Genomic DNA, 50,601 nt, shown 5'->3' with positions numbered 1-50,601 from the left:
AGGACTCGAAGTCCGGTCGACGAGAGTGCTCACTCACCAGCGGCTACCAGGCACCGAGTCTGCCAGCGAGGCCGACCCGGTAGGTCCCATTAGTCGTCGGTGATGGTCAGGCCCGCCTCGGCGGCCGCGGCGTAGGCGTCGTCGATGTGCACCACGCGGCGTCCGGCGCGGGCGAGCAGGCTGGTGGCGGCGGCTGCCCGGTAGCCGGAGCCGCAGTGCGTCCACACCGTGCCGGCCGGGACGTCGGCCAGGCGGTGCGGCAGGTCGGGCAGCGGGATGTGGGTGGCGCCCGCGACGTGGCCGGCCCGCCATTCGTTGGTCATGCGCACGTCCAGCACGACGTCCGGGGCGGGCAGGTGCGCGGGCGCGCGCCCGGCGCGGACGGCGGCCAGGTCGGCGAACGTGGCCACCGCCAGCTCGCCCAGCCGGTCGTCGTCGCCGCCGGCCCATCCGCCGGGGTCGCCGGTCGCGGCGGCGGCCGGGCGGTCGACGCCGATGCGGGCCAGTTCGCGCTGGGCGGCGGCGACCTGCCCGGCGTCCTCGCCCAGCAGGGTGATCGGCGCGCCCCAGGGAGCCATCCAGGCGAGCCAGGTGGACATGGGGCCGTCGAGGCCGAAGCTGAGGGTGCCGGTCAGGTGGCGGCTGGCGAACGCCTTGCGGGAGCGTAGGTCCACCACCCATTCCCCGGCCGCGATCCGCTTCCTGAGCTCCTCGGGGTCGGCGGTCCTTACGGGGGTGAGGTCGATCGGGCCGCCGCCCGCGGAGTTGCGCGGGCCCATGTGGGCGTAGTAGGCGGGGTAGGCGTCGAGACCGGCGAGGGTCTGGGCGACGAAGTCGTCGGCCTCCAGGCGCAGCGCCGGGTTGGCCTGCCGCTCGCGGCCGATCGTGGAGGCCGGGGCGTCGGCCTGCGTCGCCGAGCAGAAGCTGCCGAAGCCGTGGGTGGGCCACACGTGGGCGCCGTCGGGCAGCAGGTCGGCCAGGCGGTGCGCCGAGGTGTGCTGGCGGTGGGCCAGGTCGTGGGCGTGCTCGGCGCCGAGCAGGTCGGTGCGGCCGGTGGTGCCGAAGAGCAGGGAGCCGCCGGTGAAGACGCCCTCGGGGCCGTCCGGGCCGGTCAGGATGTACGACAGGTGGTGGAAGGTGTGGCCGGGCGTGGCCACCGCCTGGACGCTCATGGCGTCGGACAGCGTGACCTCGTCGCCGTCGGAGATCGGCCGGCGGTCGAACCGCACGCTCTCGTCGGCGGCGACCAGGTAGGCGGCGCCGGTCACCCGGGCCAGGGCCAGGCCGCCCGAGACGTAGTCGTTGTGCAGGTGGGTCTCGGCCACGTGGGTGATGCGCACGCCGAGCCGTCCGGCCAGGGCGAGGATCCGGTCGATGTCCCGCTGCGGGTCGACGACCAGGGCGACCTGCCCGTCGTGGGCGAGGTAGCTGCGGTCGCCCAGGGAAGAGGTCTCCACCACCTCGATGTGGATCGTGCTCATCTTCTTCGCCGCCTTCGTGTCGTTCGCGGTCGGTTTCCGGTCGGGGACGGTCCTACCCACTGATACCCAGGGGGGTATAGGGGAGGCAAAAAGACGGGCATACTCCGGCGTACGTGTTCAGTCGTCGCCTTCGGATGCCCGTGGGGAGTTCAGGACAGGGCCAGGAACAACTTCTCCAGCCGCTCCGGCGTGATGGGGGGCTCCTCGCCGCGCTCGCGCGCCGCCTGGCACTGTTGCAGGCCGGTGGAGATGATTTTGAAGCCGGCCCGGTCCAGGGCCTTGGACACCGCCGCGAGCTGGGTCAGCACCCGCTCGCAGTCGTCGCCGTTCTCGATCATGGCGATCACCCCGCCGAGCTGGCCGTGGGCCCGCTTGAGCCGGGTGAGCGCCTCGGCCAGGACGGCCGCGTTCATGTCCATTCGCTCCACCTCCATCGCCAATATACCCCCCGAGGTATTGTGCCGCGCACGTCGCGCGCGTCCGGCCGCGATGGAGGCGGAGGCGGTCACGGGTTGGGGGTGAGCCCTTCGGCGATCTTCTTCAGCTCGGCGGACACGGCTGCGGCGTCGCGGAACTCCTTGGCGTACACCGGGCTGAACATGATCTCGGCCCACTGCCGGTCGCCCATGCGGAGGAAGAGGGTGGGGGTGCCCTTCATGCCGTCCTCACCGACGTTCTGGACGACCAGGTAGCCGCCGCGGTCGCCGACGGTCACCTCCTCGCCGTCCTCCTCGTCGCGGTAGGCCGCGATCCGGTCGCCGACCTCCTGGACGGCCCCTTCCTCGTACATGTAGATCTGCACCCGGTAGGAGCCCGGGCCGTCGCCCTCGTAGATGTAGGCGGTGGTGTACTTGTCGCCGAAGTCCAGCGACCAGCCTGACCACTTGAGCCGCTCGGGCAGGTATCCCACCTGGACGTGCCCGAACTTCTTCCCGTCGCCCAGGTCGCCGAGGCTCGGCGGTTCCGACGGCTGGGGCGGGGTGTCGTCGATGGCGGGCGGCTCCGGCGTCACGGAGATCGTGACCTGGCCGCCCGTCGCGGTCGTCGTGCTCGCGCCCAGGTACGCCACGGGCGCGGCCACGACCGCCACGGACGCCGACAACGCCGCGATCCGCCCCCTCACCCGCCTGCGCCGGGACCCGCGCACCACCCGTTCCACCAGGTCGGGCGCGGCGTGCAGCCGGGCGGTCTCCTCCGTCATGAGCCGGAGGAGCTCCTCCTCAAGCGTGGGCATTCCTGATCACTCCTTCCACTGTCTCCCGTCCGAGGGCCGAACGGAGTTTGGCCGTCGCCTTCGACGCCTGGCTCTTGACCGTGCCGACCGAGCAACCGAGCACTTCGGCGGTCTGCGCCTCGCTGAGGTCCTCCCAGTACCGCAGGACGATCACCGCCCGCTGCCGGGGCGGCAGGGCGCGCAGCGCGTCCATGAGCACCTGGCGCAGGTCGGTGTCCGTCGCCCGGTCCGGTGTGTCCGGCGGGCTGTGCATCGGGATGATCCTGAGGATCGCCCGGCGGCGGGCCCGGCTGATGGCGGCGTTGACGATGGCGCGGCGCACGTACGGCTCGGGGCTGTCATGGCGGACCCGGTCCCAGTTCCGGTAGGTGCGCTCCAGCGCGGTCTGCAGCAGGTCCTCGGCCTCCGCCTCGTCGCCGCAGGCGAGGTAGGCGACCCGTAGCAGGCTCGTGGCGCGTGCGGCCACGAATGCGCCGAAGTCGTGTTCCGTGGCGCTCACGGCTGTCTGTCCGATTTCACGCTTCCTTATACGCCTGGGCGTCGGCGGCGGTTGCCCGCGGCCGCGAGCGAAGATGGCGGGCAACCCTTCGGGGGGCTCAGGCGTATGGAGGGTCATGACTTCGTATTCATGGACCGCGGCGGCGACCTTCCGCCGCCTGATCGCCATGGGCGCCGGGCTGGCGGTGGGCGCCGCCCTGGGCACACCGGCGCCCGCCGCGGCGGCCCCGCCGGAGGGCGCCTACTGGCACGTCAAGGAGCTGCTCAGCATGCGGCAGCAGGAGCGGTTCGGCACCAGGGCGCACCCGTACTCGCTGGTCAAGAGGCAGATCACGGAACGGTGGACCACCCCCGACGGCAGGGCCTGGTACGCCTACCGCGAACTCGGGACGACGCCGCCGACCCCGGCCGACAAGAAGGCCTGGCAGCGTGACGGCTCACCCGCCAAGTGGAGCGAGTCGGTCGACGGGAAGACCGTGCGGCTGTCCGCCGAGCCGACCAAGGGCCACCTGGGGACGGTGCGGGAGCGCGTGCAGTTCGAGCTGGCCGGGCAGTTGCTGACCTACGACGAGGTCCAGCGCCTGCCCGCCGACCCCGCCCTGCTCAAGGACTGGCTCACCAGGGCCGGCCGGGTCAGCCGCATCCCCGAGAGCGCCCTGCCCGGCTGGGTGGCCGGGACGCTGCCTCAGCTCCTGCACGTCCTGCCCGCGCCGAAGGAGGTCCGCAACGCCGCCTACCAGGCGATGCTCACCATGCCGGGCGTGCGCGCGGACGGCAACGCCAAGGACGAGCTGGGCAGGCCGGGCGCCGTCGTCGTGATCGACACGGTGAACGGGACGGGCGAGACGGCCATGCGGACGAGTGTCCGGCTGATCGTCGACACCGGCAGGATGGTGCTGCTGTCACAGGAGTACACCGGCGGTCGTGGCGGGAAGGGGCCCGGGAAGTCGTCCGTCACGACCCTGGCCGAGGTCGGCTGGACCGACGCCCGGCCCGCCGTACCGGCCCTGCCCTGACGGTCCGGCCCCTGCCCTGAGGGGCCGGCCTCGCGGCTGACGGCACGGCGGGGGCGGTCGTCAGTCGCGGAGGACCTCCACCCAGTAGCGGCCCTCGCCGTCGCGGTGGGCGCCGTGGATGTCGGTGGCCAGGTCGGGGAAGGCCCGGTCGAAGTCCTCCAGGGCGCGCAGGTAGCTCATCAGCGGGCCGTCGGCCGCGCCGGTCGCCTCGCCGGGCATCAGCATGGGGATCCCGGGCGGGGTGACCACCACGGTCGCCGCCACCACCCGCCCGGCCAGCCGGGCCAGCGGGACCCGCTCGGTACGGGAGCGGATCATGGCCTGGTAGACGTCGGCGGGCGTCGCAACGGGCTCGGGCAGCGCGGTGAAGACCTGGTCGAGCAGCGCGCCCACGGCCGAGTCGCGCAGCTCGGCGTGCACCTCGGCGCAGAACGCCCGCAACGACGCCCCGGACGGCCCGAACCCGGGCAGCACGTCCGCCAGCGCCCTGTCGTCGTCGTAGGCGTTCTTGAAGTCGGTGAGCGCGTCGATCAGCGTGCCCCACTTGCCCTTGGTGATGCCCATCGAGAACAGCACCAGCAGCGTGTGGTCGCCGGTCTTCTCCACCACGATGCCGCGCCGCTGCAGGTAGGCGGCCACGACCTTGGCCGGGATGCCCCACTCCAGCGTGCCCCCGGCCGCGTCCGCGCCGGGGCAGGTGATCGTCACCTTGACGGGGTCGAGCAGGGCGTAGTCGTCGCGCATGCCGTCGAAGCCGTGCCAGGCGGCGCCGGGCTCCAGCACCCAGCAGCGCGGCTCCGAGCACAGCAGCGCCGGGTCGGCGTCGGCGAAGGGCACGGCCCGGCCGGTGTGCGGGTCGAGCACCGAGGGCGGCTGCCAGAGGCCGAAGAACCAGCCGGGCCGGCGGCCGTCCTCGCGGATGCGGGCGGCCAGCCGGGTCATCGCCTGCCGGAACCGGACCGCCTCGACGATCGCCTCGCCGGTCAGGAACGAGCCCGAGGGGCCGTCCATCATCGCCGCGGCCACGTCGAGGGAGGCGATCATCGGGTACAGCGGCGAGGTCGAGGCGTGCATCAGGTACGTCTCGTTGAACGCGTCGTAGTCGACCGGCGCCCGCGGCGAGGGCCGGACGTGCAACATCGCCGCCTGCGACAACGCGGCCAGCAGCTTGTGCGTGGACTGCGTGGCGAACACGGTGGGCCGCTCCGGGCCGGGCAGCGTGCGCTCGTCGACCGACATGGCGTACCGGCGGGAGTAGAGCGGGTTGAACCGGCCGTAGGCGAACCACGCCTCGTCGAAGTGCAGCCGCGGCACGGAGGCACCCAGCAGCTCGGCGACCCGGACCGCGTCGTAGCAGACGCCGTCGTAGGTGGAGTTGGTGACGACCGCGTACGCCGGGTCGCCCGCCGCGAGCGGATGGGCGGCCACCCGCGCCCGGACGGCGGACGCCTCCAGCGCGGCGGCCGGGATCGGCCCGGCCAGGCCCAGCCCGTTGCGCTCGGGAACCATGTAGACCGGCCGGGCGCCGCTGATCGCCAGCGCGTGCTGGATCGACTTGTGGCAGTTGCGGTCGACCAGGACGGTGTCGCCGCGGGCGATCGCGTGGTGCCCGACGATGCGGTTGGCGGTGGAGTTGCCGTTGACCACGAAGAACGTGCGCTCGGCGCCGAAGACGCGGGCCGCGTTGTGCTCGGCCTCGCCGATCGGGCCGGTGTGGTCGAGCGGTGAGCCCAGCTCCCCGACGGAGATCGACAGGTCGGTGCGCAGCAGCCGCTCGCCGTAGAAGTCGAAGAACGCCCGGCCCACGGGCGACTTCAGGAACGCCACGCCGCCCGCGTGCGCCGGGGTGTGCCAGGAGTAGGGGTGGTGGTCCTCCAGGTGCAGCAGCGCGCGGAAGAACGGCGGGAGGATCTGGTCGGCGTACTGGTCGGCGGCGTGCGCGATGCGCCCGGCGATGAACTGCGGGGTGTCCTCCAGCGGGAAGACGTAGCCCTGGATGACCTCGTACACCCACAGCGGGAGCTCCTGGTCCTGGGTGATCAGGAAGACCGGCAGGCCGCGGAAGCGCTTGGCCACGGCGGCCAGCAGGTCTTCGGCGCCGGGCGCGTCCCAGGCGGCCAGGATCGCCGTGAGCGAGGCGTCGGACCCGACCACCGCCAGGGCGTCGGCCGTGCGGCGGGTCCAGCGCACCTGCAGGCCGAGCTCGCCCATCTCGGCGCACACCCGGCGGATCTGCTCGGCGAGCGCCGAGTCGGCGTCGGGGTGTTCGGTGACGGCGGCCAGAACCGTTCGCTCCATACGGCACTCCGTGGTCGATCAGGGACGGGAACTCCCTGATCGTAACTCCAAGGAATGGCAAAGACACGGTAGGTGACGAAAGCCTGCCGGATGCTCAGTCGGACAGGTCGCCGCCGGGCCGAGCGGTCGCGCCCGGGCCGGGTAGCAGGTCGACGTCGTCGGCGTGCATCGGGGCGCCGCAGTGGGCGCAGCGCAGCTCCACGGCGCCGATCTCGCCGCAGGCGTGGTGGCGGTAGAGCACGGGCGGCCCGGCCTCGCCCGCGAGCCACCTGTCACCCCATCCGGCCATGACCATGAGCAGGTCGACGAGCTCGGCGCCCTTGGCCGTCAGGTGGTATTCGTGGCGCGGCCGCCGGTCGTAGGGGCGGCGTTCGAGGACGCCGTGGTCGATGAGGTGGGTGAGGCGTTCGGTCAGCACCTTGCGGGAGATGCCGAGATCGGCCTGGAGCTGGTCGAACCGCCGCACCCCGGCCCAGACGTCCCGCAGGATCAGCGGCGACCACGGCTCGCCGATCACGTCGAGGGTACGGGCGATGGAGCAGGCCATCTCCGCGAAGTTCGTGCGTTGCATGGCCCCACCCTATCCCTCGGGGTTCCCTGAAGGAACTCACAGTGCTACGGTTACGGAGTCTCCTCAAGGAACTTCAGATCCGCCGGAACCCGGAGGGAACCATGAAACTCGACCCTGACGTGCGCGGCGTGCTCGACGGCACCCCGATCGCCCACCTCGCCACCGTGCTGCCCGACGGCGCTCCCCATTCCGTCCCGGTCTGGATCGGCACGCACGGCGACCATGTCGCCATCCTCACCGGCCCGCGCTCCCGCAAGGCGCTCAACCTGCGGCGCGACCCGCGGGTCGCGCTCTCCCTGACGCCGCCCGGCGACCCGTTCCGGCCGGTGCTCGTCCGGGGCAGCGTCGTGGAGTGGGTCGAGGGCGAGGCGGGCTGGGAGATCGTCGACCGGATCGCCGCCAAGTACATCGGTGGTCCCTACTCGCGCGCGGAGGAACGGGTCGTCGTGCTCATCGAGCCCGACCGGCAGAGCGTGGGGTGACCCCCGCCGCCGGGTGCGGGGTCTCCCGGCGGCGCCGGTGGTAGCTGACGGCGGCGGTGGCCAGCGCGGCGCCCCACACCGGCCAGAAGCACTCCGGCAGCCAGGCTCCCCACTCCTCCAGGGCGAACCGGCCGGCCACGGTCCAGCGGATGTAGGTGAGCCCGGCCACCGTGATGATGATCGAGACGAACCCGGCCGGGACGACCGCCAGCAGCGGCGGCACCCGCCGGCCGCGCAGCCCCGGGATCCAGCGCGGGAACACCTCGCCCCACCGCTGGACCAGCCCGAGGGTCAGCACGCCGCCCAGCGCCCCGAACGTCGCCAGGTACGCCCCCGCCAGCCACAGCCCGTCCTCGCCCTCGGCCAGGAACTGCGCGCTCACGCCGAGCGGGATGCCCAGCGCCCACGCCCACCGGGTGGCGCAGTAGACCAGCGGCACCGCGACCGCCACGTACACCGCGATCCGCCCGCGCGCCGGGGTGAACCAGTTCCCGCGCCCGCGCCCGTGGTCCCGCGCGGCGGCGGCCAGCAGCAGGCCGCCCAGCACGCACACGAGCTGGTTCAGCACCGGCCACGGCCAGGCGTCGGCGAACGTCGCGCCGCCCAGCCCCCAGCCGAAGAGGGGCGCGGCCAGGAGCAGCGGCGTGTAGGCGACGCCCATCATCAGCCGCGAGTCGGGCACCACCAGCACCAGCAGCGCGGCGATCGGCCAGGCCAGAAGGACCGGCACCCGCCCCCATGCCCCCTTCGGCGGGCGCTCACCACCCCGGGGGAGCGGCCCGGGTTCGTGGGCCGGGCGGGGGCCGTCGCGGCGGGTCAGGGCCAGTGCTGTGGCGGCCACCAGGGCCGCGAACGCCGCGATCCACCAGCCGAACGGCGGCGCCGTGCCGGCCAGGATCGACAGCGCGCCGTCGGGGTCGGGATCGTCGGCCCCCCACGGATAACCGGGCGCCCCGAGCGCCCACGCCGCGCCGAGCAGGCCGTAGGCGACCGCCCACAGTGCCGCCGCGTACCCGTACCGGCCGGAAGTGAAGATCGTCATGCCGACGAGCCTTCCAGCGCGGGCGCACGGCGGGCAGATGCCGTTCGGCACCTCCTGCCGGTCGCGGCAGTGCCGTTCGGCACGTGGGGGCGCGCCGGCGCGTGCGCCTATCGTGTCCCGGGTGAACGTGCTGTGGATGGTCGCCGCCTCGCTGCCGGCGGCGGTCGCCGTCGCCGTGGCGGCGACCGGGTTGTTCCTGTCCGGGAGCAGGGCCAGGTGGCTTCCCCGGATGACCCTGCCGGCCGCGGGCGGGTCCCTGGCGGTCACGGCCCTGTGGCTGGCCGCCGGGGGGCCGTCCACGCCGGGCGTCGGCGCGCTGGGCATGGCCGAGAGCGCGGGGCTGACGGTCGCGGCCGGCCTGGTCGTCCGGTACGCGCCGGTCCGCCGGGCCGTGCCCGCCGCGCTGCTCGCGGGGCTCGCCGCGGCCACCTGGTTGCCGCGCGTCTTCACGCCCGCCTCGCCGCTGGAGGCGCTGGGGGCGTGCGCGTTCTGGGGGGCGGGCGTGCTGGCGGGCGCCGCCGTGGGCGCCTACCTGCGCCTGCTCGACGTACGGCAGCGGCGGGCGGTGGCCGACACCAGCACCGTCCTGCGGCTGCGGCTGGCCGGCGACCTGCACGACTTCCTCGCCCACGACATCAGCGAGATGGTCGCGCACGCCCAGGCGGGCACCGTCGCGGGCGATCCGCTGCGGGCGCTGGAACGCATCGAGGCGGCCGGTCAGCGGGCCCTGTCCACGCTCGACCGCACGCTCGACATGCTCCACCACGACCGGCCCCTCGGCCCGTCCGGCGACCTGGACGGCATCGCCGAGGCCGCCGCGCGCTTCTCCGCCGCCGGACCGGCGCACGTCGGCGTGCGGATCGACCGCGCGGCGGCGGTCCCGGCGGAGACGGCGGCGCTGGCCTACCGGATCGTGATCGAAGGGCTGACCAACATCCGGCGGCACGCGCCGCGGGCCGGCCGCGTCGAGCTGTCCGTCACGACGCCGGGCGACGTCCTGGAGATCACGCTGACCAACGACGGGACGGCCGGCGCGGCGGGCCGCCGCCGCGGCGGCTCGGGCCTGCCCGGCCTGGCCGCGCTCGTCGCGGAACAAGGGGGCGAGCTGGTCGCGGGGGCCGTGCCGGACGGGTGGTCGCTGGCGGCGCGGCTGCCGCTGCGACAATCTCCCGGGTGAGCATCCGCATCCTCGTCGCCGACGACCAGGAGGGCATCCGCGACGCCTTCCGCCTGATCCTCGACGCCCAGCCCGACCTGACCGTGGTGGCCGAGGCGGCCGACGGCCGCACCGCGATCGACACCGCCCTCGCCGTCCGGCCGGACGTGGTGCTCGCCGACATCCGCATGCCCGGCGCCGACGGCATCGAGGTGACCCGCGCCCTGTCCGGCACCGGCATCCACGTGGTGGTCGTCACCACGTTCGGGCTGGAGGAGTACGTCCGGGCGGCGCTCAGGCACGGCGCGGCCGGGTTCGTGCTGAAACGCTCGGGCCCCGCGCTGCTCGTCGAGGCCGTCCGGGCGGCCGTGCGCGGCGACATGCTCATCAGCCCCCAGCTCACCGTCCGGCTGCTGCGGGGGAGCGGCCCGGAACGGGAGGTCTCGGACGTGGTGCTGACGGAGCGGGAGGACGAGATCGTGGCCCTGGTGGCTCAGGGATGGACCAACGCGGAGATCGCCGCCGAGCTCTTCCTGTCCCCGGGGACGGTGAAGAACCATGTCGCCGCGGTCCAGCGCAAGATCGGCGCGAGGAACCGCGTGATGATCGCGGGATGGGCGTGGGCGACCGGCAGGGCCCAGCCGTGACGGGGTGTGCCCGTCCGTGCCGTGCCGCCGGTCAGGGGAGGTGGCGGGCCAGGTAGAGGGCCGTCTCGACGTTCAGGGCGACCTGCTCGCCGAGCGTGTCGAGGAGCGTGCCGAACAGGTTCTCGCGCACGTCGTCGGCCAGGATGCGGTAGGACGACTGGGTGGACAGCAGGGCGACGTAGTCGGCGGTCGAGACCGTGCGTCCCGACCGGTAGAGCCGGGTGCCGAGGTCGCCGAACTCGGGCGGCAGCCCCATCTCCCCGGCCCACTCACGTGCCCCGGCCGCCTCGCCGATGGGCCTGCCGATCGGGCCGGTGTTGGGCCTGATGTGCGGGGCGAACCGCTCGTGCGCGGCCAGCAGCCTCGCGGTGACCCCCTCGTCGGCGGGCCAGTCGACGTTCCAGAACAGCGCGAGCCCGCCGCCCGGGGCCAGCGCCGCGGCGGCCCGCTGCCAGCGCACCTCCTTGTCGACCCAGTGCCACGCCTGGGCGCAGTACAGCAGGCCGAACGCCCGCTCCGGGACGTACTCCTCGAACGTGGAGACGGTGACCGTCACGTTCGGCCGGTCGGCGGTCCGCCGGGCCAGCACGGCGGCCATGGCCGGATCGGGCTCGGTGGCCACGACGTCGATGCCGCTCGCCGCGAACAGCTCCGTCGCCTTCCCCGTGCCCGCGCCCACCTCCAGCGCGGGCCCGCCGGCGTAGGCCAGCACGTCCGCGGCCAGCTCCGCCGGGTAGCCGGGCCGGACCCTGTCGTACTCGTCAGCGACTTCGCCGAAGACCCTTCCTTGAATGCGTTGTGTTGTCATGTGCCCGATCCTGATTCATGATCGTCCCGGGGCGCAACCCCGCCGGCGCACATTGAGTACGCGCTACTCAGGCCGTACGGGCCCCGCGGTCGCACGCTTGGTCGCATGAAGACACACATCCTTCGCCCGGCGGCCGTCGTCGCCCCGCTGCTCGTCCTCGGGCTCACCACCGCCCCGGCGCCCGCGTCGGCCTCGGCGTCGTCCGTCTGGGCCGCGTCCAACGTCCAGCTCGTCAACCGGCAGACCGGCAAGTGCCTGACCATCGCCGGAGGCGTCAGCACGGAGAACAACGTGCACGCCGTCCAGTACGACTGCGACAGCCACCCCTCCCGCCGCTGGGACGTCTGGGGCTACTCCAGCGCGGCCCTGCAGGTCAGGAACCGCCAGACCGGCAAGTGCCTGACCATCGCCGGAGGCGTCAGCACCGAGAACAACGTCGTCGCCCTCCAGTACACCTGCGACACCCACCCCTCGCGCTACTGGGCGCTCGGCAACCGCGTCGGCCAGTACGTCGAGTTCCGCAACGTGCAGACCGCCAAGTGCCTGACCATCGCCGGCGGGGTGAGCACCGCCAACAACCTGGAGGCCGTCCAGTACACCTGTGACGGGCACCCGTCCCGGTTCTGGGAGATCCGCGACTACTACGGGAGCTGACCAGGGCGCCGTCCCCGGTGGCGCCGGGGACGGCGAGATCCGGCGCCCGGCACCGGGCCGCTCACCGGGAGCGGGGCCTGAGCAGGGTGTCGAAGAGGGTGTCCAGCAGGTCGCGGGGGATGCCCGACCCGGTCAGGGCGCAGTAGACGACCGGGCCCAGCAGGGCGTCGAGGGCCGGCCCGGGGGCGAGGGCGGGGGAGACCTCGCCGGCCGCGGTCGCGCGGGCGAGCAGGTCGCGTTCGCGCGCGCGACGGGGGCCGAGGTAGCGCTCGTGGAAGCTGGCGGCCGTGGCGGGATGGTGCTGGGCCTCGGCGATGAGGGTGAGCAGGACCTTGCCGGCCGGATCGCCGGTGACGAACCGCGCGAAGTCGTGCAGGTAGCCGCGGATGTTCTCCGCCGTGGGCCGCTCGACGGGGACGGGCAGCCGCTTGCCGCTGTCCTCGATGAGCGTGTCGAGCAGGATCTCGACCTTCGACGGCCACCAGCGGTAGATCGTCTGCTTGGCGACGCCCGCGCGGCGCGCGATGGCCTCCATCGTCAGGGCGGCGAAGCCGTGCTCGACGAGCAGGTCGTCGGCGGCGTGCAGCACGGCCAGGCGCGCGGCCTCGTCACGCCGGTTGCCGGAGCGCGCACGGCGCTGCTCGGGGTTCACGGCTGGCATGCGGGACACGATACCGGCCCCGGACGCCGTGCTACTGTCTAGACGCAACGTCGCGTCTAGACAGATGGAGTGGCCATGTCCCTCACGGCCGACCGGCAGGCCCTCGTCATCGGCGCATGACCGACCCCGGGCAGCTGGCCGCCCTGCGCGAGCGCCTGACCGGCCGCCGGTTCGGCCTGCTGTTCGTCAACGCGGCGATCGACCGCGGCGACCTGCCGATCGGCGAGGTCCCGACCCGCATGTTCACCGAAGTGATGATCACCAACGCGCTGAGCCCGATGCGCGTCCTGGAGTCGCTGCGCGGGCTCGTGGTGCCCGGCGGGACGGTCGCGGTCATGTCGTCCGAGCAGGGCAGCGTCTCGCGCAACGACGAGCCCGGCTACGAGCTCTACAAGGCCGGCAAGGCCGCGCTCAACCAGCTCATGCGCAGCTACGCCACCCGCCACGGGGACGACGGCCACACCAAGCTGCTCCTCGACCCGGGCCACAACCGCACCCGGCTGGGCGGGCCCGGCGCGCCGCTCGTGCCGGAGGAGAGCGTCCCGGCCGTGGTGGACGTCCTGGAGGCGCAGGCGGGCGTGCCCGGCCTGCGGTTCCTGGGCCGCCACGGGGAGACCGTCCCCTGGTAGCCGCCGGTCAGCCGGTGGGCGCGCCCAGCAGGGGCAGCCACACCTCGTCCACGATCTCGGCGATCGACTCCTCCGGCACCCGGCTCATCGTGACGAGCATGTCGTGCCGGAGCAGGTCGAGCGGCAGGTTCACCACCCTGGACGAACGCGGCACGTCGGGCAGCTCGCCGCGCCCGACCGCGCGGCCCACGATCGTCTCGAACGCGGTCGCCTGGCCGGGCGGCAGCAGGGTGTCGCGCAGCTCGGTGAGGCTGGTGCCGGTCTCCCGGAAGTAGTCGGCGAGCTGCACGCTCATCAGCGTCAGCATGCCCGCGCGGTCGTCGCCGGCGTTGCGCAGGAACCCGACGGCGTCGTCGCGCAGGCTGCCGGTGTCGGGCACGTCGATCAGCCGCCAGAACTTGGCGAGGGTGGCCAGCAGCAGGTCGTCGCGCCGGGGCCAGCGCCGGTAGAGCACCGGGCGGCTGGTGCCGGCGCGGGCGGCGACGGCCTCGAAGGTGAAGCCGTGGTAGCCGTGCTCGACCAGCACGTGCCAGGCGGCGTCGAGGATGGCGTCCTCCAGCGCGGGGCCGCGACGGCGGGACGCGCCGCCGGGGGCACGGTGCTTGAGATTCACTTGCGTATCTTATCGCGGCGCCCTACGGTGACCGGAATTAGATACAGCCATGTACCCAAAGGACCGTCCATGATGTTCGACGTCATCGTCGTCGGCGCCGGGCCCGCCGGCCTCTTCCTCGCCTGCGAGCTGCGCCTCGCCGGCGTCCGGCCGCTGGTGCTGGAACGACGTCCGGAGCCCGACCTGTCGGACAAGGCCCACGGCCTGGCCGGGCAGGTCGTCCGGCTCCTTGACCACCGCGGCCTGTTCGAACGCTGCGGCGGCCGGGGCGTCCCGGCGCCCGCGCCGGGCCACTTCTTCGGCGGGCTGCCGCTGCCGCTGCACACGCTCGGCGCGGCGAACCCGATGTACCTCCTGCCCTGCGACCAGCGCGACCTCGAACGGGTGCTCGCCGCGCGCGCGGCCGAACTCGGCGCGGAGGTGCGGCGCGGCCAGGAGGTGATCTCCTTCGGCCAGGACGACGACCGGGTCGAGGTCGTGACCCGCGGCCCCGGCGGCGCCGAGACCACCCTGACCGCCCGCTACCTGGTCGGCTGCGACGGCGGCCACAGCACGGTCAGGAAGGCGGCGGGCATCGGCTTCCCCGGCGTCAGCGACGACCACGTCGTGGACCGCTCGGCCCTCATCGGCCCGAGCGAGCACTTCCGGATCCTGCCCGGCGGGCGCGTCCTGATCGAGGGGCTCGGCGAGATCCCCGCCCACTTCCACCGCACCGATCGCGGCGTCTTCACGCTTCTGGCCCACGACCCGCGGCGGCCGCTGATCAACACGGCCGAGTGGGAGGACCACCCGGCGGGCGGCTTCCCCGGGCCGGGCGCGCCGATGACGCTGGCCGAGATGGAGAAGAGCGTCGAACGCGTCCTCGGCGTGCGCGTGCCGCTGAGCCCGCCGCCCGAGGGGGCGCCGGTCATGTTGCGCCGGCTGTGCGGGCGCAACACCCGGCTCGCCGACCGCTACCGCGCCGGACGGGTCTTCATCGCCGGCGACGCCGCCCAGGTGAGCCACGGGCCCACCCTGAACCTGGCGCTTCATGACGCCGCCAACCTGGCCTGGAAACTCGCCGCCACGCTGCGCGGACGGGCCCCGGAAGGGCTCCTGGACAGCTACGAGACCGAGCGCCGCGCGTGCGCCGGACGCGTGGTCACCCAGACGCTGGCCGCGACCGCCCTGCTGGCCCCCGGCGCCGAGGTCACCGCGCTACGACGGCTGTTCGCCGAGCTCCTGGGCCGTACGGAGAACCTGCGCGTGATCGCCGAGCTGATGGCGGGCGGCGACGTCCGCCACGACATGGGGGAGGAGCGGCCCGCCGGGCCCACCGGCTGGTTCGCGCCGTCCCTGGCGCTGACCACCGGCGACGGGCGGCCATGGCGCCTGGCCGAGCTCATGCGCGACGCCCGCCCCCTGCTCCTGGACCTGACCGGCGGCGACGCCCTGGCCGCCGCCGCCGCGCCCTGGCTCGACCGGGTGCGGCACGTGCCCGCGACCGCCGCCGACGCCCCCGCCCCGGCACTGCTCGTCCGGCCGGACGGCTACGTCGCCTGGGCGGGCGCCGATCCCGACGGCCTCCGGGCCGCGCTCGCCCGCTGGTTCGGCCCGAGCTGAGCCCGGCCGCCCGTCCTGACCGGGAGGGGTCACTCCGGGCTGGTGACGCGGGCCAGCACGATGCCGCCCACGATCAGCGCCAGCGCCGCCATCCGGCCGATCGACATCGGGTCCTTGTGCACGACGACGCCCAGGGCGATCGCGCCGACCGCCCCGATGCCGGTGAAGACCGCGTACGCGGTGCCGACCGGGAGGGTCTTCATCGAGTACGACAGCAGCCAGACCGCGGCCACCATGAGGACGAAGCAGAGCAGGGTGGGCAGCGGCTTGGTGAAACCCTGGGTGGGCTTGATGCTCTGCGCCCAGGCGATCTCCACCAGCCCGGCCAGCCCGAGGATGAGCCAGTTCATCGTCAGAACTCCTTCCCCAGGTCGTGGGCGTTGCGCAGCGCGGCGGCGTACAGCTCGTCGTGCTGGGCGCGCAGGTGGAAGAGGCCGGGGTCGACGCGGGAGTTGGCCAGCTCGGCGGCGACGACGGTGGTGTCCTCGACGGCGAAGTGGCCGGCGAAGAAGTCACGCAGGTAGCGCTCCTGGTAGTCGAACCTGGCCTTGGGGGCGCCGGGGGAGTAGGCCCCGCCGCGCGCGGTGGTGACCACGAAACGCCGCCCGGCGAGCGACATCTTGGGGAAGGTCACCTGGTCGAGCCAGGCCTTGAGTGCCGACGGGATCGAGTAGTTGTACATCGGGGTGGCGATCAGCACCACGTCCGCGGCCACCAGCTGCGACAGCAGCGGCTCGACGATCGCCCACGCGGCCGCCTGCTCCGGGGTGCGGGCGGCCTCGTGGTAGCGGGAGATGTCGGTGATCTGGTTGGCCATGACGTAGTCGCACAGCTCGGTCCACGCCTCCCCGATGTGCGGCACCGGCTCGGCGGCCAGGTCGCGGTGGACGTAGGTGCCCTCGGGGTGGGCGGACCGCCACGCCTCGGCGAAGGTGTCGCCGAGCTCGCGGCTGATCGAACGGCGTCGGGCGCTGGCGTCCAGGTGCAGCAGAACGGCCATGGAGGGGCTCCTCGAAATAAGTGGACATCACGTCCGGTTTGTGGTCGAGGTGACCGTAGCAACTAAGCGGGCACGTTGTCCACTTATGTCGTGGTGGGTTAGAGTCGCCGCCATGGAGTCCCGTACCGAGTTGCTGACCGGACGTCCCGTGGCGGAGGCGGGCCGCCCGCGCGAGCGCGCCGACGCCGCCCGCAACCGTGCCAAGGTGCTCGCCGCGGCGGCCGAGCTGTTCGCCACGCGCGACCCGCGCGGCGTGACGATGGACGACATCGCCAAGGCCGCGGGCGTCGGGCGCGGCACGCTCTACCGCCGCTATCCCGACACCGTCTCGATCGCGCAGGCCCTGCTGGACGAGCACGAGCGCGTGCTGCAGGAACGCCTGCTGCGCGGCGACCCGCCGCTCGGCCCCGGCGCGCCCCCCGCCGACCGGCTCGCCGCCTTCTACGCCGCGATGGTCGACCTGCTGGACGAGCACATCTCACTCGTCCTGGGCGCCGAGCAGGGCGCGCTGCGGTACGCCACCGGCGCCTACGGGTTCTGGCGGGCGCACGTGCGGGTGCTGCTGGCGCAGGCGGGCGTCCCCGAGGCCGAGGCGCTGGCCGACATCCTGCTCGCCCCGCTGGGCCCCGAGGTCTACGCCGAGCAGCGCAGGCGCGGGCTCACCCCCGAGCAGATCACCGCCGCCCTGGCCCGGCTGGCGCACGGCATCGTCGACCGGGAGGCCGGGCGCTGACCGCACCGGCGGCGGCTCACCCCCAGGCCGCCGCCTTGTCGTACGGGTCGACGTTCCTGAAGGCCATCCCGACGATCTCCTCGACGTCGTCGTCGCCGTAGGCGCCGGGCAGGGCGAGGCCGAGGCGTTCGAACAGCGCCCGCACCTCCTCGACCGTGGGCGAGAACGACAACGTCACGTCCTCGGCGTCCCTGAGGTTCAGCGGGCGCGCCTGGCGGAGGCTGGCGTGCAGCTCGGTGGCCCAGCAGTCGAGGGCGAGCGCGTTCCCGGTGATGACGGTGGCGGGGAAGCCGGGCCCCCGCTGTGTGATGAACATGTGGCGGGAGGACAGCTCGTAGCGGAACGTCGAGGCGATCGAGGAGAACCCGATCTCGATGTCCAGGAGCTCGTAACGCTGGTGATGCCAGCAGGCGGACAGCACGGTCGCGTAAAGCTCCCTGCGGGTGCCGTCGCCGGTCCAGGTCAGCTCCGGGCTGTCGTCGTCCAGCGCCAGGCTCCGGTGCAGGCGGACGAACCGCTCGCACAGCGCGAGGTCGTCCGGGTCCAGGATCTCCAGCCGGACCAGCAGCGCCCGGCGTCCCTGACGGGCCTTGGCCAGGCATTCCGGCAGCGTCACCGCCCGCACGTACGCGCCGGTCGAGCCCTTGAAGATCCACCGGTCGGTGTCCCCGCGGGCCTCCGCCAGCACTCGGTTGAACTCCTCGCCCCGCACCAGCCGGACCGCCGACTGCTCCTGGAGCAGGGACGGCAGCAGGTCGAGCTTGCGATCGGCGGCGAGCACGGCCCGCTCCACGGCGTTCTCCGCCGACTGCGCCCGCGTCCGGCTGCGCAGCATGACGAACGCGAGCACCGCCAGCGTGGCCACGGTGGCGTTGCTGACGGCCTCCGCGGTGGCGATGCCCGCGACGTCCAGGACGCTCACGACGACCGCCACCGACAGGGCGACGAGGATGTCGACGTTGACGCCGATCCAGGCGAGGATGCGCTTCACTGACCGTCCCATCACGAGGGGCCACGGGGTGACACCCCGAATCATGAAGCAGAACCCGGCGGCACGCGAGGGGCCGGCCCGTCCCGCCGGCCCGCTCCGGTCGCGGGGTTACGCGGTGAGGGCGTCGTGGAGGAAGCGGCGGATGTCCGCCCGCGCGTCCTCGGCCTGGGGGGCCAGGACCGGCATGCTGAGGAAGGCGTGCCCGGCCCCCGGGTACTCGGCCAGGCGGGCGGGGGTGCCGGCGGCCCGCAGCGCCTCGGCGTAGCGGCGGCCGTGGTCGGCGATCGGGTCGTGGGTCGGCACCGCCACGAGCGCCGGGGCCAGCCCGCCCAGGTCGTCGGCGTGCAGCGGGGAGAGCGCGCGGGCGTCCGTTCCCTCGGGCACGGCGAGCCGGTGGAACAACCGCAACACCGGCACGCTGAGCGTCGGGGTGTCGGCGTACTGGGTCATCGAGGGATGGTCGAACATCGTCCCGGCCACCTCCACGGCGGGGTTGACCAGGACCTGGGCCTTCAGGGGCAGGCCGGCGTCGCGTGCCCTGATCGCCGCCAGGGCGCAGATCAGGCCGCCGCAGCTCTCGCCGAACAGGACGGCCCGCGCCGGGTCGACTCCCCACTGCGCGGCGTTGTCCAGCACGTGCCGGAGCACGTCCCAGCCGTCGTCGGCGGCGGCGGCCAGCGGCGTGCGCCAGTCGAGGAGGCGGTGGTCCACCGAGATCACGACGGCCGGCAGGTGGGCGGCGAGGTGGCTGTTGACCCAGTCGCTCTGCGGCGCCGTGCCGACGAAGCCGCCGCCGTGCACGTGGAGCACGAGCGGCAGCGCGTCCCCGCCGCCCGGCCCGGCCACGGCTCGCGGCCGGTGGACCCGGACGGGGACGTCGCGGCCGGGCAGCGCCACCGTCCGCCAGTCGATGGTGGCGCCGGGGTCCGGCCGGCCGGTGATCGCCTGCGCCTCGACGGAGGCGCGCAGCCGGTTCTCCGCCTCGACGTAGGCGGCCAGTTCGGCGGCGGTGACGTTGTCCCAGTCCGGCGTGACCGGACGCAGGCCGGTGGAGGTCTCGCTCATGGTCGTCCCCTCAGGTTTTCGCTACTTGAAGTTTCGATACCTAAGGTAGCGAAAACGTGGCATCACGGGCTTGTGACGTCGATCACATCCGTCCGCCCGCGGGCCCGCGAACAGGACGGCCTGGCCGGCCTCGCGGCGGGCGAGGGGGTCGGAGTGTGGGTTCTTCGTAACACGACATGTTGGGTGTGACTTTTTGATCCGCCCTATATATGGTGTCTCCCGCAGCCGGTTCGGTCGCCCCGCCAGGGCGGCCGAGGCAAGAGGGAACCCGGTGGAAATCCGGGACTGCCCCGCAGCGGTGAGTGGGAACGACCGCCGTCAGACGCACTGGGCCGAAGGCCCGGGAAGCGACGGCCAGTAGGCAGCGACAGCATGCCCATGAGTCCGAAGACCTGCCGGCGCGCCGCGCGCGATCATGCGTGCGCGGCTGCTCCGAGGCCGCGCGGGACGGTGGACGGCACTGGCGAGAGGGCTGTGGCGCCTCGCCGTCCGCCTCCTGCGCGCGTTCTCGGCGACTGACCGAGTTCACGAGGGGAGAGCGCAGTGACGGTCACAGGGGACCCGATGACGGACCTGGCCGGGACGGCGCGGGCGGACGCCGACAGGTCCGCGCCGCGGCGCGTCCAGATGCAGGTGCGCAAGCGCAACGGCACCGCGGAGCCGGTCGACGTCAACAAGATCGTACGTGCGGTGGAGCACTGGGCGACCGATCTGACGGACATCGACCCGATGCGGGTGGCCACCAAGACGATCAGCGGCCTCTACGACGGGGCCACCACCGCCGAGCTGGACCGGCTGTCCATCCAGACGGCCGCCGAGATGATCGGCGAGGAGCCGCAGTACTCGCGCTTGGCCGCGCGGCTGCTGTCGGGCTACATCGACAAGGAGGTCCGCGGGCAGGGCGTGGCCTCCTTCAGCCAGGCGATCCGGCTGGGCCACGCCGAGGGGCTCGTCGGCGACGAGACCGCCGAGTTCGTCAACGCCAACGCCCGCAAGCTCGACGACGCCGTCGACGTCACCGCCGACCTGCGGTTCGAGTACTTCGGGCTGCGCACGGTCTATGACCGTTACCTGCTGCGCCACCCGTCCACCCGGCTGGTGGTGGAGACGCCGCAGTACTGGCTGCTGCGCGTGGCCTGCGGGCTGGCCGAGACGCCCGCCGAGGCCGTCGGCTTCTACCGGCTCATGTCGTCGCTGGCCTATCTGCCCAGCTCGCCGACGCTGTTCAACTCCGGCACCCGGCACACCCAGATGTCCTCCTGCTACCTGGTCGACTCGCCCCGTGACGAGATCGGCTCCATCTACGACCGTTACGCCCAGGTGGCGCAGCTGTCGAAGTTCGCCGGCGGGATCGGCATCTCCTGGTCGCGGGTGCGCTCCCGGGGCGCGCTGATCCGCGGCACGAACGGGCACTCCAACGGCATCGTCCCGTGGCTGCGCACGCTCGACGCGTCGGTGGCCGCCGTCAACCAGGGCGGCCGGCGCAAGGGCGCCGCCTGCGTCTACCTGGAGCCCTGGCATCCGGACGTCGAGGAGTTCCTGGAGCTGCGCGACAACACCGGCGAGGACGCCCGCCGCACCCACAACCTCAACCTGGCCAACTGGATCCCCGACGAGTTCATGCGCCGCGTCGAGGCCGACGGCACCTGGTCGCTGTTCGACCCCGACGAGGTCCCGGAGCTGCCCGACCTGTGGGGCGAGGCGTTCGAGGAGGCCTACCGCGCCGCCGAGCGCGACGGCCGGTACGTCCGGCAGGTCAAGGCCCGCGACCTGTACGCCAAGATGATGCGCACCCTCGCCCAGACCGGCAACGGCTGGATGACCTTCAAGGACGCCGCCAACCGGCTGTGCAACCAGGCGGCCGAGCCCGGCAACGTGGTGCACCTGTCCAACCTGTGCACCGAGATCGTCGAGGTGTCCAGCGACGCCGAGACCGCGGTCTGCAACCTGGGCTCGGTCAACCTCGCCGCCCATCTGACGGGCGCCGGGCCCGACGGCGGCATCGACTGGGAGCGGCTGCGCGCCACCGTCCGCACCGCGGTCACCTTCCTCGACCGGGTGATCGACATCAACTACTACCCGAGCGAGCAGGCCGCGGCCAGCAACCCGCGCTGGCGCCCGGTCGGCCTCGGCGTGATGGGGCTGCAGGACGTCTTCTTCGCCCTGCGCCTGCCGTTCGACTCGGCCGAGGCCAAGGAGCTGTCCACCCGGATCGCCGAGGAGATCTACCTGTCGGCGCTGGAGACCTCCGCCGGCCTGGCCGAGCGCTTCGGCGCCCACCCCGCCTACGACCAGACGTGGGCGGCGCGCGGCCGGCTCCAGCACGACCTGTGGGGCGAGAGCGGCACCCAGGCCGAGCGCTGGGACGCGGTCCGCGAGCGCATCGCCGCCCACGGCCTGCGCAACTCGCTGCTGATCGCGATCGCGCCGACCGCCACCATCGCCTCGATCGTCGGCTGCTACGAGTGCATCGAGCCGCAGGTGTCCAACCTGTTCAAGCGCGAGACCCTGAGCGGGGAGTTCCTGCAGATCAACAACGCGCTGGTGGCCGAGCTCAAGTCGCGCGGCCTGTGGGACGAGCGCGTCCGGGCGGCCATCAAGCAGGCCGAGGGCTCGGTGCAGGGCATCGCCGAGCTGCCGGAGGACGTGCGCCGGCTGTTCCGCACCGCCTGGGAGCTGCCGCAGCGCGCCCTGATCGACATGGCCGCCGCGCGCTCGCCGTTCATCGACCAGAGTCAGTCGCTCAACCTGTTCATGAGCGCGCCGACGATCGACAAGCTCTCCTCGATGTACCTGTACGCCTGGAAGTCCGGCCTGAAGACCACCTACTACCTGCGCTCGCGACCGGCCACCCGCATCCAGCAGGCCACCGTGCCCCTGGTGAACAAGTCCGAGGAAGCCCTGGTCTGCTCCCTGGAGAACCCCGAGTCGTGCGAAGCCTGCCAGTGACCCCCGAGGAGAACCCGATGTTGCTCGACCCGGGCATGAGCCTGACCCTGCGGCCCATGCGCTACCCCCTGTTCTTCGACCGCTACCGTGACGCGATCAAGAACACCTGGACGGTCGAGGAGGTGGACCTGCACTCCGACCTGAAGGACCTGTCCAGGCTGTCGGCGGCCGAGCGCCACCTGGTCAGCCGCCTGGTCGCCTTCTTCGCCACCGGCGACACGATCGTGGCCAACAACCTGGTGCTCAACCTCTACCAGCACGTCAACGCCCCCGAGGCGCGCCTGTACCTGAGCAGGCAGCTGTTCGAGGAGGCGGTGCACGTCCAGTTCTACCTGAACCTGCTGGACACGTACGTGCCGGACGAGGAGGAGCGGTTCGCGGCGTTCGCGGCGGTGGAGAACATCCCCTCCATCCGGCGCAAGGCCGAGTTCTGCTTCCGCTGGATCGACTCCATCGGCAGCCTCCAGCGGCTGGAGACCCGCGACGACCGGCGGGCGTTCCTGCTCAACCTCATCTGCTTCGCCGCCTGCATCGAGGGCCTGTTCTTCTACGGCGCGTTCGCCTACGTCTACTTCCTGCGCTCGCGCGGCCTGCTGAACGGGCTGGCCTCGGGCACCAACTGGGTCTTCCGCGACGAGTCCATGCACATGGCCTTCGCCTTCGACGTGGTGGACGTCGTCCGGCAGGAGGAGCCGGACCTCTTCGACGAGGAGATGGCCCGCCAGGTCAGGGAGATGCTGGCCGAGGCGGTCGACTGCGAGGCGCAGTTCGCCGAGGACCTGCTCGGGCAGGGCGTGCCGGGCATGTCGACCACGGACATGCGCTCGTACCTGGAGCACGTGGCCGACCGGCGGCTGGCCCAGCTCGGCATCGAGCCGCTGTACGGGTCGAAGAACCCGTTCGCGTTCATGGAGCTGCAGGACGTGCAGGAGTTGTCGAACTTCTTCGAGCGGCGGGTGTCGGCGTACCAGGTGGGGGTGACCGGCTCGGTCAGCTTCGACGCCGACTTCTGACCCTTAAAGATCTACAATGTAAAGCCGCCCGGCGGGGGCGAACCCCCGCCGGCCCGGGTCAGGCGGGCTCGGGGCGGTTGTCCTTGCCGTCCAGCCAGAGGACGTCGGACTCGTCGCGGTGGGAACCGGTGGTGCCGACGTGCTTGGCGTCGATCTGCGCACCCTTCTTGATCACGTGGACGAGGGCCATGGCGTGGCCGCGTCCGAGGTCGTAGTCCTGCTTGAGCCAGTCGATGATCGTCCCGGCCTTGGTGGACGGGGCGTCGAAGCCGCGCTCCTCGGCCAGGGCGATGAACTCACGGGGGGTCAGCCCGGTCTTGCCTTCGATGTTGTCCAGGTAGGCCTGGAAGGACATGGTGTTCTCCGCTTCTCATGGGGTGTTGCCGCCATGATGCACCATTTCGATGGGCGCACCGTCTCAGTAGAATGCCGTTCCGCCGAGTGCCGAGGGGTGACGGTGATGGACGAGCGCGAACTGACCTCCCCGTGGGAAGGCGTCCTGGTCACACCGGGCCCGGCCGTCCGTACGGGGGTGCTCGTGCTGGCGGGGTCGAGCGGGCGGATCGAACGGGACAGGGCCCGCCTGCTGGCAGCGGAGGGGGTGACCGCGCTGTCGATCCGGTGGTTCGGCGGTCCTGGGCAGCCGCCCGGCATCTGCGAGATCCCGCTGGAGACGTTCGTGTCGGCCGTCGACCTGCTGGAGTCCACCGGCGTCCGGCGGGTCTGCGTGCTGGGCATGTCGAAGGGGGCCGAGGCCGCGCTGCTGACCGCCGTCCGGGATCGGCGGATCGGCGGGGTGGTGGCGCTGTCGCCGACCTCGGTCGTGTGGGGCAACGTCGGGCCGGGGCCGGACGGGGAGAAACGTCCCTACCGGTCGTCCTGGACGTGGAAGGGGCGGCCGCTGCCGTTCGTCCCGTACGACGACGACTGGGCCGAGGCCGAGCCCGAGCACGGCCCGCTGGCACTGCGCGAACTGTACGAGCTCAGCGAGCGCACGTTCGCCGGCCTGTTGCCGGCCGCGGAGATCCCCATCGAGGCGGCGGCGGCCGACGTGCTGCTGGTGGCGGGCGGGGACGACGCCATGTGGCCGTCGGTGCCGTTCGCCGGGCGGCTGGCCGCCCGCCGTCGTGCCGCCGGCCGCACGGTCCGGGTGGTCAGCCGGGCCGAGGCCGGTCATCGTCCGCGCCTGCCGGGGGAGGGGCCCGCCCCCGAGTCGCCGGACTTCCTCTACGGGGGCGACCCGGTCGCCGACGCCAGGCTCGGAGCCGACGCCTGGCCGCACATCCTCGACCTGCTGCACGGCTGACGCCCGCGAACCCAAGCAGTGATCGTCTTGTGCTAGTTTCTACCTTTCGGCCGGATGTTGCATCCGGCCGAGAGTGCTTGTATGACCATCTCTCAGGCAAGCGTGCGGCCCGTCGAGGCCGCGGACCATCCCACCGTCGAACGCCTCTGGCTCATGTTCCGCCACGACATGGCGGACTTCCAGGGCGGGCTGCCCGACCCCGACGGCAGCTACCACGGCGACCGCCTGCGTACCGCTCTCGAGGACGACGACTGGGCGGCCTACCTGTTCACCAGCGGTGACCGGCCGGCCGGGTTCGCGTTCGTCCGTGCGGTGTCCTCCCCGGTCCGGGTGCTGAACAGCTTCTTCGTCGTACGCGGGGCACGCCGGTCCGGGATCGGGCTGCGGGTCGTCCGGGAGGTGATCTCCCGGCATCCCGGGCCGTGGCGGATCGCCTTCCAGGACGCCAACACGGCGGGCGTGGCGTTCTGGCGGCGCGTAGCCACGGAGTTCGCCGGTGACGCGTGGACGGAGGAGCGCCTTCCCGTCCCGAACCGCCCGGACGTCACGCCGGACGTGTGGATCTCCTTCACCGCAGCCGAAATCTGATGGTGTGGTACGTTTCTGCAACGCATCGAACTGAGGAGGTGAGACCGATCAACGTTGTGACAGGTCGGGGCTCCCTCACGCGCATCGCCTAGGGAGCGCCCGCACAAGGCATCCCGAAAGGCGCAAGACGCGCATGCGTTTCATCTCCCGGACGTCGGCCGGCGGCGTCATCGAACGATCCTTCACCCTCGGCGAGATCCCCGGCGTCCTGTGGACCCCGCAGGACGCCGAGCCCCGCGGCCTGGTCCTGATCGGGCACGGCGGCGGGCAGCACAAGCAGGCCCCGGGCGTCGTGGGACGCGCGCACCGGCTGGCGGCCGAACGCGGCTTCGCGGCGGCGGCCATCGACGCGCCGGCCCACGGCGACCGGCCCGGAAGCGCCGAACACGAGCGGATCATCGCCGCGATGCGGGAGCGGATGGCCGGCGCGGGCGACCCCACCCCGCTGCTGGCCGAGCTGCACACGCTGCTGGCCGCCCAGACCGTGCCGGAGTGGCGGTCGGTCCTGGACGCGCTCGGCGACCAGGGGCCCGTGGGTTACTGGGGTGTGTCGCTGGGCTGTGCCCTGGGGATCCCGCTGGTGGCCGCCGAGCCGCGGATCGGCGCGGCGGTGCTGGGGCTGAGCGGCACCTCGCCGGACTCGGCCCAGGCCGCCGCCGGGATCACCGTCCCGGTGCGGTTCCTGCTGCAGTGGGACGACGAACGGGTGCCGCGGGCCGAGGCCCTGGCCCTGTTCGACGCCCTGGCCTCGGCCGAGAAGACCCTGCACGCCAACCCCGGCAAGCACGCCGACGTGCCGGACTTCGAGATCGACAGCGCCCTGCGTTTCCTCGCCGACCGGCTGGGCTGAGGCCGCCGCCGGCCGGGAGGTCGTCCCGGCCGGTCCGCCGCCGGTGAGTACGGGGGCGCGCGGCTGAGCACGTGCGTGCTCACGACAGGGGGCCCGCGGCGCGGCCACCATCGTGGTGCAGGAAGACCACGGCATGGAGGTGGGCGATGCACGACGAGCAGAACGGCGGCCGGGAGCCGTCCGTCGGCAGGAGAGGGCTGCTGCGGCTGACCGGGGCGGCCGCGGTGGTCACGACGGCGGCGATGGTCCTGCCGTCCGGGCGGGCCGCGGCGGCGACGCCGGCCGGAGAAGGGCAGACAGCGCCGGGACAGGGTCAGGGGGCCGCCGGCTCCGAGGCGCGGGACCGGGACTGGCGGTTGCGCGCCGAGCAGCTCCGCGCCAACGGCGACAGCCTCCAGCGCAGCGCCGAGCTGACCAGGCAGAGCCTGGCCGGCCAGACGGCCCTGCGCATCCCGGCCGGACCACCCCGCTGACCACAGCCGACAAAGGAGGACGGACCATGACGTTTTTCGCAAGGGTCGGCTGGACGTGGGAGGCCGGTGGCGCGGTCCTGGGCGCCCCCACACTCGCCCCCGCCGTGCACGACCTGACCACCGGTCACCTGGCGCTGCGGATGGCGACCAACCGCGGCGCGCCTTCCACCGCGGACCAGATCACCTCGCTGGGTGCGTTGATCGGCGTCCCGCGCAACGAGAACGGGCGCATCGACGGGCCCTCGGTGGCCCAGGTCGGGGCGACGTTCCGGCTGGACCCCGACTCCCGCTTCCACGTCGAGAGGTCGTGGAACTCCTCCGAGCTGTCGGTGACCCTCGCCATCAGCCTGGAGGACCTCACGGCGGGCACCGTCGTCACCGGGCCGGAGTTCGTCATCGCCCGGGACTCGGGGTTCAACGTGGGGGAGAACAAGCTGCTGTTCAGCAACCCGGCGCCGGGCGGGTCGGCGGCGGTCAGCGGCGACTTCGCCTGCGCCGCCCGCCACGACTACCGGGCCTGGATCGACCTGCACGCCCGCGTCAGCGGCGCGGGGTTCGGCGGGAGCGGCGGGTCGGGGGCCGACCTGATCGCCGGCGTCGTCGCGCCCACGCTCTCCTTCCTGTGGTACTTCACGCCGTTGCAGGGGGCGGCGCCGTCGTCGTGGACCCGCGAGACGACCGCGCCACCCGCCCGCGCCGCCGACCGGGCCTGACGGCCGCCTCTGATGGCCGGGCCTGACGACCGGGCCTGACGACCGGGCCTGACGACCGGGGCGGGCGGTCCGGGCGTGACCGTCAGGGGCGCAGGACGTCGCGCAGTTCGTCGCGGCTGGTGACGCCGAGCTTGGCGTAGGCGCGGGCGACGTGGTTGTCGACGGTGCGTTTGGAGATGCCCAGCCGTTCGGCGATCTGCCGGTGGGTCAGGCTCCTGGTGACGGCGCGCGGCGCGGCCGAACGCCTCGGCGGCCAGGGGGTGCAGGCCGAGGCGGGCGAAGTCGCCGGCCGCCGCCTCCAGCGCGGCCGGGTCGCCGGTGGTGATCGCCGCGGCGTATCGCAGGTAGGGGGACTCGCCGCCGTCCGTGGCGGGGGCGGGCGTCGGTACGTCCGCGCCGAGTCGTACGGCGTCGGTCAGGGCGAGGGCGTGCGCCGCCGCGGCGCCCATGGCCTCCGCCCGGACGGCGGTCGCGCGGGCCAGGCCGGCCGCGGCGCGGGTGTCGCCCCGGGCGGCGGCCACCCACGGCCGGGCCAGGTCGGCCCACAGCCCGAACATCGTCGCGGGCGGCCACTCCAGGCGGTCGGCGGTGCGCAGCGCGTCCCGCGCGGCGTCGGCCTGCCAGCGCCTCGGCGTGGGCCACCTCGCCGTAGAGCAGACGGTGGAGCAGGCGGCCGGTGACGGTGTCGGGCCGGTGGAGGACGACGGCCTCGCGCAGCCTGCGCCGGGCCTCTGCCACGTCGCCGGTGAAGCGGGCGACCTGGGCCATCGCGATCGCCGCCACCATGAGCGCGTACTCCCAGCCGTGGGCGAGGGCGGCCTCGTGCTCGCGTCCGGCCAGCCGCGCGGCCAGGTCCGTACGGCAGGCCAGCAGCGCGCCCTGCACCTGGACCAGCGCGGTGGTCGGCGGCAGCCACGGCATGTTCTCCACCGCCTCGGCCAGCACGGGATCGCGCGCGTCGTGCGGCGTGGCCGGCGTGCGGCCGCCGTAGGCGCCGGCCAGCTCGTGTGCCAGGCGGGCCTTGACCTCGGCCTCCTTGTTGCGCATCCCCGCCCGGAACAGCGGCGGCAGCTCGGACAGCGCCGGGCGCAGGTCGCCGGAGAACGCGGCGAACACCGAGCTCAGGGCCGCCAGCTCCTCGGTGTGCTCCGAGGTCAGGGCCGCGCCGCGGGCGGGGAGCGCGCGGTGGGCGGCGGGGTCGCCGAGCCCCCAGAACAGCGTCTCGGCGCGGCCGAACGCGATCTTGTCGTGGTGGTGGCCGGCGGTGACGACGGCGTCCATGACGTCGAGCATGGCCATGAGCTCGCCGGTGCGCTCGCCCGAGATGAGCACCCGCCACAGGACCTGCGCCGCGCCGACGCCCTGCTCGACGTCGCCGTCGCGCAGGGCCGACTCGGTGGCGGCACGCGCGAGCTGTTCGGCCAGCGGCAGGTCGAGCAGCGTCCAGGCGCGCCGGGTGGCGGTCAGCAGCATGCCTGGAGGCGGCTGGACGCCGGCGTCGAGGCTCCAGCGGACGATGCGCAGCGCGTCGGAGCGGCGGCGGGCTCCCGTGGCGGCGATGGCCTCGGCCAGCACGCGTTTGGCCCGGCGGGTGCGCAGCTCCGGGCAGCCGTCGCGGAGCGCCTCGCCGTACAGGGGGTGGGCCAGGCGGAGCAGGGAGCGGCGGCCGTCGCGCTGGATCCACAGCAGGCCGCGCGCCTCCAGGCGGGTGAGCAGGTCTTCGGGGACGGCCCGGGTCACCACGCCGACGGAGACCGGCTCGGCCAGGGCGAGCAGTTCGAGCGCCCAGCGTTCCTGGTCGGCGAGCGCGCCGAGCCGCCTGGCCACCAGCTCGGTCAGCCGGGGGGCGACCAGCCAGGGGCCCGCCTGGCCGCCGAGCACCTCGTGCAGCACCTGGCCGACCTCCGACGGCGACAGCGCGGCCGGCTCGATCCGCTCGGCCAGCCCTTCGGTCCACAGCGCGGCCAGCCACTCCGAGAACGGCTCACCGGCGCGCAGCACCACCAGCACGAACGCGGCCCGCGTCCGCGCCAGGTGGCGCAGCACGGCCGCCGACTCGTCGTCGAGCAGGTGGGCGTCGTCCACGACGACCACCGCGCGCCGCGACCCGGCCGTCAGCGCCGCGACCATGGCCCGCACCAGCACGCCGCGGCTGGCCACGCCCACGACGCCGTCGGGCACGAGCACGCCGAGCGGGCCGAGCGGCACGTCGGAGTTGCCCGAGGTGGCCGGCACGGAGTGCACGACGAACCGGGACGGGTCGAGCGTGGCGAGCGCCTCGTACACCAGCCGGCTCTTGCCGACGCCCGGCGGGCCGGTGATCGCCAGCGCGCCGGCCGCGGGATCGCGCAGGGCGGCCGTGACGCGGCCCAGATCGGACTGCCTGCCCACGAACGTTGGTTTCGGCGATGGCCCATGCCGCGGCGGCCAGTCGTGCCGAAGTCGCCGGATTGCCGGGTAGAGCTTGGCTGTAGGCGGCTGCCCCCCGGGAGGCAGCCTGAGCGCTGCGGGCCAGTGCCAAGGTGCGTTCCTGGTCGGCCTCTTGGGCGGAGCGCACCGCGATCCCCGCACTGATGGTCGCGACTATCAGCAGCCCTACCAGCACTGTGAACCGGAGCTGCCGACGGCGCCGGGCCCGGTCTGCGGTGCTGGAGCCGGCTACGGCCGTCCGCTTGAGGACGTGCTGCCGATCCCCCTCACCGGCCACCCCGAGGAGGCCGCCGGACGGCTGAACGACTACCGCGAGGCCGGGGCGACCCACGCGGTCGTCGGGATCTCGGGCGGCGACTGGCGGCGGCAGGTGGACCTCCTGGCGGAGGTGCGAACCCTCCTGCACGGGTGACGTCCCGGACGAACCGGGGGCGTGATCATATCCAGCTGAGCATTCCCGCTAAGCAGTTGGGTCCGCGACAGACGTGCCGCTGGCGATGAACGGGGCCAGTCACATCCCGCCGAGATCGCAGGCTCTGGAGGCCACATCTCGTGGGATTCCCGCTCTGTTGAGGGAGTCGCGGCACTGGAGCCAGCCTCCTATCTCGCCGCTGGCGGCGACCGCGCATGACGCCCTTGTCCGTGCGGTCGGGCCGTATCCTTTGCCCTCCAGGTAGGACACGCAATCGCTGGCGTCGGCCTGCGCCGGTGACGCGGTGAAGGCGACGAGCCCAGCCGCCATGGTCGCGGCTGCCGCCACAGTTGTAAGGAAAGCTTTCGACATGCAGGCTTCCTCCTTTCGTGGGCCGTTTGTGACCGTATGCAAACATGTCCAGATTTCGGCCGGAACGGGACGGTGACGTTGTGTCTGGATCTTTGGGCTTGCTGTCGGGTTCCCTGTGCCCGGCTCGCAGTTGCGGGACGAAGGGCAAAACAGGTGCGGCCGGACTACGCCAGAAACACACCGCGGCCTGGCACCTGTCGGCACCGCGAACAAGGCCAGTGCGGAACGTCTCCATCGAACGTTCGAGCACGGCCAGGAGCAGCCCCTCCTTGCTGCCGAAATGCCACGGGATGGAGCCCCCGCTGATCCCGGAGCGCATGGCCACGTCGCCGAAGGTGGTCTGGCGGTAGCCCTTCTCGGCGAACAGCTCCGCTGCGACGGCGAGGATCAGCTCGCAGCTGTCGTGGCTGGTCTGGGCGCGTCGTGTGGTCACGTGACCTCCTTCCTTGTGTTGGCAGCCATATTCCAGGCTTGGCAGCACAGGCGGTTGATCAGGTGCTGCGTCCAGATCCAAGCCGCCCGCAAGCCGGGAGGCCGATCCTGCAGACATGGACCAGCCAGGCCGCCGCCCCGTGACGCGGGCGGCCCGGCCTGACGCCACGAGCCCGGACTGACGCTCTAGACGAGTAAGTCCTAAGTCGAGTCAGTGGTCGTAGGCGATCAGGGATCGGGTGACGGGCTGGCCGGTGGCGCGGTTGTGCCAGATGGCGGCGGTCAGGGCCAGGATGCGCTGGGCGATGCGGGCGCCGACGCCGATGGCGGTTCTGGCGCCGTGAAGCTCCAGGTCGAGTTGGCCCTTGAGGGTGTCGTTGACGGACTCGATGAGCTGGCGGATGGGCTTGAGGAGTTCCTCGCCGGGGCGGGGTGTGCGGTTGCGGTAGGACGGGCGTAACAGCCGCACCCCCCGTTCGGCCAGGAAGGCGTCCAGCTCGGCGGAGATGTATCCCTTGTCGGCGATGATGAGCAGGCCGGGGCGTTCGGTCACGAGATCCGGGTCCTGTTCGATGACGGCCATGAGCACCTGGCGTTCGTCGATGTTGGGGGCCGGCCAGGGCCCAGGTGATGGGCAGTCCGGCCGGGGTGCAGATCAGGTGCAGGCGCAGGCCCCAGAACCAGCGTGAGTGGGAGCGGCAGTAGCCGTAGCCGGCCCACCCCGCCAGTTCGGAACGGCGGGCTGTGGGGCGGGAACGGCCACACTCGACCGGGGTGGAGTCGGTCACCCAGAGCGGGTCGTCCCACAGGTCGGTGTCACGGGCCAGGGCTCGGATCGCTCTTTTGAGCAGGGGGAGGGCCTTGTGCAGGCGCTTGTTGTAGCCGGACTGGCCGGGCAGGTACGGAAAGGCGCCGGGCAGGTGTGCGGGGACGTAGCGCAGCCAGCGGGTCTGGGAGTGCACGCCGAGCAGGACCTGGGCGACTGCCAAGGTCAGCAGTTCGGCGTCGGTCAGTCGGGGTGGTCGTCCTGGCCGGGGTGATTCGCCCAGCCAGTCGTCGATCTTCACGTACAGTGCGGTCAGAAGGGTGTTGAGGTCGTTCGTCACACATCGATCCTCGACACCCTTCGTCGTGCCTGCACTCCGAACGACTTAGGACTTACTCGTCTAGATGTACTGACCCCAGAGGTTGAGAACGCGAGGCCACACGATCGCCAAGATCGTTGCATAGGAAAGGGCCTACGGGTTCGGTGTGGACGCGACATCTACGCCGAGCCCCGGAGGCCCCTTCATGCCCCACAGTAAGCCCGCTGACCGAACTCGGACGCCTACGCCTGGCCCGCCCTGCTCGCCGCCGTCTCGACCCGCCGGCTCAGCGCCCTCCCGCGGTCGCGACAACCGAGTGCATTCGTATGGGCCGAGTCCCGCTGACCCCAGATGGCGCGAGCGCATGGCACCGCTTGACCTTGACGCCAATGTCAAGGAATAGCCTCGCTGGCTGCCGTGGAAGTTCGAACCAGCGGCAGACCGCTTGGCCGGTGATCGAGAAAGGGCACTCGTGACTCATCTGACACATGAGCAGTACTGCGACGCGGCCGAAGCCACCTCGCTGACGCCGAGCTCGCGCCGGGAGGCTTTCCACACATCGCCCCGGGCGTCGCCGCCGACAGGATCGAGGATCTCCTCGAGAATCAGCTGTATTTCCGAAGATCGTTGAACCCGTGAGCCGGCTGGATGGCGGCGGTGTGCAGCTGGCGTTGTCCGCCACCGACACCGATGACGCATGGCTGATCACGCTCGCGGACAACTGCGTCTGGGAAAGGGCTCGCGGGAGTGGCCCGGCGGCGGTGGCCGTACGCGGAGCATACGGCGATCTGCCGCTGCCCCACGGCCGGCTCTCATGCGGCGACACCGCGCCTGGCCGTCAACCACTGCATTATCCGGCACGACATCCGTAGGAAGACACCATCATGAGTGAAGTACCGTCCGACGCCGAGCTGGCGAGCTCGCTCGAGGGTGGGTTCGTCAGCAGGCACGCCGACGTCAACGGGACCCGCCTGCACTATGTGACGGGCGGGCGCGGCAGGCCCCTGATCCTGCTGGGCGGATGGCCGCAGACCTGGTGGGAGTTCCACAAGATCATGCCGCCGCTCGCCCGACAGCACCAGGTGATCGCCGTCGACCTGCGCGGCATGGGCGGCTCGGCCAAGCCCGCCTCCGGGTACGACAAGAAGACGATGGCCGCCGACATCGCCGCGCTCGTCCGCCACCTGGGCCACGAGCGGGCCGACATCGCCGGCCACGACATCGGCGGCATGGTCGCCTACGCCTTGGCCGCCAACCACCCCGCCCGCACCCGCCGCATCGCCCTGCTGGACATCGCGCACCCCGACGAGCGCTTCTTCAACCACTCCCTGCTTCCCCGTCCCGGCCGCCATCAGGTGGACGGCGACATCCACGCCGGGCCGGGCCGCTTCCTGTGGTGGTTCGCCTTCAACCAGGTACCCGGCCTGCCGGAACGCCTGCTCGCCGGCCGGTCCCGCGAGCTCATCGACTGGATGTGCGACTACCTGATCGAAGATCCCGCCTCCATCAGCGACCGCGACCGCGACATCTACGCCCACGCCTACTCGACCCCGGACGCCATCCGGGCGGGAAACTCCTGGTACCGGGCCTTCGCGCAGGACATCGCCGACGAGAAGACCTACGGCAAGGTCACCGCCCCGATCCTGGGCCTGGGCGGCGGGGAGAACGGCCACCTGCTCCTCCAGGCGGTGCTGCCGGACAAGGGCACCGAGGTCGAGGTGGTGCTCGTGCCCGGCAGCGGCCACTACATCCCCGAAGAACAGCCCGAGATCGTCACTGCGCACCTGACGCGCTTTTTCGCCTGACGCCGGACACCCGATCAGCCGCCTTGGCTCTGCGGGACAGCCGACCGGGCGAGGCGGGCCGCTGGTGATCCACGTGGCGGCACTGGGCTTGAGGTCCTGGAAACCGGCGGTCGATTGACCTACGAGACGGTCAAGCGAGTGCCGGCCAACGGCGCCGAACAACCCGAAGGTGCATGACAGCGAGGCCACCGCGGCCGGATCTCCCGCTGGGCCAGAACTGACGCGGCACCTGCATGGCGTTCTTGTCTATGCGTCGCAAACGTCCTGCGGCTCTGGTCAGCGCGCCTGCGGGGATCCAGCAGGGACGTCCCTTTTGTCGATGACCGGGGGCACCATCCCGTGCGCTTCACGTCCGCCTGAGCAGGGCGCTGATCGCCTCGGTGACAGCGTCGGGTTGAGTCTCCGGCAGGAAGTGCCCACCCGGCAGCATCAAGGTGCGGACGTCCGGCGCCCAGCGGTGCCAAATCGCCGAGGGGTCGAATGGCAGCACCATGTCGCCCGGGTCCTGCCAGATCGCCAAGGTGGGGGCCTTGATACGCCGACCGACCCGCCGATCCTCGCCGTCGTGGGCAGCGTCGACGAAGGCGCTGGCACGGTAGTCCTGACAGATGGCGTGGATCGTTTCCGGATCACGCGTCGCGGCCAGGTATGCCTCACGGACCTCGGCGTCGAACGTGCCGGCCGCGGCCCAGGAATCGAGGAAGTGGCCGAAGAACGCGTCGGGGTCGGCGCCGATCATCCGCTCGGGCAGGTCGTTGAGCTGCGCGAGGAAATACAGATGGAAGCCGAAGACCCCACCCACACCTGCCAGCGACTCCCACATGTCCACGGTGGGAATGACGTCGATCACGCCGAGGTGAGCGACGGCGTCGGGGTGATCCAACGCTGCCCGGAATGCGACCAGCGCTCCACGATCATGGCCGACCAGGCTGAAACGCTCGTGGCCGAGCTGCCGCATCAGCGCCACCACGGTCGCCGCGGTCACACGCTTGGCATAGTGCTCGTGGGCGCCTTCTGGCTTGGCGCTGGCTCCGTAGCCGGGCAGGTCGGGGCATATGACGCGGAAGCGGTCTGCCAGCGCTGGAGCGACGGCCCGCCAGGTCAAATGTGTCTGCGGGAAGCCGTGAAGCAACAGCAGTGGAGGTCCCTCTCCTCCGGAAGCGACATGAAGGTCAAGGACGTCCACCCTGATGAGGTGCTCATCGAAGCCTGGGATCGTTACCGACATTTCAGCCTTTCATCTGTCAATGCGGGCTCAACCGCATCGTGAACACTTCCGCCCCCGGGGCGCCGGGCAAGAGACGGCACCAAGAACGGGGGGAGGGGGCATTGAGATGCCGACGAACGACACAGCGCTCCCCTGCTGGACATTCCTAAACTTCTTGGACGCCCCCAACGCGTGCCCGCCGATGAGGATCGTGCCCGAGCCAGTGTTCGGGACTGGCCGGCCACAGAGGCAGTGGGCAGGCGGCCGAGGGGCTCCCCGGTCAGGTAGGCGAGTTCCGCATTCGTGAAGATCGTGCGACAACTATGCAACCTTGACGCTGACGTCAAGCAAGCCTGCCAGCGGCTGCAGCGCCGCATGTGCGAAGAGCAGCTGCCGGCTCTGACCGCGCCACGCCGTTCGCCATTGGCCTGCCGACGGAAAGGATCACGCCACGCGTGCCAGGCCGGCGGGAAGCCCGGCGAGGGTCCGGATCAGCGCGACGAACAGGCTGTCGTCGAGCATGCACTCACACATCTCGCCCGGTCTGGGCGAACACGCGGTTGTGCAGGGCCAGCAGCGTGCCGAGCGAGACCAGGCAGCGGACGACGTCGACGAGCTGCACCGGGGTCTTGACGATCTTCGTGACGCGCCGCCCGGCCAGGACGATCCCATGCCGCGTGCCTCGGCCCGGCCCGAGGCGCAGCGACGCTCCTTCGGCGGTCATGGCGGTCAAGGTGGTCATGCGGCGACCTTCCTCGTGCCGGCGTCTGGCCGAGTGAGCGCCAGGAAGACCTCGTCCAGACTGGGCAGGCGCAGGCCCAGCTCGTCGGCGGGGATGCCGGCCGGCTCCAGTCTGTGGACCGGCGCGGACACCAGCATCGGGTCGGCGGCGGGCACGGTGACCAGGCCCGCGCCCAGGTCCTGGACAGGAGCGTGACCGGTAAGCCCGGTCAAGATCGCGGTGACCGTGTCGAGATCGGCGAGCAGGGGCGGCCGCCTCCCACAGGGGTTGCGGGTGTGCGGGTCCAGGCTGGTGGTGGGCTCGTCAAGGAACAGGATCCGCGCGTCTCCGACCAGGGAGGCCGCCAGGTCGAGCCGACGCCGCATGCCGCCGGAGAACGCGCGGAGCGGGGGGTCGGCCTCGGCGACCAGCCCGGCGAGTCCCGAACTCGCGTGCCACCGACGCGACCGTCCGTTCGCCCTCCAGCACCATGCGGATGCATCCGCGAGAGGTGGGCCGTTTCAGTCCCAGCACATATCGATGCGCCGGGCGAAGTTGTCGTATCCGGCACGATCGAAGGCTCGGGCCATCGGCTCGTTCCCCAGGTCGGTGTCCGCAGTGATGCGTTCGGCGCCGTGGGCGGCCAGCAGGCGAGTTCCTTCATCGAGCAGGTCGTTGACGAAGCCCTGACCACGATGACCTTCGGCAACCCCCAGGTAGGCGATCACGAAGCCGTTCGGGCTTTGCGCCGGGACGACCATCCCTACCGGTTCGCCGTTCTGGCGGATGCCGACCCGCCACCATTCGCGCGGGCTGGGATAGCTCAGCAGTTCGTCGTGGTACTGCACATGGGCGTAATCCTGGATGGAGGAGCGTGCGATGTCGGCCCGGCTGTAGGCGTCGAGCGTGCCTGGAAGGATGCCGCTCAAGAGAGCGATCGCTTCCTCCTCGTCCCTGATCGGACGGAAGGTGAGTCGGCCTCGTGGTGCGGGCAACGGTGTGTCGGATGTCCATCGGTAGCGGAGCCTCTCGACGAACACCTTGCCGCCGGTGCGCCGCACCACCTCCATCCGGTCCCTGATGCGCCTGCCAGTCTCGGGGTCGTCCCTCCAGTCCGCCGGGACGGGCTGGAGAACAAACTCAGGTGGACGGGTGCCCGCCGGGAAGAGCCCGGCCAGGGCGGTGCGCAGGAGATGCTCGCCGACGTCGATCCGAATCGGGTCGTCGCAAGTGTCTTCGATGTCGAGGGTTTCCATGACTTCCGGTTCAGTGCCGCTGCGAGACCACCAGCCGACCCGTGCCACCGGCCGGCCGTCGCGCAGGGCCATCCACATCCAGTCGGCCTTGGAGTGTCCGTTCCGGAGATCGTCCGCAAGGCTGTCGTTGTAAGGGCCGGACAGTGTGTTGAAGAGGTCGATCTCCTCTGGTCCGGTGATGGGGCGGAAGATCAGGCGAGAGGTCATGACGTAAGATTCCACAGGTTTCGTCGGTGAACTGGACGCGTACTCGGAGCGATGTAACAGGCTCAATTGAAGTGGGTGTTCCGTGCCACTCTGTATGAGGACATGGCTGGTTTGTCGGTCGTTGATGGTGTTGAACTTCGACTGGCGGGCGGGTTAGGCGTGTCCGGTTTCGTGTGCGACGCCGGCGTGAGCATGAGCCTGGGTGAAGGCTGCGGGTCGGTGGCGGCCGCGCGAACGTGCCCGAGTGAAGTAGGCCCCCGGCGAGGCGCCTTTGGCGAGGTCCCCTTCACCCCAACCCTTCAGAGAAGTGCACAGGATGCGATTGGACGTCACCGGTAGAGCCTCGTGCGTGATCATCGGCAGGCTTCGAGGTGATGCGTCGCTGGAAGGCGTTCGGGCGGAGTAGGACGACTCGCCGTCAGACGGTGTACCCGCCGTCCACGGCCAGGGTGGCGCCGGTGACGTAACGGCCGCCAGGACCCGCCAGGTAGGCCACCGCGGCGGCGATGTCCGCGGCCTCGCCGTACCGGCCCAGGGCGGTGAGGGAGCGCTGGAAATCGGCAGTCTCGCCGTCGGCCGGGTTCATGTCGGTGTCGATCGGGCCAGGGTCCACGATGGTTGCGGTGATCCCGCGTGGCCCCAGTTCCCGGGCAAGTCCCTTGGTCAGCCCGGTGAGCGCGGATTTGGCCGTCGCCTGCAGGACGAAGTTCGAACCGGGAACGCGGCCGTTGAAGCACGAGCCGATGCTGATGATCCGCCCGCCCTCGCCCATATGCCGGGCGGCGGCCTGGGCGGCCAGGAACACCGACCGGACGTCCACGGCGAGCACCCGATCCAGCTCCGCAGCGGACACCTCGGCCAGCGGGCCGTAGGAAAGGAATCCTGCGTTGTTCACCAAGATGTCGATGCGGCCCAGCTGTCGTACTGTCTGCTCCACCGCCTCGGCCGCGGCGTTCGGCCGGGCAAGGTCGGCCTGGACGACCGCAGCCCTGCCACCATCGGCCTCAATCTGCTGGGCGACCTCGCGCGCTTGGTCTGCTGCCTGGATGTAGGTCAACGCGATCGCCGCCCCCGCGTCGGCCAGCCGTTTTGCTATCGCCGCGCCGATCCCGCGGCTGCCGCCGGTCACCAGCGCCACTTTGCCGGTCAGGTCACTCATCGACGCCTCCATCGTAGGTATGTGTTCGTCGTGCCGGCATGGTAGAAGTTGACATCAGTGTCAGATTCAAGTCGTCGTCGGGCGAGGTGCGGAATGCGGATCGGCGAGCTGGCCCGGCGCAGCGGGGTGAGCGAGCGTTCCCTGCGCTACTACGAGGCACAAGGGCTGCTCCGCGCCGAGCGCACCCCCGGTGGACACCGGGACTACGGCGAGTGGGCGGTCGACCGCGTCGTACGCATCCAGATGCTCTATGCGGCGGGCCTGAACAGCAAGAAGATCGCACAGCTGCTGCCCTGCATGAGAGATGCCGACGGCCGCCCGAACGAGATCGCGACCCCGAAGCTGGTCCGTGAGCTCACCGCGCAACGCGACCGCATCGACCACATGATCACCGACCTGATCCGCTCCCGCGAGGTCCTGGACGAAGTGATCGATACAGCGTCGGAGAGCTCGACCGCCGGCCCGGCTTCACTCACGCGTCGGCGGTGAGCGCCGGGCCGGCTCGACCTGGACCGGCTGGAGCACGACTTCGCCGCCGGCGCGCGGTCGGTACCGGCCGTTGGTCGGGTGCCAATTGCGGCGGATCTCCCGGCTGATGGTCGAGGGCGCACGGCCCAGCTCGCGGGCGATCTCCCGAACGGACACCTTCTCCCGAACCCGGTCAGCGATGTGGACGCGTTCGTCTTCCTGCGAGTATCGGGACGTGCCAGAAGAGGATGCCGTCGGTCGTCTGACCGGCGGCACCTCCTTCGCTCTTGACGTGTTCGCTGCCCTCCCATGCCGCCACTGCTTCCCGGTCCGGTAGTTGATCCCGACGCTGAGGAACCGGTGGACAGCCGTTGACGCTGAGAACGATCTTGGTTGCACAGCTTCCCTAGCGCGTTGCCTGGTCCCCGCGTCGGCGTTCGGCGCGGATCTCGGCGCCGGCCTGCGCGCAGTAGCTCTGCCGCTTCAACATCTTCCCGGCCTCGTCCTGAACCTCGACGTCGTGGTGATCTTCGGCCCGGTCGTCCCCGACGAACAGCACAACGACCTCCGTGATCGACAACAGGACACGGATAGCCGCAGGAGCCGGTCGGCGACCTGATGGACCAGTGCTCACCCCAGCCATCGGAGGGCACGACAGCTCATCAGCGATCAAAGGCCCCTGACCACCGGTGAGGGCGGCCCCGGTAGCTCCCATCAGGTGGTGAGGAAGGCGGCGACCGTGCCGCTGAAGTGGTAGGGGTCGTCGAGCCACGGGTAGTGTCCCGCGTTCGGCTGCACGTGGAGGGTCGCGTCGCGGAAGATCGACGCGGCCTGAGTGAGGCTCGCGGCGGTCGGCCACAGGTCGACGGCCCCGCCGAGGAACAGCACGGGCGCGGGCAACGCGCGCAGCGCGGGCAGGACGCCGAGGTCGGGCGTGTAGCCGGCGTAGTAGTGGTCGCTGACCGGCAGTGAGCGTTCAGCCGGGTCGGCGGCGGCGTGCGCCTGCGCCGCCGCGTCCCAGCGGCCGTACATGAGCGGCTCGAACGCCGTCCGGAAGCGCGCCGCCTCCGCGAAGGACCTGGCGGCGGCCATCCCCCGGTAGGCAGGCAGCGCCGTGCCGTACCACGGCTCCTTGGAACGGGAGGAGAGCACCTCCTCCGTGCCGACGTCGGAGGGCAGCCCGACGGCGACCAGGGACGGCGCGACCAGCACGAGGTGCGACAGACGGCCGGGGTGGGCGGCGGCGTACAGCAGCGCCCAGCCGCCGCCCGCCGAGTGGCCGAGCAGGTCGATCGCGTCGAGGCCGAGGTGGATCCGCAGGGCCTCGACGTCGTCCACGAGCCGGTCCACCCGGACCGTCGACAGGTCGGCGGGCAGTTCCGACGCACCCGTGCCGCGGGTGTCGAGCAGGACGAGCGTGCGGTGCCGCTCCAGCCCGCCGAGGGTGCCGAGGTAGGACGAGGCGCGTCCGGGGCCGCCGGACAGCACGATCAGAGGCGCGCCCGACCCGACCGCCCGGTAGGCGAGGGTCGTGCCGTCGTAGGAGACGAAAGTCTGCATGGCGACCAGTCTGCGAAAATGCAGGTACGCGACAGAACCGTTTAGAAGGGGCTAAAGCGTGCCATTGCGCATCAGGCTGTCGGGGACCGAGGCGGCCAAGGTGCGCTTCGCGGTCTCGCCGCTGACCGAGACCGTGCTCGCGGTCAGAGCGCTGGTACGGCCCGCCGCCCATCCCGTGCACGCCCGCTGGCGGCGGCGGACGGCCTTCGCGCCGGATCCGGAGCTCGCGGAACTGGTGGCGGGGCCCGTGCCTTCCTTCCTCATGAACGTGCCGCCGGGTCCGTCGGCCGGGATCGGCGCGGAGCTCGCTCGGCTGCGCGCGATGCCGCCCGCGTTCGTGACGTCGGAGCTGGCCAAGGCGGGTGTACGGGCGAGGCCCGCCGGTGAGCTGCTCAAGCGGGTGGCAGAGGAACTGGAGCGCTGCCATGCCGCGCTGATCGCCCCGCTCATGGACCGGCTGGGCGCCGTCCTCGACGCCGACGTCGACCGGCAGGCGCGACGGCTCGCGGCGGGCGGTGTCGCAGGAATGCTCGCCCACCTGCACACACAGGTCGCCTGGAGCGGCGGCGAGCTCGTGGTGTCGCGGTGCGCGGGCGACGACACCGTTGAGCTGGAGGGGCGCGGCCTGGTGCTGACTCCGAGCGTCTTCACCTGGCCGGACGTACTCGTCGACCGTTCACCTCTGGAGGCGGGCTGGCTCGTCTATCCGGCGGGCGGCGCGGGCCGGCTCTGGGACGACACCCCGTCCGCCCCCGAGGGCCTGACCGCCGTGCTCGGCCGTACCCGGGCCGCTCTCCTCGAAGCTCTGTCGGAGCCGTTGTCCACGGGCGACCTGGCCTCCCGCCTCGCCGTCACGCCCGGCGCCGTCTCCCAGCACCTCACCGCCCTCCGAGCTGCGGGCCTGGTCACGACCAGACGCGCGGGCCGTACGGCCACCCACACCCGCACCGACCTGGCCACCGGCCTCATCACCGCATCCCCATCGACCGCACCGCTTCGCCCCTGAGCGGGGCGGCTGCTGCGACTCCTTCCGCACCTCACCTCGGGCAGGCGTGCGGCGGGTGAGCGGAGCGGGGACGGTCAGGGGAACGGGTCAGGCAGGGCGCCGGGTGCGGCCGGGGTCGGCGGGGACAGTGGTTCGGTGCCGGCGGTCAGAGGGCGGACAGCGCCTCGACCGGCCTGACCCGCAGCGCCCCCGCGGCGGTGGGCACCGTGGCCGCCAGGACGAGCAACAGCGCGCCCCCGGCGATGGCCACGTAGACCCAGCCGGGCCCGGAGGCCATCGGCGACCCGGTCTTGACCAGGCTGTAGGGCACGGTGGTCGCGGCGGCGGCGACCGTGCCGAGCGCAACGGCCAGGACCGCGGTCAGCACGCCCTCGGCCACGACTGTTGCCATGACCTGGGCACGAGTGGCAGCCGACAGGCGCAGCAGCCCGAACTCGCGGCCCCTGCGGCGGGTCGCGGCGATCAGCGTGTTGACCACGACGATCGCCGTGAACGTGATGATCATGGCGACGACCAGGTAGTTCACCGGGGCAAGCCGGGCGCTGACGTCGGCGGCGCCCCGATGGAGGCTGTCCTCGGTGCTCTGCATGTAGAGCGTGCCGCCGGCAATGCCGACCATGAGGATCAGCGGCCCGGCGACGCTGCCGGTGTGCGGGGCGCGGGCGTGCAGGTTGCGGACGGCCAGCCGCCCGGACGCCCCGAGCCAGGCCCCGGCCAGCCGTCCCACCGGCCGGACGGCGACCGGGCTGAGCAGGGCCAGGCCGACCGCGACGGCGACGCCCGCCGGGCCCGCCGTGCTGGACAGCAGCGGGCCGTCCGCCATGAACAGGGTCGTCACCGACAGGCTCAGCCCCAGCGCCAGCAGCAGCCCTCCGGCCACCAGGCGGCCCCGGCCGAGCGCGCGGGCGGGCCCGGCGGCGGCCAGCGCCCGCACCGGCGGGATCGACGCGGCGCGCCTGCTGGAGATCAGCGCGGCGGCCAGCGCGGCGACCAGGGACGTACCCGCCCCGAGCGCGCCACTCGGCCACCCCGCGACCAGCTGGACGCCCGCCCCGACGAGCCCGGCGTCCGCCAGACGGGCGAGCACGACCGCGCCGAGCCCGGCGCCCGGCAGCAGCCCGGCGGCGATCGCGGGGACGGCCACAACCAGCGTCTCCAGCACGACGTTCTGCCGGATCTGGCGCGGGGTGGCCGCGATGGAGCGCAGCAGGGCCAGCTCCCGCTCGCGGTGGCCGATGGTCAGCGACACGGTGGACACCACGCCGAAGGCCACGACGGCCAGCGTCCAGCCGCCCAGGATGGCCGGCAGCATGACGAGGAACCCGGGGTCGCGGCCGGTGGCCAGGCCGGTCTCCAGCAGGGTCGCGAACGCCGTGAGCAGCGCGGTCCCGGCCGCCATGACGGCGGCCGAGGCCAGGTAGGACGCCCGGTGGGCGCCGATCGTGCCGAGGGCCAGCCGCCACCTCATCGCGCACCCCCGGCGTGGGCGGGCGCGGACAGGCGGGCCATGCGGGCCGCGACGGTCGCGGCGTCGGGGCGCGGCAGGTGGTCCACGACGTGGCCGTCGGCGAAGAACACCACGACGTCGGCGTAGGAGGCGGCCACGGGGTCGTGGGTCACCATGACGATCGTCCGTCCGTCCTGGGCGGCGGCCTGGCGCAGGATGGCCAGCACCTCGCGGGCGGCCTGCGTGTCGAGGGCGCCGGTCGGCTCGTCGGCGAACACGACGGCGGGCCCGCCGAGCATCGCGCGGGCGATGGCCACCCGCTGCTGCTGGCCGCCGGACAGCTCGCCGGGCCGGTGCCCGGTGCGCTCGCCCAGGCCGAGCCGGGTGAGCAGGGCCCGCACCCGGCGCGCGTCGACGCGGCGGCCGGCGAACTCCAGGGGCAGGGTCACGTTCTGCGCGACCGTCAGGGTGGGCACCAAATTGAAGGACTGGAAGACGAAGCCCATCCGCTCGCGGCGCAACCGGGTCAGCGCGGCCTCGTCCAGGCCGTCCAGGCGGCGGCCGTCGAGGACGACCGAACCGGAGTCGGGCCGGTCCAGGCCCGCCGCGCAGTGGAGCAGGGTGCTCTTGCCCGAGCCCGAGGGGCCCATCACCGCGGCGAAGGTGCCGGTGGGGATCGCCAGGGAGACGTCGTCGAGGGCGGTGACGGCGGTGGCGCCCTCGCCATGGCGTTTCGTCACATGGTGGAGTTCCAGAGCCATTTTCGTCACAGAATCGACGTACATTGCACGAGTCATAAATACACCGTACATCAATTGCCGATTAATGCGACTTGAAAGGGATGAAGTATAATTTCGTCACAGAATTGAGTAGTGACGAAAAGGGGCGTGACGTGGCGGCGTGCGAGGTGTGCGGGCGGGAGTTGCGGACGGCGGAGCGGGGGCGGCCCCGGCGCTACTGCTCGCGCGCCTGCCGCACGAGGGCCTACCGGGCGCGGCTCGCCGAGCCGCCCGCCCCCGAGGAGCCCGCGGCCCAGCCGGGGCGTCCGGCCGAAGCGACGCTCGACCAGGGCCGGGTGGTCCGGGCCGCCGTCGCGCTCGCCGACCGGGAGGGGCTCGCCGCGCTGTCGATGCGCCGAATTGCGACGGACCTGGGGGTCGGCGTGATGTCCCTCTACCGGTACGTCCCGAGCCGGGAGGAGCTCAACGACCTCATGGTCGACGCCGTCTTCGCCGCCCGCCCGCTGCCCGAGCCGGGGCCCGACGGCTGGCGGGCCAGGCTGGAGCTCTCGGCCCGGCAGGAGTGGGAACTCTACCGGCGGCATCCGTGGATGTCCCACCTCGTCGCGGTCACCACCCGGCCGCCGGTCGCGCCCGCGCTGATGGCCTACACCGACTGGCGCATGCGCGCCCTCGACGGGCACGGGCTCGACTTCGCCACGCTCGTCCAGGTCGCCATCATGATCGGCACGTACGTGCAGAGCGCCGCCGTGCCGCTCGCCCACGAGGCGCAGGCCGCCCGTACCAGCAGGCACACGCGGCGGGAGTGGGCGCAGGCCCGCAAGGAGGCGTTCGCGCGCAGCATCGGGGCGGCGCGGCTGCCGATGGTCGCGGAGTTCGGGGACGAGGCGTTCGAGGCATCGGAACCGGAGAACATCTTCGAGTTCGGGCTGCACCGCATGCTCGACGGCATCGGGCTGCTGCTGCCCGATCAGAGCGCGCCGGGGCCGATGGGCGCCCAGTAGCGGCGATTGCACTCGGTGAGGTCGAGGAGCAGGCCGCCGCCGGCCTTCCCCGCCCCTGCTCGATCTGCGGAAGATCAAGCCCGGCCATCGTCACGCACAACACGGCTTCGTCTGCCGAGCCTGCCGCCCCCATCACAAGGGCGCCTCCAGCCTGGAGCACCTGTTCCTTCAACCCTTGATCACGGCGTCGCTTGCGCGAGTTCCCCAAGCCGGCGGCGCAGTTGCTCCACCCGAGCGCGAGCGGCGTCCTCGCGGCGTGCCGGTTCCTCCAGCAGCGAGCTCATGACCACCTCGCGTTCTTGCTCACAAGGTGGGCAACAACTGCCCGTTCAAACGGTCTGGATCGCGAATTCGCAGCTCACCGGCTCGCTGAAGACGAACTGCACCCATGGGAGAAGTCAGCGTGAGTCTCATCGGCGAGCGTCAGGTCAGTGGCGACGGTGAGCGCTGGCACCACATCCGCTCCTGGCCGGGCAGACCCTCCGCTCACAGGCTCTGCCCGGGTTGCAAGGCGCACACATCATGGCCGCGGACGCAGGCGGACAGCACGGCGACAACGGTGGTTCGGTCGCGTGGAGGGTCGCCGGCCAGGCGCTGGAGGGCGTTCACTTCGTCACAGCGTCGTCAACGGCAGGACCCAGGCGTATGCAAACGACAGGCAAGCTCCGTGCATTCGCCCACGACCTGCGCGTTCCCGCCCGGGACCGGCCGGCACGATCTTGGGCCTGTGGCCGGACATCTCTGCGACAAGTAATCAAGATTTCCTGGAAGAGTCGCATGCTTGAGGGCGAACAAGAATGTGATCACTGCTCCTGACGTCTTCGAAGCTGTTTTCGAAGCCCATTACGTGGAGATCCGGCGCTACATCGGGCGCAGGCTCGACCCCGATGTGGCCGAGGATCTCGCCGCGGAGACGTTCCTCATCGCCTTCAGGCAACGCGAACACTTCGACTCGGCCATGGGCGGGGTCAGGCCGTGGCTGTACGGCATCGCGACCAACCTCATCGGCCGCCACCGGCGCGCCGAGGTGCGCAGGTACCGCGCCATGGCCAGGACGGGGCCGCCACCTGACGACGAGGGACATGACCAGCGGATCGTGGACAGGCTCAGTGCGGGCGTGACGGTTGATCGGCTGGCCGGGGCGCTGGCGCGGCTGTCGAAGGGGGAACGCGACGTGGTGCTCCTCATCGCGTACGGCGGGTTGAGATACGACGAGGTGGCGGTGGCGCTCAGCATCGCCTCGGGGACGGTCGCGTCTCGGTTGAGCAGGGCCAGGACCAAGCTGCGTGAGGTGTTGGGATGAACGAGTTCCAGGTCGTCGACTCGGTGATGCCCGATGTGCCACCCCCGTCGGCCGACCAGCTGGCGGCGGCGCGGGAGCGGGTACTCGCAGCCACACAGGCACCCGCCGGGTCCGTGGTACGGGCGGGCAGGAGGTCGTGGACGGGGATGGCGCTCGTCGCGGCGGCCGTCGCGCTCATCGTCGGCGCGGTGGTGATCCTCGTACCCCGACCTGCATCGGAGCCGGTCGCGGTCACCCCCATGCAGAAACTGGAAGCTGCGGCCGCCAGGCTGGCGGCGACACCGGAGGCGAAGGGCCGCTTCTGGCGACGCGACACCGAGCATGTCATGAGGACGAAGAACGGCTATGACTACAAGGTTGAGGAACGGGCCATGGAGGTTCTCGCCTTCGGCCCCAACCGCGAGGTCTACGGCTGGCGCGAGCCGATCTCGTCGAAGCCGTACACGGCCGAGGGCCTGGAAGCGTGGCGACAGGACGGCTCCCCCAGGCTGTGCCCCGCGCGGGGGTGCGACAAGAACATGCCCGCCTTCGGCTCGGCGGACCTGGACTTGGGGCTGGAGCTCGCCGATGGGCTGAAGCCGACGTTGGCAGAGCTGCGGAGCCTCCCCAAGGAGCCGGCGGCGCTCAGGGCACGGCTGCTGGAAAGCTACGACCCTCAGGTGGCCGCCGAGCGCGAGCCATGGCTGGAGGGGGCCGTCTCTCGGCTCATCAACTCGCCGGCGACGCCTGGCACCAGGGCTGCCGCCTACCTTCTCCTGGCCAAGGCGCCGGGCATCAAGGTGGTCGACGACATTCCCGGGACGTTCGGGCTCGACGGGCTGGCCCTCCAATTCCAGTGGGGGCAGATCGTGATCGACCGCATGACTGGCCGATTGCTCGGGAGGCAACGGCTCGCTCCCGAGGGCGTCGCCTGGGGCGCCGAGATCGTCAGGAAGGCGGGCTGGAGCGATGTGCGGCCCGTGCCGCCTTTCACATGCGTCCGCTGTACGGCCCGGCTCTAGAACTGAGCTTGCTCCGCTTTGACGGACACCATCGTTGTGGTGGTCAGGCCGCTGCGGCGGCCTCGAAGTCGGCGGGGCTACGGTAGCCCAGACTGCTGTGCAGGCGGTGCAGGTTGTACCAGCCCTCGATGAACTCGAAGATCGCGCTGCGGGCCGCAGCTCTGGTGGGCCAGGACTGCTGGTCGAGGAGTTCGCCCTTGATGGCCGCGAAGAACGACTCGGCCAGCGCGTTGTCCCAGCACTGGCCGGTGCGCCCGACCGACAGCCGCACGCCGAGCCGCGCGGCCAGCTGGGCGTAGGCAGCGCTCGTATATTGACAGCCGCGGTCCGAATGGAAGATCACCGACGCGGTCGGTCGTCGTCGGGCGCAGGCCTGCTGCAGGGCCTCGGCCACCAGGCCGGTGCGCAGGTGATCGGCCGTCGCCCAGCCCACCACCCGGCGCGAGGCGATGTCGATGACAGTAGCCAGATACAACCAACCCTCCTCGGTTGGCACGCACGTGATGTCGCCGCACCAGCGCGTATCGACGGCTGCCGCATCAGGGGCGAAGTCACGGCCGATCAGGTCCGGCCGGGCATCGGCGTTCGGGTCGACGACAGTGGTCTGCTGCTGGCGGCGCCGATACCGTCCGGCCAGGCCGAGCGCGCGCATCAGCCGGGCCACCCGCCGTCCGCACCGCTGCCCGTCCCGCTGCAGCTGCGCATGGACGCGCGGCGCGCCGTAGCTGCCTCGTGAGCGTGCGTGCACCTCGGCGATGCGCTCGGCCAGCTCCGCATCGCGCGGGGCCCGGGCACGCCACTGCGACGGGCGTAGAAGGCGGCACGGGAGACTCCCAGCAGCTCACACGCCCGCTTGACGCTGTGGCCGCCCCGCTTCTCCGCCTCGATGAACGGGTCCACGCTCACCGGGTCTCCCTCACGAAGAAAGCCGTCGCCCGCTTGAGGACGTCGACGTCCTCCCGCAGCCGCCGGTTCTCCCGCCGCAACGCCTCCAATTCCTGGCGTTCGCTGCTGGTCAGCCCGTCCCGCTGCCCGGCGTCGACCTCGGCCTGGCGCATCCATTGACGCACCGCGGTCTCGGTCAGGTCGAAGTCCTTGGCCACGTGACCTACCGAGCGGTCACCGCGCCGGCACAGCTCGACGATCTCGGCCTTGAACTCCGGCGTGAACGAGCGGCGAGGACGCGGCTTCTTCTTCCCCATGCTCTCCATCATGGACATCCTTCCGGGGACGAACCCCTGATCTCGGATGTCCGCCAAACCGGATCAAGCCCACCGTTGATGAGGGGGAACGGGGTGAGATGGTGGCACCGTCGGGCATTCCTGCTCCAGGCGAAGCCAAGGGGCTTACCTGTGGGTTCATCATGAGCCGGGTGTGTCAATCCAGCCAGGTGACCCGGACGATCAGGACCAGCCGCAGGTGTGCGGCAACGATGAAGTGCAGGAAGCCTCGACCGCCGAACAGGTCGAGGGTGCGCAGGCCGCCGCCGTGCAGCGGTCCTCGGCCTGCGCTCGTGGCGTCGCGGCCGAGGATGACGAGCTGGGCGGCCAGGCGTTCCACCTCTGCAGCGACCGCAGGCGGGAGCCCAAAGGCGACGTGTTCTTCGTCGGGGTCGTACTCCCAGCTCCAGGCGTCACTCATCGACGGCGTCACGACGTGCGTGGTCGGTAAGCTGTCGGATCTCGGCCAGCGCCGAGCTCACGCGCTGCCGGTCGCGGCTCTGGGCGACCTGTTCCTCCAACGCCGCCAGGCGCGCGGCGAGCGAGGGCCGGCGGTGGATTGCCACGAATTCCCCCCACTGAGCGAGGAAACCATGCAAGGGGGCGACGGTGGCCTGCCGGGCGGCCTGCTCGGTCACCTGATCCAGATGCTCGACGAACTGCCCCAGGTAAGCGGGCGCGATCTGCGCCACCGCCGCGCGCAGCGCCGCCGGGGTCAGGGCCGGGCGCGGGATCAGTTCCTCGCCGTCGTGATGCGGGGTGGACACCCAGGACCTCCCTCGTCGTGGTCATCGCGTCTCACGGTACCGCTGAAGTCTGCCGTCGACACAGACCACCAGCGCCATCGGCATGTGATCGTGGACCGCTGCGTGGCTGGGGCGTGAGCATCTGCCCTCCGCTATCCGGCCGCGGGCCCAATGACCGTTCGCCGTTCACCGATTGGCTCCATCTGCTCGCAGTGTGAGGACGACGAGTCCGAAGGCTGCGACAACTTCGGCCGATGGATTGCCTGGAACCTCAACCTGCCGTCGTCCTGGCTGCCATCGCTGGGGAGGGTTCGTGACCTGGGTATGGCGGGTGACCTTGACCCCCGACCTTCCAAAGGCAAATGAGGCAACACACCCGAAACGCTAGAAGTCGTGCGCCCGCTGCGGGCACGACCAGATCGTGTCCGGATCCGCGGCCGCCGATCACGCCTAAAAATCTACTTTGTAAAGGGGGTGGCAAGGATGCCCCCTGTGGAGATCTCTTCGACGACGGTTCACATCGGAACGGGCTTCGCCCGTACTCATCGCCAGAAACCCAGACCAGGGCGAAACGGTAATTGTTCCCTTCGTTGTGGGCGGTGAGTCGTCCAGGTGCCGTGTGTCGTCTGGAGTGCCTACGGGTGGCGGCCACTTGGCGGCAGGCTCGCCGCGGGCAAGTTGGCGGCATATTGAAAGCTTCGGGCTGGAGGAAGAGGTCAGCGTCCAGTAGGGGGCCACGTCCACGGGAGTGGTGTACGAGTTTGACCTGGTCACAAGCGTGGCGGCCGTGAAATGAACACGGCCATCGCGTGATCCTTCGAGTGCGAACAAGAAGGAGATCAAAGCGATGGCCGCAGACAACAGTGTGACGCCCGCTGCATGGCTGGCGAAGCAGATCGAGACCGACGATCCGGATCTGTTGCAATCCATGGTGAAGACCATGGCCGAGGCGTTGATGTCGGCCGAAGCCGACGGCCTGTGCGGGGCGCCGTATGGCGAGCGCAGCGACGAGCGGACCAACTCCCGTAACGGCTACCGGGCCCGGCAGTGGGACACTCGCGCCGGAACGATCGAGCTGGCGATCCCAAAGCTACGCAGCGGTTCCTACTACCCCGACTGGCTGCTGGAGCGGCGCCGTCGGGCCGAGCAGGCGCTGATCAGCGTCGTGGCCACCTCCTACCTGCTCGGCGTCTCCACCCGGCGGGTGGACAAGCTGGTCGAGCAGCTCGGCATCAAACACATCTCCAAGAGCCAGGTGTCTCAGATGGCCAAGACCCTGGATGAGCAGGTCGAGGCCTTCCGCACCCGGACGTTGGATGCCGGCCCCTACACGTTCGTTTGGCTGGATGCGTTGACGCAGAAGGTGCGTGAGGGCGGCCGCACGATCAACGTGCACGCCCTGGTCGCCACCGCTGTGAACGCCAACGGGCAGCGGGAGATCCTCGGGCTGGAGGTCACCTCGGCCGAGGACGGCGCGGGCTGGCTGGCGTTCCTGCGCGGCCTGGTCGCGCGCGGCCTGTCCGGGGTGCAGCTGGTGATCTCCGACGCGCACCGCGGACTGGTTGAGGCGATCGGCGCGAGCCTGCCGGGCGCGGCCTGGCAGCGCTGCCGCACCCACTACCTGCGCAACCTGCTCACCACCGTTCCGAAATCGGCGCAGCCGTGGGTGGCCACGCTGGTGCGCACCATCTTCGACCAGCCCACCAGCGAGCAGGTCCGCACCCAGCATGCCTGGGTGATCGACGCGTTGGAGGCCAAGTATCCGGCCGCCTGCGAGCATCTGGACGGCGCCCGCGAGGACCTGCTGGCCTTCGCCGCCTTCCCGCCCGAGACCTGGCGCCAGATCTGGTCCAACTGTGAGGATCTTCTTGTGCCGCTCGGACGAGGTCCTGGCCCGTGGTCTAACTGGCCGTGCTGCCTTTGGATTGATCTGCCGGTCCTTGCTCC

54 protein-coding genes, 2 pseudogenes and 1 riboswitch are annotated in these 50,601 nt (G+C 71.7%); of the genes and pseudogenes, 23 read left to right on the top strand and 33 right to left on the bottom strand.

Going from position 1 to position 50,601, the window contains the following annotated elements; all coding sequences use genetic code 11:
- Window positions 1-89: 89 nt before the first annotated feature.
- From ABZ459_RS50525 to ABZ459_RS50510, 4 genes are all read right to left on the bottom strand, one after another.
- Window positions 90-1,481 carry an MBL fold metallo-hydrolase gene (locus tag ABZ459_RS50525; protein WP_357987998.1) on the bottom strand — a complete coding sequence of 464 codons (1,392 nt, stop codon included), beginning with the start codon at window positions 1,479-1,481 and terminating at the stop codon, window positions 90-92.
- A gap of 149 nt (window positions 1,482-1,630) precedes the next feature.
- A complete protein-coding gene (locus tag ABZ459_RS50520; RefSeq protein ID WP_357987995.1) occupies window positions 1,631-1,900 on the bottom strand; it encodes a metal-sensitive transcriptional regulator in 270 nt (89 codons plus the stop codon).
- Between the two features lie 86 nt (window positions 1,901-1,986).
- The gene (locus ABZ459_RS50515) at window positions 1,987-2,715 is read right to left on the bottom strand and encodes a hypothetical protein (RefSeq protein WP_357987992.1); all 729 of its coding nucleotides are present in this window, start codon (window positions 2,713-2,715) and stop codon (window positions 1,987-1,989) included.
- Complete coding sequence (locus tag ABZ459_RS50510; protein WP_357987989.1) at window positions 2,702-3,214, bottom strand: SigE family RNA polymerase sigma factor; 513 nt, start codon at window positions 3,212-3,214, stop codon at window positions 2,702-2,704. Before ABZ459_RS50510 ends, ABZ459_RS50515 begins: the two co-directional genes overlap by 14 nt.
- A gap of 115 nt (window positions 3,215-3,329) precedes the next feature.
- Between ABZ459_RS50510 and ABZ459_RS50505 the strand changes: the two genes are divergently transcribed.
- Entirely contained in the window at window positions 3,330-4,229 is a 900-nt protein-coding gene (locus ABZ459_RS50505) for a hypothetical protein (RefSeq protein WP_357987986.1), read from the top strand.
- 60 nt (window positions 4,230-4,289) lie between these two features.
- On the opposite strand, the gene ABZ459_RS50500 is transcribed toward ABZ459_RS50505, so the two are convergent.
- Together ABZ459_RS50500 and ABZ459_RS50495 are read right to left on the bottom strand one after the other, a co-directional pair.
- Entirely contained in the window at window positions 4,290-6,527 is a 2,238-nt protein-coding gene (locus ABZ459_RS50500; protein ID WP_357987983.1) for an Orn/Lys/Arg decarboxylase N-terminal domain-containing protein, read from the bottom strand.
- 94 nt (window positions 6,528-6,621) lie between these two features.
- Window positions 6,622-7,098: a helix-turn-helix domain-containing protein gene (locus ABZ459_RS50495; RefSeq protein ID WP_357987980.1), complete on the bottom strand. Its 477-nt coding sequence runs from the start codon at window positions 7,096-7,098 to the stop codon at window positions 6,622-6,624.
- 101 nt (window positions 7,099-7,199) lie between these two features.
- On the opposite strand from ABZ459_RS50495, the gene ABZ459_RS50490 reads away from it, so the two are divergent.
- Window positions 7,200-7,580 (top strand): PPOX class F420-dependent oxidoreductase, encoded by a 381-nt coding sequence (locus ABZ459_RS50490; RefSeq protein WP_357987977.1) that lies wholly within the window; start codon window positions 7,200-7,202, stop codon window positions 7,578-7,580.
- On the opposite strand, the gene ABZ459_RS50485 is transcribed toward ABZ459_RS50490, so the two are convergent.
- The gene (locus ABZ459_RS50485; protein ID WP_357987974.1) at window positions 7,549-8,622 is read right to left on the bottom strand and encodes a hypothetical protein; all 1,074 of its coding nucleotides are present in this window, start codon (window positions 8,620-8,622) and stop codon (window positions 7,549-7,551) included. The genes ABZ459_RS50490 and ABZ459_RS50485 overlap by 32 nt on opposite strands.
- 121 nt (window positions 8,623-8,743) lie before the next feature.
- Between ABZ459_RS50485 and ABZ459_RS50480 the strand changes: the two genes are divergently transcribed.
- Window positions 8,744-9,799 carry a hypothetical protein gene (locus ABZ459_RS50480; RefSeq protein ID WP_357987971.1) on the top strand — a complete coding sequence of 352 codons (1,056 nt, stop codon included), beginning with the start codon at window positions 8,744-8,746 and terminating at the stop codon, window positions 9,797-9,799.
- The gene (locus tag ABZ459_RS50475) at window positions 9,796-10,425 is read left to right on the top strand and encodes a response regulator transcription factor (RefSeq protein WP_357987968.1); all 630 of its coding nucleotides are present in this window, start codon (window positions 9,796-9,798) and stop codon (window positions 10,423-10,425) included. The genes ABZ459_RS50480 and ABZ459_RS50475 overlap by 4 nt, the downstream gene beginning before the upstream one ends.
- 31 nt (window positions 10,426-10,456) lie before the next feature.
- Here the strand turns inward: ABZ459_RS50475 and ABZ459_RS50470 are convergent, their stop codons facing one another.
- Window positions 10,457-11,233 (bottom strand): class I SAM-dependent methyltransferase, encoded by a 777-nt coding sequence (locus ABZ459_RS50470; RefSeq protein ID WP_357987965.1) that lies wholly within the window; start codon window positions 11,231-11,233, stop codon window positions 10,457-10,459.
- Between the two features lie 105 nt (window positions 11,234-11,338).
- Between ABZ459_RS50470 and ABZ459_RS50465 the strand changes: the two genes are divergently transcribed.
- Window positions 11,339-11,887 carry an RICIN domain-containing protein gene (locus ABZ459_RS50465; protein ID WP_357987962.1) on the top strand — a complete coding sequence of 183 codons (549 nt, stop codon included), beginning with the start codon at window positions 11,339-11,341 and terminating at the stop codon, window positions 11,885-11,887.
- A gap of 61 nt (window positions 11,888-11,948) precedes the next feature.
- Here ABZ459_RS50465 and ABZ459_RS50460 read toward each other — a convergent pair whose 3' ends face one another.
- Window positions 11,949-12,548 carry a TetR/AcrR family transcriptional regulator gene (locus ABZ459_RS50460; RefSeq protein WP_357987959.1) on the bottom strand — a complete coding sequence of 200 codons (600 nt, stop codon included), beginning with the start codon at window positions 12,546-12,548 and terminating at the stop codon, window positions 11,949-11,951.
- A 116-nt stretch (window positions 12,549-12,664) separates the two neighbouring features.
- Between ABZ459_RS50460 and ABZ459_RS50455 the strand changes: the two genes are divergently transcribed.
- Window positions 12,665-13,177, top strand: coding sequence for an SDR family oxidoreductase (locus tag ABZ459_RS50455; protein ID WP_357987956.1), 513 nt, complete (start codon window positions 12,665-12,667; stop codon window positions 13,175-13,177).
- A gap of 7 nt (window positions 13,178-13,184) precedes the next feature.
- Here the strand turns inward: ABZ459_RS50455 and ABZ459_RS50450 are convergent, their stop codons facing one another.
- Entirely contained in the window at window positions 13,185-13,790 is a 606-nt protein-coding gene (locus ABZ459_RS50450; protein ID WP_357987953.1) for a TetR/AcrR family transcriptional regulator, read from the bottom strand.
- A gap of 69 nt (window positions 13,791-13,859) precedes the next feature.
- Here ABZ459_RS50450 and ABZ459_RS50445 point away from each other — a divergent pair, with 69 nt between their 5' ends.
- Window positions 13,860-15,392: an FAD-dependent monooxygenase gene (locus ABZ459_RS50445; protein WP_357987950.1), complete on the top strand. Its 1,533-nt coding sequence runs from the start codon at window positions 13,860-13,862 to the stop codon at window positions 15,390-15,392.
- 29 nt (window positions 15,393-15,421) lie between these two features.
- On the opposite strand, the gene ABZ459_RS50440 is transcribed toward ABZ459_RS50445, so the two are convergent.
- Both ABZ459_RS50440 and ABZ459_RS50435 read right to left on the bottom strand, forming a co-directional pair.
- Window positions 15,422-15,742: a multidrug efflux SMR transporter gene (locus ABZ459_RS50440; RefSeq protein ID WP_357987947.1), complete on the bottom strand. Its 321-nt coding sequence runs from the start codon at window positions 15,740-15,742 to the stop codon at window positions 15,422-15,424.
- A gap of 2 nt (window positions 15,743-15,744) precedes the next feature.
- Window positions 15,745-16,392, bottom strand: coding sequence for an NAD(P)H-dependent oxidoreductase (locus ABZ459_RS50435; protein WP_357987944.1), 648 nt, complete (start codon window positions 16,390-16,392; stop codon window positions 15,745-15,747).
- 112 nt (window positions 16,393-16,504) lie between these two features.
- Here ABZ459_RS50435 and ABZ459_RS50430 point away from each other — a divergent pair, with 112 nt between their 5' ends.
- A complete protein-coding gene (locus tag ABZ459_RS50430; protein WP_357987941.1) occupies window positions 16,505-17,125 on the top strand; it encodes a helix-turn-helix domain-containing protein in 621 nt (206 codons plus the stop codon).
- Between the two features lie 16 nt (window positions 17,126-17,141).
- On the opposite strand, the gene ABZ459_RS50425 is transcribed toward ABZ459_RS50430, so the two are convergent.
- Entirely contained in the window at window positions 17,142-18,116 is a 975-nt protein-coding gene (locus tag ABZ459_RS50425; protein WP_357987938.1) for a hypothetical protein, read from the bottom strand.
- A 108-nt stretch (window positions 18,117-18,224) separates the two neighbouring features.
- Window positions 18,225-19,181, bottom strand: a complete 957-nt coding sequence (locus ABZ459_RS50420) for an alpha/beta hydrolase (protein WP_357987935.1) — start codon at window positions 19,179-19,181, stop codon at window positions 18,225-18,227.
- Between the two features lie 209 nt (window positions 19,182-19,390).
- Window positions 19,391-19,596, top strand: a riboswitch (cobalamin riboswitch).
- 128 nt (window positions 19,597-19,724) lie between these two features.
- Here ABZ459_RS50420 and ABZ459_RS50415 point away from each other — a divergent pair.
- Complete coding sequence (locus tag ABZ459_RS50415) at window positions 19,725-22,130, top strand: ribonucleoside-diphosphate reductase subunit alpha (protein WP_357987932.1); 2,406 nt, start codon at window positions 19,725-19,727, stop codon at window positions 22,128-22,130.
- Window positions 22,112-23,143, top strand: coding sequence for a ribonucleotide-diphosphate reductase subunit beta (locus ABZ459_RS50410; protein WP_357987928.1), 1,032 nt, complete (start codon window positions 22,112-22,114; stop codon window positions 23,141-23,143). Before ABZ459_RS50415 ends, ABZ459_RS50410 begins: the two co-directional genes overlap by 19 nt.
- A 58-nt stretch (window positions 23,144-23,201) precedes the next feature.
- Here the strand turns inward: ABZ459_RS50410 and ABZ459_RS50405 are convergent, their stop codons facing one another.
- Complete coding sequence (locus ABZ459_RS50405) at window positions 23,202-23,498, bottom strand: DUF4287 domain-containing protein (RefSeq protein WP_357987925.1); 297 nt, start codon at window positions 23,496-23,498, stop codon at window positions 23,202-23,204.
- Window positions 23,499-23,603: 105 nt separating this feature from the next.
- Between ABZ459_RS50405 and ABZ459_RS50400 the strand changes: the two genes are divergently transcribed.
- From ABZ459_RS50400 to ABZ459_RS50380, 5 genes are all read left to right on the top strand, one after another.
- Window positions 23,604-24,449: an acyl-CoA thioester hydrolase/BAAT C-terminal domain-containing protein gene (locus tag ABZ459_RS50400; protein WP_357987922.1), complete on the top strand. Its 846-nt coding sequence runs from the start codon at window positions 23,604-23,606 to the stop codon at window positions 24,447-24,449.
- Window positions 24,450-24,530: 81 nt separating this feature from the next.
- Entirely contained in the window at window positions 24,531-25,037 is a 507-nt protein-coding gene (locus ABZ459_RS50395; protein WP_357987919.1) for a GNAT family N-acetyltransferase, read from the top strand.
- Between the two features lie 133 nt (window positions 25,038-25,170).
- Complete coding sequence (locus ABZ459_RS50390; protein WP_357987916.1) at window positions 25,171-25,887, top strand: alpha/beta hydrolase; 717 nt, start codon at window positions 25,171-25,173, stop codon at window positions 25,885-25,887.
- A gap of 146 nt (window positions 25,888-26,033) precedes the next feature.
- Entirely contained in the window at window positions 26,034-26,360 is a 327-nt protein-coding gene (locus ABZ459_RS50385) for a hypothetical protein (protein WP_357987913.1), read from the top strand.
- Window positions 26,361-26,386: 26 nt separating this feature from the next.
- On the top strand, window positions 26,387-27,073 hold the full coding sequence (locus ABZ459_RS50380; RefSeq protein WP_357987910.1) for a hypothetical protein: 687 nt from the start codon (window positions 26,387-26,389) through the stop codon (window positions 27,071-27,073).
- An 82-nt stretch (window positions 27,074-27,155) separates the two neighbouring features.
- On the opposite strand, the gene ABZ459_RS50375 is transcribed toward ABZ459_RS50380, so the two are convergent.
- On the bottom strand, window positions 27,156-27,251 hold the full coding sequence (locus ABZ459_RS50375) for a LuxR C-terminal-related transcriptional regulator (RefSeq protein ID WP_357988004.1): 96 nt from the start codon (window positions 27,249-27,251) through the stop codon (window positions 27,156-27,158).
- A 29-nt stretch (window positions 27,252-27,280) separates the two neighbouring features.
- Window positions 27,281-29,464, bottom strand: a complete 2,184-nt coding sequence (locus ABZ459_RS50370) for an ATP-binding protein (RefSeq protein ID WP_357987907.1) — start codon at window positions 29,462-29,464, stop codon at window positions 27,281-27,283.
- A gap of 289 nt (window positions 29,465-29,753) precedes the next feature.
- Here ABZ459_RS50370 and ABZ459_RS50365 point away from each other — a divergent pair, with 289 nt between their 5' ends.
- Window positions 29,754-29,915, top strand: coding sequence for a hypothetical protein (locus tag ABZ459_RS50365; protein WP_357987904.1), 162 nt, complete (start codon window positions 29,754-29,756; stop codon window positions 29,913-29,915).
- 25 nt (window positions 29,916-29,940) lie between these two features.
- Here ABZ459_RS50365 and ABZ459_RS50360 read toward each other — a convergent pair whose 3' ends face one another.
- Both ABZ459_RS50360 and ABZ459_RS50355 read right to left on the bottom strand, forming a co-directional pair.
- Complete coding sequence (locus ABZ459_RS50360) at window positions 29,941-30,837, bottom strand: helix-turn-helix domain-containing protein (protein ID WP_357987901.1); 897 nt, start codon at window positions 30,835-30,837, stop codon at window positions 29,941-29,943.
- Window positions 30,838-30,930: 93 nt separating this feature from the next.
- Window positions 30,931-31,825 (bottom strand): annotated as a pseudogene (locus ABZ459_RS50355) (IS982 family transposase).
- Between the two features lie 863 nt (window positions 31,826-32,688).
- On the opposite strand from ABZ459_RS50355, the gene ABZ459_RS50350 reads away from it, so the two are divergent.
- A complete protein-coding gene (locus ABZ459_RS50350; RefSeq protein ID WP_357987898.1) occupies window positions 32,689-33,609 on the top strand; it encodes an alpha/beta hydrolase in 921 nt (306 codons plus the stop codon).
- Window positions 33,610-33,955: 346 nt separating this feature from the next.
- Here the strand turns inward: ABZ459_RS50350 and ABZ459_RS50345 are convergent, their stop codons facing one another.
- The 5 genes from ABZ459_RS50345 to ABZ459_RS50325 all read right to left on the bottom strand — a co-directional run bounded on the left by ABZ459_RS50345 (window position 33,956) and on the right by ABZ459_RS50325 (window position 38,159).
- Window positions 33,956-34,837 (bottom strand): alpha/beta hydrolase, encoded by an 882-nt coding sequence (locus ABZ459_RS50345; RefSeq protein WP_357987895.1) that lies wholly within the window; start codon window positions 34,835-34,837, stop codon window positions 33,956-33,958.
- A 505-nt stretch (window positions 34,838-35,342) separates the two neighbouring features.
- Window positions 35,343-35,558 (bottom strand): hypothetical protein, encoded by a 216-nt coding sequence (locus ABZ459_RS50340; protein WP_357987892.1) that lies wholly within the window; start codon window positions 35,556-35,558, stop codon window positions 35,343-35,345.
- Entirely contained in the window at window positions 35,555-35,968 is a 414-nt protein-coding gene (locus ABZ459_RS50335) for an ATP-binding cassette domain-containing protein (protein WP_357988001.1), read from the bottom strand. Before ABZ459_RS50335 ends, ABZ459_RS50340 begins: the two co-directional genes overlap by 4 nt.
- Before the next feature lie 90 nt (window positions 35,969-36,058).
- The gene (locus tag ABZ459_RS50330) at window positions 36,059-37,000 is read right to left on the bottom strand and encodes a GNAT family N-acetyltransferase (protein WP_357987889.1); all 942 of its coding nucleotides are present in this window, start codon (window positions 36,998-37,000) and stop codon (window positions 36,059-36,061) included.
- A gap of 418 nt (window positions 37,001-37,418) precedes the next feature.
- Window positions 37,419-38,159: an SDR family oxidoreductase gene (locus tag ABZ459_RS50325; protein ID WP_357987886.1), complete on the bottom strand. Its 741-nt coding sequence runs from the start codon at window positions 38,157-38,159 to the stop codon at window positions 37,419-37,421.
- A gap of 93 nt (window positions 38,160-38,252) precedes the next feature.
- On the opposite strand from ABZ459_RS50325, the gene ABZ459_RS50320 reads away from it, so the two are divergent.
- Complete coding sequence (locus tag ABZ459_RS50320) at window positions 38,253-38,648, top strand: MerR family transcriptional regulator (RefSeq protein ID WP_357987883.1); 396 nt, start codon at window positions 38,253-38,255, stop codon at window positions 38,646-38,648.
- On the opposite strand, the gene ABZ459_RS50315 is transcribed toward ABZ459_RS50320, so the two are convergent.
- The 3 genes from ABZ459_RS50315 to ABZ459_RS50305 all read right to left on the bottom strand — a co-directional run bounded on the left by ABZ459_RS50315 (window position 38,628) and on the right by ABZ459_RS50305 (window position 40,187).
- Window positions 38,628-38,903: a helix-turn-helix domain-containing protein gene (locus ABZ459_RS50315; protein WP_357987880.1), complete on the bottom strand. Its 276-nt coding sequence runs from the start codon at window positions 38,901-38,903 to the stop codon at window positions 38,628-38,630. The genes ABZ459_RS50320 and ABZ459_RS50315 overlap by 21 nt on opposite strands.
- Before the next feature lie 130 nt (window positions 38,904-39,033).
- On the bottom strand, window positions 39,034-39,207 hold the full coding sequence (locus ABZ459_RS50310; RefSeq protein ID WP_357987878.1) for a hypothetical protein: 174 nt from the start codon (window positions 39,205-39,207) through the stop codon (window positions 39,034-39,036).
- 134 nt (window positions 39,208-39,341) lie between these two features.
- Entirely contained in the window at window positions 39,342-40,187 is an 846-nt protein-coding gene (locus ABZ459_RS50305) for an alpha/beta hydrolase (RefSeq protein ID WP_357987875.1), read from the bottom strand.
- Between the two features lie 58 nt (window positions 40,188-40,245).
- On the opposite strand from ABZ459_RS50305, the gene ABZ459_RS50300 reads away from it, so the two are divergent.
- Window positions 40,246-41,193 (top strand): DUF5937 family protein, encoded by a 948-nt coding sequence (locus tag ABZ459_RS50300; RefSeq protein ID WP_357987872.1) that lies wholly within the window; start codon window positions 40,246-40,248, stop codon window positions 41,191-41,193.
- A gap of 145 nt (window positions 41,194-41,338) precedes the next feature.
- Here the strand turns inward: ABZ459_RS50300 and ABZ459_RS50295 are convergent, their stop codons facing one another.
- Window positions 41,339-42,661, bottom strand: coding sequence for an FtsX-like permease family protein (locus ABZ459_RS50295; RefSeq protein WP_357987869.1), 1,323 nt, complete (start codon window positions 42,659-42,661; stop codon window positions 41,339-41,341).
- Window positions 42,658-43,401 carry an ABC transporter ATP-binding protein gene (locus tag ABZ459_RS50290; RefSeq protein WP_357987866.1) on the bottom strand — a complete coding sequence of 248 codons (744 nt, stop codon included), beginning with the start codon at window positions 43,399-43,401 and terminating at the stop codon, window positions 42,658-42,660. The genes ABZ459_RS50295 and ABZ459_RS50290 overlap by 4 nt, the downstream gene beginning before the upstream one ends.
- A gap of 104 nt (window positions 43,402-43,505) precedes the next feature.
- On the opposite strand from ABZ459_RS50290, the gene ABZ459_RS50285 reads away from it, so the two are divergent.
- The 3 genes from ABZ459_RS50285 (at window position 43,506) to ABZ459_RS50275 (ending at window position 46,688) form a co-directional block, all read left to right on the top strand.
- Window positions 43,506-44,384, top strand: coding sequence for a TetR/AcrR family transcriptional regulator (locus ABZ459_RS50285; RefSeq protein WP_357987863.1), 879 nt, complete (start codon window positions 43,506-43,508; stop codon window positions 44,382-44,384).
- Between the two features lie 799 nt (window positions 44,385-45,183).
- Window positions 45,184-45,687: an RNA polymerase sigma factor gene (locus tag ABZ459_RS50280; RefSeq protein WP_357987860.1), complete on the top strand. Its 504-nt coding sequence runs from the start codon at window positions 45,184-45,186 to the stop codon at window positions 45,685-45,687.
- The gene (locus ABZ459_RS50275; RefSeq protein WP_357987857.1) at window positions 45,684-46,688 is read left to right on the top strand and encodes a hypothetical protein; all 1,005 of its coding nucleotides are present in this window, start codon (window positions 45,684-45,686) and stop codon (window positions 46,686-46,688) included. Before ABZ459_RS50280 ends, ABZ459_RS50275 begins: the two co-directional genes overlap by 4 nt.
- 43 nt (window positions 46,689-46,731) lie before the next feature.
- Here ABZ459_RS50275 and ABZ459_RS50270 read toward each other — a convergent pair.
- The 4 genes and pseudogenes from ABZ459_RS50270 to ABZ459_RS50255 form a co-directional block, all read right to left on the bottom strand.
- Window positions 46,732-47,472, bottom strand: a pseudogene (locus ABZ459_RS50270) (IS3 family transposase); the annotation flags it as partial.
- A 118-nt stretch (window positions 47,473-47,590) separates the two neighbouring features.
- Entirely contained in the window at window positions 47,591-47,890 is a 300-nt protein-coding gene (locus ABZ459_RS50265; RefSeq protein ID WP_357987854.1) for a transposase, read from the bottom strand.
- 175 nt (window positions 47,891-48,065) lie between these two features.
- Window positions 48,066-48,329, bottom strand: a complete 264-nt coding sequence (locus ABZ459_RS50260) for a hypothetical protein (protein WP_357987851.1) — start codon at window positions 48,327-48,329, stop codon at window positions 48,066-48,068.
- Complete coding sequence (locus ABZ459_RS50255; RefSeq protein ID WP_357987848.1) at window positions 48,322-48,675, bottom strand: DUF6247 family protein; 354 nt, start codon at window positions 48,673-48,675, stop codon at window positions 48,322-48,324. The genes ABZ459_RS50260 and ABZ459_RS50255 overlap by 8 nt, the downstream gene beginning before the upstream one ends.
- An 826-nt stretch (window positions 48,676-49,501) precedes the next feature.
- Between ABZ459_RS50255 and ABZ459_RS50250 the strand changes: the two genes are divergently transcribed.
- Window positions 49,502-50,601, top strand: a 1,100-nt coding sequence (locus ABZ459_RS50250; protein WP_357987845.1) for an IS256 family transposase, incomplete at its 3' end; no start/stop codon positions are given.

The sequence above is a fragment of the Nonomuraea sp. NPDC005692 genome (assembly GCF_040631115.1).
Lineage (GTDB): Bacteria > Actinomycetota > Actinomycetes > Streptosporangiales > Streptosporangiaceae > Nonomuraea.
Note: the sequence above shows the minus strand (reverse complement) of the source record. Positions and strands in the feature narration are given on the sequence as shown.

Coding starts and splice junctions, on each gene's coding strand:
- ABZ459_RS50525 (WP_357987998.1), bottom strand. CDS start 1,481: ATGAGCACGATCCACATCGAGGTGGTGGAGACCTCTTCCCTGGGCGAC.
- ABZ459_RS50520 (WP_357987995.1), bottom strand. CDS start 1,900: ATGGACATGAACGCGGCCGTCCTGGCCGAGGCGCTCACCCGGCTCAAG.
- ABZ459_RS50515 (WP_357987992.1), bottom strand. CDS start 2,715: ATGCCCACGCTTGAGGAGGAGCTCCTCCGGCTCATGACGGAGGAGACC.
- ABZ459_RS50505 (WP_357987986.1), top strand. CDS start 3,330: ATGACTTCGTATTCATGGACCGCGGCGGCGACCTTCCGCCGCCTGATC.
- ABZ459_RS50500 (WP_357987983.1), bottom strand. CDS start 6,527: ATGGAGCGAACGGTTCTGGCCGCCGTCACCGAACACCCCGACGCCGAC.
- ABZ459_RS50495 (WP_357987980.1), bottom strand. CDS start 7,098: ATGCAACGCACGAACTTCGCGGAGATGGCCTGCTCCATCGCCCGTACC.
- ABZ459_RS50490 (WP_357987977.1), top strand. CDS start 7,200: ATGAAACTCGACCCTGACGTGCGCGGCGTGCTCGACGGCACCCCGATC.
- ABZ459_RS50485 (WP_357987974.1), bottom strand. CDS start 8,622: ATGACGATCTTCACTTCCGGCCGGTACGGGTACGCGGCGGCACTGTGG.
- ABZ459_RS50470 (WP_357987965.1), bottom strand. CDS start 11,233: ATGACAACACAACGCATTCAAGGAAGGGTCTTCGGCGAAGTCGCTGAC.
- ABZ459_RS50465 (WP_357987962.1), top strand. CDS start 11,339: ATGAAGACACACATCCTTCGCCCGGCGGCCGTCGTCGCCCCGCTGCTC.
- ABZ459_RS50460 (WP_357987959.1), bottom strand. CDS start 12,548: ATGCCAGCCGTGAACCCCGAGCAGCGCCGTGCGCGCTCCGGCAACCGG.
- ABZ459_RS50455 (WP_357987956.1), top strand. CDS start 12,665: ATGACCGACCCCGGGCAGCTGGCCGCCCTGCGCGAGCGCCTGACCGGC.
- ABZ459_RS50445 (WP_357987950.1), top strand. CDS start 13,860: ATGATGTTCGACGTCATCGTCGTCGGCGCCGGGCCCGCCGGCCTCTTC.
- ABZ459_RS50440 (WP_357987947.1), bottom strand. CDS start 15,742: ATGAACTGGCTCATCCTCGGGCTGGCCGGGCTGGTGGAGATCGCCTGG.
- ABZ459_RS50435 (WP_357987944.1), bottom strand. CDS start 16,392: ATGGCCGTTCTGCTGCACCTGGACGCCAGCGCCCGACGCCGTTCGATC.
- ABZ459_RS50430 (WP_357987941.1), top strand. CDS start 16,505: ATGGAGTCCCGTACCGAGTTGCTGACCGGACGTCCCGTGGCGGAGGCG.
- ABZ459_RS50420 (WP_357987935.1), bottom strand. CDS start 19,181: ATGAGCGAGACCTCCACCGGCCTGCGTCCGGTCACGCCGGACTGGGAC.
- ABZ459_RS50405 (WP_357987925.1), bottom strand. CDS start 23,498: ATGTCCTTCCAGGCCTACCTGGACAACATCGAAGGCAAGACCGGGCTG.
- ABZ459_RS50400 (WP_357987922.1), top strand. CDS start 23,604: ATGGACGAGCGCGAACTGACCTCCCCGTGGGAAGGCGTCCTGGTCACA.
- ABZ459_RS50395 (WP_357987919.1), top strand. CDS start 24,531: ATGACCATCTCTCAGGCAAGCGTGCGGCCCGTCGAGGCCGCGGACCAT.
- ABZ459_RS50390 (WP_357987916.1), top strand. CDS start 25,171: ATGCGTTTCATCTCCCGGACGTCGGCCGGCGGCGTCATCGAACGATCC.
- ABZ459_RS50385 (WP_357987913.1), top strand. CDS start 26,034: ATGCACGACGAGCAGAACGGCGGCCGGGAGCCGTCCGTCGGCAGGAGA.
- ABZ459_RS50380 (WP_357987910.1), top strand. CDS start 26,387: ATGACGTTTTTCGCAAGGGTCGGCTGGACGTGGGAGGCCGGTGGCGCG.
- ABZ459_RS50360 (WP_357987901.1), bottom strand. CDS start 30,837: ATGTCTGCAGGATCGGCCTCCCGGCTTGCGGGCGGCTTGGATCTGGAC.
- ABZ459_RS50350 (WP_357987898.1), top strand. CDS start 32,689: ATGAGTGAAGTACCGTCCGACGCCGAGCTGGCGAGCTCGCTCGAGGGT.
- ABZ459_RS50345 (WP_357987895.1), bottom strand. CDS start 34,837: ATGTCGGTAACGATCCCAGGCTTCGATGAGCACCTCATCAGGGTGGAC.
- ABZ459_RS50340 (WP_357987892.1), bottom strand. CDS start 35,558: ATGACCACCTTGACCGCCATGACCGCCGAAGGAGCGTCGCTGCGCCTC.
- ABZ459_RS50330 (WP_357987889.1), bottom strand. CDS start 37,000: ATGACCTCTCGCCTGATCTTCCGCCCCATCACCGGACCAGAGGAGATC.
- ABZ459_RS50325 (WP_357987886.1), bottom strand. CDS start 38,159: ATGAGTGACCTGACCGGCAAAGTGGCGCTGGTGACCGGCGGCAGCCGC.
- ABZ459_RS50320 (WP_357987883.1), top strand. CDS start 38,253: ATGCGGATCGGCGAGCTGGCCCGGCGCAGCGGGGTGAGCGAGCGTTCC.
- ABZ459_RS50305 (WP_357987875.1), bottom strand. CDS start 40,187: ATGCAGACTTTCGTCTCCTACGACGGCACGACCCTCGCCTACCGGGCG.
- ABZ459_RS50295 (WP_357987869.1), bottom strand. CDS start 42,661: ATGAGGTGGCGGCTGGCCCTCGGCACGATCGGCGCCCACCGGGCGTCC.
- ABZ459_RS50290 (WP_357987866.1), bottom strand. CDS start 43,401: ATGGCTCTGGAACTCCACCATGTGACGAAACGCCATGGCGAGGGCGCC.
- ABZ459_RS50275 (WP_357987857.1), top strand. CDS start 45,684: ATGAACGAGTTCCAGGTCGTCGACTCGGTGATGCCCGATGTGCCACCC.
- ABZ459_RS50265 (WP_357987854.1), bottom strand. CDS start 47,890: ATGGGGAAGAAGAAGCCGCGTCCTCGCCGCTCGTTCACGCCGGAGTTC.
- ABZ459_RS50260 (WP_357987851.1), bottom strand. CDS start 48,329: ATGAGTGACGCCTGGAGCTGGGAGTACGACCCCGACGAAGAACACGTC.